The organism is Hyphomonas sediminis (assembly GCF_019679475.1).
In the GTDB taxonomy this organism is placed as follows: domain Bacteria; phylum Pseudomonadota; class Alphaproteobacteria; order Caulobacterales; family Hyphomonadaceae; genus Hyphomonas; species Hyphomonas sediminis.
The window spans coordinates 3,152,270-3,208,855 of record NZ_JAIEZP010000001.1; the positions used below are offsets into that span (position 1 = coordinate 3,152,270).

The 56,586-nt window shown below is 61.0% G+C and carries 54 protein-coding genes and 5 tRNA genes (2 of these 59 only partly in view); 31 read left to right on the forward strand and 28 right to left on the reverse strand.

The window, feature by feature from the left end; genetic code table 11:
- Together K1X12_RS15145 and K1X12_RS15150 are read right to left on the reverse strand one after the other, a co-directional pair.
- Positions 1–64 carry the 5' end (the start) of an ATP-dependent helicase gene (locus K1X12_RS15145; protein ID WP_220988406.1) on the reverse strand. Its footprint begins 2,822 nt before the window's first position, so the window shows 64 of its 2,886 coding nt (coding positions 1–64); it begins with the start codon at positions 62–64; the stop codon falls past the left edge of the window.
- A 290-nt stretch (positions 65–354) separates the two neighbouring features.
- Positions 355–564, reverse strand: coding sequence for a helix-turn-helix domain-containing protein (locus K1X12_RS15150; protein ID WP_220988407.1), 210 nt, complete (start codon positions 562–564; stop codon positions 355–357).
- A gap of 118 nt (positions 565–682) precedes the next feature.
- Between K1X12_RS15150 and K1X12_RS15155 the strand changes: the two genes are divergently transcribed.
- The 10 genes from K1X12_RS15155 (at position 683) to K1X12_RS15200 (ending at position 11,639) form a co-directional block, all read left to right on the forward strand.
- Positions 683–1,288 carry a hypothetical protein gene (locus tag K1X12_RS15155; RefSeq protein ID WP_220988408.1) on the forward strand — a complete coding sequence of 202 codons (606 nt, stop codon included), beginning with the start codon at positions 683–685 and terminating at the stop codon, positions 1,286–1,288.
- A gap of 201 nt (positions 1,289–1,489) precedes the next feature.
- Positions 1,490–2,824, forward strand: a complete 1,335-nt coding sequence (locus K1X12_RS15160) for a DNA modification methylase (RefSeq protein ID WP_220988409.1) — start codon at positions 1,490–1,492, stop codon at positions 2,822–2,824.
- Positions 2,821–3,207 carry a DUF5681 domain-containing protein gene (locus K1X12_RS15165; RefSeq protein ID WP_220988410.1) on the forward strand — a complete coding sequence of 129 codons (387 nt, stop codon included), beginning with the start codon at positions 2,821–2,823 and terminating at the stop codon, positions 3,205–3,207. Before K1X12_RS15160 ends, K1X12_RS15165 begins: the two co-directional genes overlap by 4 nt.
- Positions 3,200–4,672, forward strand: coding sequence for a phage terminase large subunit (gene terL / locus K1X12_RS15170; protein WP_220988412.1), 1,473 nt, complete (start codon positions 3,200–3,202; stop codon positions 4,670–4,672). Before K1X12_RS15165 ends, terL begins: the two co-directional genes overlap by 8 nt.
- Before the next feature lie 163 nt (positions 4,673–4,835).
- A complete protein-coding gene (locus tag K1X12_RS15175; RefSeq protein WP_220988413.1) occupies positions 4,836–6,893 on the forward strand; it encodes an ATP-dependent nuclease in 2,058 nt (685 codons plus the stop codon).
- Positions 6,890–8,620 (forward strand): UvrD-helicase domain-containing protein, encoded by a 1,731-nt coding sequence (locus K1X12_RS17270; protein ID WP_220988415.1) that lies wholly within the window; start codon positions 6,890–6,892, stop codon positions 8,618–8,620. Before K1X12_RS15175 ends, K1X12_RS17270 begins: the two co-directional genes overlap by 4 nt.
- A 363-nt stretch (positions 8,621–8,983) precedes the next feature.
- On the forward strand, positions 8,984–9,202 hold the full coding sequence (locus K1X12_RS15185; RefSeq protein WP_220988416.1) for a hypothetical protein: 219 nt from the start codon (positions 8,984–8,986) through the stop codon (positions 9,200–9,202).
- Between the two features lie 126 nt (positions 9,203–9,328).
- Positions 9,329–9,583, forward strand: coding sequence for a DUF3489 domain-containing protein (locus K1X12_RS15190; protein ID WP_220988418.1), 255 nt, complete (start codon positions 9,329–9,331; stop codon positions 9,581–9,583).
- Positions 9,580–9,984: a DUF2924 domain-containing protein gene (locus K1X12_RS15195; protein ID WP_225908001.1), complete on the forward strand. Its 405-nt coding sequence runs from the start codon at positions 9,580–9,582 to the stop codon at positions 9,982–9,984. The genes K1X12_RS15190 and K1X12_RS15195 overlap by 4 nt, the downstream gene beginning before the upstream one ends.
- Positions 9,984–11,639 (forward strand): recombinase family protein, encoded by a 1,656-nt coding sequence (locus tag K1X12_RS15200; protein WP_220988419.1) that lies wholly within the window; start codon positions 9,984–9,986, stop codon positions 11,637–11,639. The genes K1X12_RS15195 and K1X12_RS15200 overlap by 1 nt, the downstream gene beginning before the upstream one ends.
- Before the next feature lie 349 nt (positions 11,640–11,988).
- On the opposite strand, the gene K1X12_RS15205 is transcribed toward K1X12_RS15200, so the two are convergent.
- Positions 11,989–12,078 (reverse strand) — tRNA-Ser (locus K1X12_RS15205).
- Between the two features lie 238 nt (positions 12,079–12,316).
- Between K1X12_RS15205 and K1X12_RS15210 the strand changes: the two genes are divergently transcribed.
- The 10 genes from K1X12_RS15210 to K1X12_RS15255 all read left to right on the forward strand — a co-directional run bounded on the left by K1X12_RS15210 (position 12,317) and on the right by K1X12_RS15255 (position 21,129).
- The gene (locus K1X12_RS15210) at positions 12,317–13,528 is read left to right on the forward strand and encodes a GGDEF domain-containing protein (RefSeq protein ID WP_220988421.1); all 1,212 of its coding nucleotides are present in this window, start codon (positions 12,317–12,319) and stop codon (positions 13,526–13,528) included.
- A gap of 256 nt (positions 13,529–13,784) precedes the next feature.
- The gene (locus tag K1X12_RS15215; protein WP_220988422.1) at positions 13,785–14,381 is read left to right on the forward strand and encodes a 50S ribosomal protein L21; all 597 of its coding nucleotides are present in this window, start codon (positions 13,785–13,787) and stop codon (positions 14,379–14,381) included.
- Positions 14,382–14,419: 38 nt separating this feature from the next.
- Entirely contained in the window at positions 14,420–14,689 is a 270-nt protein-coding gene (gene rpmA / locus K1X12_RS15220; RefSeq protein ID WP_220988423.1) for a 50S ribosomal protein L27, read from the forward strand.
- 136 nt (positions 14,690–14,825) lie between these two features.
- On the forward strand, positions 14,826–15,356 hold the full coding sequence (locus K1X12_RS15225; protein ID WP_220988425.1) for a GNAT family N-acetyltransferase: 531 nt from the start codon (positions 14,826–14,828) through the stop codon (positions 15,354–15,356).
- Positions 15,357–15,585: 229 nt separating this feature from the next.
- Positions 15,586–16,650: a GTPase ObgE gene (gene obgE / locus K1X12_RS15230; protein ID WP_220988426.1), complete on the forward strand. Its 1,065-nt coding sequence runs from the start codon at positions 15,586–15,588 to the stop codon at positions 16,648–16,650.
- Between the two features lie 301 nt (positions 16,651–16,951).
- Positions 16,952–17,626, forward strand: coding sequence for a hypothetical protein (locus K1X12_RS15235; protein ID WP_220988428.1), 675 nt, complete (start codon positions 16,952–16,954; stop codon positions 17,624–17,626).
- 149 nt (positions 17,627–17,775) lie between these two features.
- Complete coding sequence (locus tag K1X12_RS15240; protein ID WP_220988429.1) at positions 17,776–17,946, forward strand: hypothetical protein; 171 nt, start codon at positions 17,776–17,778, stop codon at positions 17,944–17,946.
- Between the two features lie 134 nt (positions 17,947–18,080).
- Entirely contained in the window at positions 18,081–19,196 is a 1,116-nt protein-coding gene (proB, locus tag K1X12_RS15245) for a glutamate 5-kinase (RefSeq protein WP_220988431.1), read from the forward strand.
- Positions 19,193–19,663 (forward strand): GNAT family N-acetyltransferase, encoded by a 471-nt coding sequence (locus K1X12_RS15250; RefSeq protein WP_220988432.1) that lies wholly within the window; start codon positions 19,193–19,195, stop codon positions 19,661–19,663. The genes proB and K1X12_RS15250 overlap by 4 nt, the downstream gene beginning before the upstream one ends.
- Complete coding sequence (locus K1X12_RS15255) at positions 19,630–21,129, forward strand: RimK family ATP-grasp domain-containing protein (RefSeq protein WP_439649726.1); 1,500 nt, start codon at positions 19,630–19,632, stop codon at positions 21,127–21,129. Before K1X12_RS15250 ends, K1X12_RS15255 begins: the two co-directional genes overlap by 34 nt.
- A gap of 367 nt (positions 21,130–21,496) precedes the next feature.
- On the opposite strand, the gene K1X12_RS15260 is transcribed toward K1X12_RS15255, so the two are convergent.
- Entirely contained in the window at positions 21,497–23,287 is a 1,791-nt protein-coding gene (locus K1X12_RS15260; RefSeq protein ID WP_220988433.1) for a long-chain-acyl-CoA synthetase, read from the reverse strand.
- Between the two features lie 188 nt (positions 23,288–23,475).
- On the opposite strand from K1X12_RS15260, the gene K1X12_RS15265 reads away from it, so the two are divergent.
- A complete protein-coding gene (locus tag K1X12_RS15265) occupies positions 23,476–24,360 on the forward strand; it encodes an acyl-CoA thioesterase (RefSeq protein ID WP_220988434.1) in 885 nt (294 codons plus the stop codon).
- Positions 24,361–24,417: 57 nt separating this feature from the next.
- Here the strand turns inward: K1X12_RS15265 and K1X12_RS15270 are convergent, their stop codons facing one another.
- On the reverse strand, positions 24,418–25,434 hold the full coding sequence (locus tag K1X12_RS15270; RefSeq protein WP_220988435.1) for an AraC family transcriptional regulator: 1,017 nt from the start codon (positions 25,432–25,434) through the stop codon (positions 24,418–24,420).
- Positions 25,435–25,782: 348 nt separating this feature from the next.
- Here K1X12_RS15270 and K1X12_RS15275 point away from each other — a divergent pair.
- The 3 genes from K1X12_RS15275 (at position 25,783) to K1X12_RS15285 (ending at position 26,304) form a co-directional block, all read left to right on the forward strand.
- Positions 25,783–25,859: transfer RNA gene (locus tag K1X12_RS15275), tRNA-Pro, on the forward strand.
- A 32-nt stretch (positions 25,860–25,891) separates the two neighbouring features.
- A complete protein-coding gene (locus K1X12_RS15280) occupies positions 25,892–26,200 on the forward strand; it encodes an ETC complex I subunit (RefSeq protein ID WP_220988436.1) in 309 nt (102 codons plus the stop codon).
- Positions 26,201–26,227: 27 nt separating this feature from the next.
- A tRNA-Arg gene (locus tag K1X12_RS15285) sits at positions 26,228–26,304 on the forward strand.
- A gap of 59 nt (positions 26,305–26,363) precedes the next feature.
- Here the strand turns inward: K1X12_RS15285 and K1X12_RS15290 are convergent.
- The 7 genes from K1X12_RS15290 to K1X12_RS15320 form a co-directional block, all read right to left on the reverse strand.
- Positions 26,364–27,137, reverse strand: coding sequence for a hypothetical protein (locus K1X12_RS15290; protein WP_220988438.1), 774 nt, complete (start codon positions 27,135–27,137; stop codon positions 26,364–26,366).
- 12 nt (positions 27,138–27,149) lie between these two features.
- The gene (locus K1X12_RS15295) at positions 27,150–28,721 is read right to left on the reverse strand and encodes an MFS transporter (protein ID WP_220988439.1); all 1,572 of its coding nucleotides are present in this window, start codon (positions 28,719–28,721) and stop codon (positions 27,150–27,152) included.
- Between the two features lie 245 nt (positions 28,722–28,966).
- Positions 28,967–29,902, reverse strand: a complete 936-nt coding sequence (locus K1X12_RS15300) for an alpha/beta fold hydrolase (protein WP_220988440.1) — start codon at positions 29,900–29,902, stop codon at positions 28,967–28,969.
- 170 nt (positions 29,903–30,072) lie between these two features.
- Positions 30,073–30,822 carry a DUF695 domain-containing protein gene (locus tag K1X12_RS15305; RefSeq protein ID WP_220988441.1) on the reverse strand — a complete coding sequence of 250 codons (750 nt, stop codon included), beginning with the start codon at positions 30,820–30,822 and terminating at the stop codon, positions 30,073–30,075.
- Positions 30,823–30,850: 28 nt separating this feature from the next.
- Positions 30,851–32,929 carry an amidohydrolase family protein gene (locus K1X12_RS15310; RefSeq protein ID WP_220988442.1) on the reverse strand — a complete coding sequence of 693 codons (2,079 nt, stop codon included), beginning with the start codon at positions 32,927–32,929 and terminating at the stop codon, positions 30,851–30,853.
- Positions 32,930–33,236: 307 nt separating this feature from the next.
- Positions 33,237–34,769 (reverse strand): acyl-CoA carboxylase subunit beta, encoded by a 1,533-nt coding sequence (locus K1X12_RS15315; protein WP_220988443.1) that lies wholly within the window; start codon positions 34,767–34,769, stop codon positions 33,237–33,239.
- 155 nt (positions 34,770–34,924) lie between these two features.
- Complete coding sequence (locus K1X12_RS15320) at positions 34,925–35,440, reverse strand: hypothetical protein (protein ID WP_220988445.1); 516 nt, start codon at positions 35,438–35,440, stop codon at positions 34,925–34,927.
- A gap of 230 nt (positions 35,441–35,670) precedes the next feature.
- Between K1X12_RS15320 and K1X12_RS15325 the strand changes: the two genes are divergently transcribed.
- Positions 35,671–36,009, forward strand: a complete 339-nt coding sequence (locus K1X12_RS15325; RefSeq protein WP_220988446.1) for a hypothetical protein — start codon at positions 35,671–35,673, stop codon at positions 36,007–36,009.
- Positions 36,010–36,012: 3 nt separating this feature from the next.
- A complete protein-coding gene (locus K1X12_RS15330) occupies positions 36,013–36,828 on the forward strand; it encodes a DUF2145 domain-containing protein (protein WP_220988447.1) in 816 nt (271 codons plus the stop codon).
- A gap of 12 nt (positions 36,829–36,840) precedes the next feature.
- On the opposite strand, the gene K1X12_RS15335 is transcribed toward K1X12_RS15330, so the two are convergent.
- The 5 genes from K1X12_RS15335 to crcB all read right to left on the reverse strand — a co-directional run bounded on the left by K1X12_RS15335 (position 36,841) and on the right by crcB (position 40,304).
- A complete protein-coding gene (locus K1X12_RS15335; protein ID WP_220988449.1) occupies positions 36,841–37,569 on the reverse strand; it encodes an ATP12 family chaperone protein in 729 nt (242 codons plus the stop codon).
- Positions 37,570–37,627: 58 nt separating this feature from the next.
- Entirely contained in the window at positions 37,628–38,074 is a 447-nt protein-coding gene (locus K1X12_RS15340; RefSeq protein ID WP_220988450.1) for a hypothetical protein, read from the reverse strand.
- 111 nt (positions 38,075–38,185) lie between these two features.
- Positions 38,186–38,863, reverse strand: a complete 678-nt coding sequence (locus K1X12_RS15345; protein ID WP_225908002.1) for an HAD-IA family hydrolase — start codon at positions 38,861–38,863, stop codon at positions 38,186–38,188.
- 8 nt (positions 38,864–38,871) lie between these two features.
- Positions 38,872–39,924 (reverse strand): RluA family pseudouridine synthase, encoded by a 1,053-nt coding sequence (locus tag K1X12_RS15350; RefSeq protein WP_220988452.1) that lies wholly within the window; start codon positions 39,922–39,924, stop codon positions 38,872–38,874.
- On the reverse strand, positions 39,921–40,304 hold the full coding sequence (gene crcB, locus K1X12_RS15355) for a fluoride efflux transporter CrcB (protein ID WP_220988454.1): 384 nt from the start codon (positions 40,302–40,304) through the stop codon (positions 39,921–39,923). The genes K1X12_RS15350 and crcB overlap by 4 nt, the downstream gene beginning before the upstream one ends.
- Positions 40,305–40,420: 116 nt before the next feature.
- On the opposite strand from crcB, the gene K1X12_RS15360 reads away from it, so the two are divergent.
- Positions 40,421–40,494, forward strand: a tRNA-Gly gene (locus K1X12_RS15360).
- A 5-nt stretch (positions 40,495–40,499) separates the two neighbouring features.
- On the opposite strand, the gene K1X12_RS17275 is transcribed toward K1X12_RS15360, so the two are convergent.
- The 5 genes from K1X12_RS17275 to K1X12_RS15385 all read right to left on the reverse strand — a co-directional run bounded on the left by K1X12_RS17275 (position 40,500) and on the right by K1X12_RS15385 (position 45,656).
- Positions 40,500–41,051 (reverse strand): TonB family protein, encoded by a 552-nt coding sequence (locus K1X12_RS17275; RefSeq protein ID WP_220988455.1) that lies wholly within the window; start codon positions 41,049–41,051, stop codon positions 40,500–40,502.
- Positions 41,052–41,262: 211 nt separating this feature from the next.
- The gene (locus tag K1X12_RS15370) at positions 41,263–43,410 is read right to left on the reverse strand and encodes a TonB-dependent receptor (protein ID WP_220988456.1); all 2,148 of its coding nucleotides are present in this window, start codon (positions 43,408–43,410) and stop codon (positions 41,263–41,265) included.
- A gap of 109 nt (positions 43,411–43,519) precedes the next feature.
- Positions 43,520–43,942, reverse strand: coding sequence for a DUF2946 family protein (locus tag K1X12_RS15375; protein ID WP_220988458.1), 423 nt, complete (start codon positions 43,940–43,942; stop codon positions 43,520–43,522).
- Between the two features lie 104 nt (positions 43,943–44,046).
- On the reverse strand, positions 44,047–44,892 hold the full coding sequence (gene pdxY, locus K1X12_RS15380) for a pyridoxal kinase (protein ID WP_220988459.1): 846 nt from the start codon (positions 44,890–44,892) through the stop codon (positions 44,047–44,049).
- Positions 44,889–45,656 (reverse strand): YggS family pyridoxal phosphate-dependent enzyme, encoded by a 768-nt coding sequence (locus tag K1X12_RS15385; RefSeq protein ID WP_220988460.1) that lies wholly within the window; start codon positions 45,654–45,656, stop codon positions 44,889–44,891. Before K1X12_RS15385 ends, pdxY begins: the two co-directional genes overlap by 4 nt.
- Before the next feature lie 192 nt (positions 45,657–45,848).
- On the opposite strand from K1X12_RS15385, the gene K1X12_RS15390 reads away from it, so the two are divergent.
- From K1X12_RS15390 to K1X12_RS15405, 4 genes are all read left to right on the forward strand, one after another.
- Entirely contained in the window at positions 45,849–46,847 is a 999-nt protein-coding gene (locus tag K1X12_RS15390; protein WP_220988462.1) for a haloalkane dehalogenase, read from the forward strand.
- Between the two features lie 114 nt (positions 46,848–46,961).
- Positions 46,962–48,479, forward strand: a complete 1,518-nt coding sequence (locus K1X12_RS15395) for an acetyl-CoA acetyltransferase (protein ID WP_220988463.1) — start codon at positions 46,962–46,964, stop codon at positions 48,477–48,479.
- 239 nt (positions 48,480–48,718) lie between these two features.
- The gene (locus tag K1X12_RS15400) at positions 48,719–49,729 is read left to right on the forward strand and encodes an NAD(P)H-dependent glycerol-3-phosphate dehydrogenase (protein ID WP_220988464.1); all 1,011 of its coding nucleotides are present in this window, start codon (positions 48,719–48,721) and stop codon (positions 49,727–49,729) included.
- A 67-nt stretch (positions 49,730–49,796) separates the two neighbouring features.
- Entirely contained in the window at positions 49,797–50,642 is an 846-nt protein-coding gene (locus K1X12_RS15405; protein ID WP_220988465.1) for a crotonase/enoyl-CoA hydratase family protein, read from the forward strand.
- 52 nt (positions 50,643–50,694) lie between these two features.
- Here the strand turns inward: K1X12_RS15405 and K1X12_RS15410 are convergent, their stop codons facing one another.
- From K1X12_RS15410 to K1X12_RS15435, 6 genes are all read right to left on the reverse strand, one after another.
- Positions 50,695–52,176 carry a flavin-containing monooxygenase gene (locus tag K1X12_RS15410; RefSeq protein WP_220988466.1) on the reverse strand — a complete coding sequence of 494 codons (1,482 nt, stop codon included), beginning with the start codon at positions 52,174–52,176 and terminating at the stop codon, positions 50,695–50,697.
- A gap of 100 nt (positions 52,177–52,276) precedes the next feature.
- A complete protein-coding gene (locus tag K1X12_RS15415) occupies positions 52,277–53,095 on the reverse strand; it encodes an META domain-containing protein (protein WP_220988468.1) in 819 nt (272 codons plus the stop codon).
- 147 nt (positions 53,096–53,242) lie between these two features.
- Positions 53,243–53,872, reverse strand: a complete 630-nt coding sequence (locus tag K1X12_RS15420) for a TetR/AcrR family transcriptional regulator (RefSeq protein ID WP_220988470.1) — start codon at positions 53,870–53,872, stop codon at positions 53,243–53,245.
- A 623-nt stretch (positions 53,873–54,495) separates the two neighbouring features.
- Positions 54,496–55,686 carry a BaiN/RdsA family NAD(P)/FAD-dependent oxidoreductase gene (locus K1X12_RS15425; protein WP_439649727.1) on the reverse strand — a complete coding sequence of 397 codons (1,191 nt, stop codon included), beginning with the start codon at positions 55,684–55,686 and terminating at the stop codon, positions 54,496–54,498.
- A 30-nt stretch (positions 55,687–55,716) separates the two neighbouring features.
- Positions 55,717–55,792: transfer RNA gene (locus K1X12_RS15430), tRNA-Val, on the reverse strand.
- Positions 55,793–55,950: 158 nt separating this feature from the next.
- Positions 55,951–56,586: the 3' portion of a CPBP family intramembrane glutamic endopeptidase gene (locus tag K1X12_RS15435; RefSeq protein WP_220988474.1), read on the reverse strand. The gene runs 255 nt beyond the window's last position; the window shows 636 of its 891 coding nt (coding positions 256–891); its start codon lies beyond the right edge, outside the window; the stop codon is at positions 55,951–55,953.

The window sequence follows — 56,586 nt, forward strand, 5'->3', positions numbered from 1 at the left end:
CAATCAAAACAGGGCCATCCAGAGTTTGAATGGCCTGAAGCTGTGAACGGTTTGGCGCCTGCATCGTTATCTCCACAGAAGGGGCCCTTCTCTATAAGGCTCGCCAAAGCTGAACATTCGTCTTCCTCGCTTCCAGAGCGGTGAGCATGATGCCCTTGTGAAGAAATTTGTTGGGGGTCGCCAAACACTCAGGGCAACATTGATTTTTATAAGAATCGTAGATTTTTTGCTGAGAGAGCATCAGCTCATGATTTGAAAATGCCCCCGGCATGTCAATCAATCATAGAGCAGCAACGCTATCTCTTGGAACCTGCTATTGCGCGCAGCGAGCCACTTACTACTTTTCACATCTTCCTAGATCGTCTCGACAAGATCCGACAGGGTGACAGCCAGAGCATCAGCCAAACGCGATAAAACCGAAAGTGTAGGGTTCCTGACACCTCGCTCAACCGCCGAGACGTAAGTCCTGTGCAGCCCCGCCCGGTCCGCAAATTCTTCCTGTGACCAGCCGCGCTCTTCGCGCAGTTGGCGGAGCCGTTTACCAAATTTCTTTCTGATATCCATGGCGCCTTAGCGACGCCGATGCTGTCGATTGATCTACAGACTATAAGTCTCTTTTTCTGCTTGAACTTCGTCGCAACCTGAGCGGTAATGCGACTCATAGAATGCAACAGGAGACCTCATGACATTCCGAACAATACTGCTGGCTGCCCCCGCATTGATCCTCACACTTGCCGGATGCGCGGTGACTGAAACCCTGGAAGAGCGAGAAACAGCTTTTCTGACCCGGACCACGCCTGATTTTGCCGCCGGCATCAAAGTCATTGATGACCCGCTAAACCCCACCATCGAAGTCAACACGATCGCCGCATATCAGGACTTTCAGTTCAGCTGGGGCCCACAGGAAGACCAGTTTCTCAGGGCCTATAAATTCCGGGACACGGGCAACGTTACGCTGCAAGGATATGTCGTGAGCGACATCCATGGCACATGGCTTCATCCCATATCCGTAACTTTCCAGGATACGCTCTCAACCCGGCAAGTCGATCGCATCAACTACGAAGCCCACCATTGCTCCGCACAAGGCTGCATGCACCGAGAGGATATAGTCTTTGAGTTCACCGCGGAGGAACTCGATCAGGTGATTGCGGACATGGAGGCGAAAGGCGACACGGTATTTGTCTTCCGGATCCAAGGCCGCTCAGGCGTCGATCGCGATGGCAGGTTTCACGTCAACGAGCTGAAGGCGTTTCGCGATGCGGTGAAGACTACCTTAGGCGCCCAGTAGTCGCTTGCAACAGACAGCGAATCCCGACAGCCACAAAGCAACGGGATCGCTGCTTACAACAACGGCAGGCGATTTTACTGGTCTCGGCAATGCCGGGGTGCCCCCTGATCCCGCCGGGCGCGCCAGTGATTTCTCCACCAAACAGAATGCGACTTCGCGGACCCCGTCCGTGAGCTTGCATATGTTTGATTGGAGATTCACATGGCCGAGGCGCCTAGTCCGTTCAAAAATACACCTACACCGACCATCATCCACGTCGCGATTGCAGTTCTCATCGCCTACCCAAGGGCCGCCCGGCGCCACACGGCTTCCAAGCTAAAGAAGCTGATCAAGTCTATTAAGGACATTGGTCTGCTCGATCCGATCATCGTAGATGAAAGCGACATGGTACTCTCCGGACATCTCCGGATCGAGGCGTTCAAAGCCATGGGCCTCGACACCATTCCTGCAATCCGGATGACGCATCTTTCAGCTGATCAGAAAGCTGCCTTTGTTCTGCACGCCAACAAGATTGTTGAAGAAGGCAGCTGGGACAAAGGCATGCTGAGGCAGGAACTCTCCATGCTCGTGGAGTTTGGCTGCGACATCGATCTGGAAACCACCGGCTTCGACATTGGCGAGATCGATCTGGTTATCGGCACCGATGAAGCCGCCGCCGAGGAGGAGCCACTGGTTCCACCGCCTCCCGCGCAGCCCGAAACGCGGCCCGGAGACCTTTGGATCCTGGGAAAGCATCGGCTTCTCTGCGGGAGTTGTCTTGAGCCGGCGGATTGGGCGCGGCTGATGCGCGATGAGCGCGCCCGCGTCTGCTTCACGGATCCGCCCTACAACGTGAAAATCAAAGGACACGTTTCCTCGAAGAACCATGACGAGTTCGCGATGGGGTCGAGCGAGATGACGCCCGATGAGTTTGAGGCCTTTCTCAACAGAGCGCTGGATGGTGCGGTGGAGCGTAGCGTCGATGGCGCCATCCATTTCATCTGCATGGATCATCGCCACATGCGGGAGCTCTACGCGGCCGCAGATCCCCTTTACTCCTCCCAGCTCAATCTCTGCGTCTGGGCCAAGACCAATGGCGGGATGGGCTCCTTCTACAGGAGCCGGCATGAGCTCATCGCAGTCTACAAAGTCGGGACTGCCCCACACATTAATAATGTCCAACTCGGTCGCTTCGGCCGGAACCGGACGAACGTCTGGTCATATGCCGGCGCCAACACATTCCGGAAAGGTCGGGACAAGGACATTGCAGATCACCCCACCGTGAAACCCGTGGCCATGGTTGCCGATGCGCTCATGGATGCTTCGGCGCCTGGCGACATCTGCATTGATGGCTTTGGAGGATCAGGCACACTGATCCTGGCTGCCGAACGCACCAATCGCTTGGCCCGGGTGATCGAACTCGAACCGAAGTATTGCGATGTCGCCGTTCGGCGCTGGGAAGAGATGACCGGACGCCAGGCTATTCTAGACCGAGCGGGCTCGAAAAGCCCGCCAGCCCTCTTGCTGCCACCTCCGGGTAAGGAGGGCGCAGCATGAGCGAACATCCGATCGGTTACGGCAAGCCGCCGAAAAAATCGCAATACAAGCCAGGCCAGTCGGGCAATCCCAAGGGCCGGCCCAAAGGGGCTGGATCCTTCAAAACCGCACTATCAAGAGAGCTTGAAGCCAAGCTCGAGATCAAAGAAGCCGGAAAACGCAAGAAGGTGTCCAAGCTTGAAGCTATCGCCAAGCGTCTCGTAACCGACGCGGTGAATGGGAACCCCAAAGCCCTGTCGGAGCTTCTTCGGCAGCTGAACCTTCACTTCGGTGACGTTCCTGATGCCGATCTTAAGCAACAACCCGCCAGTGCAGAGGATCAAGCACTCCTCGCTCAGTTCATCGAGCGCGCAATCGCTGAAAGGAGGAGCAGCAATGGTTGATCCCAACCGGCTACCAAATCGCGCGTTTCTCAAAAAGGAAACTCACAGCCTCTTTCGATCGGACTTCAGAAGTTTGATCCGAAAAGCGTTCCGCTGCGCCTTTCCGAGCAGACCGTTTCAGGACAACTGGCACATTGAGTCCATCGGGTATCATCTACAAATGGTCGCGGAAGGGAAACTCTCCCGTCTGATGATCAGCGTACCGCCTCGATCACTGAAGTCATTCATTACGTCAGTGGTTTTGCCGCTATTCATTATTGGAAATGACCCGACCAAGACAGTTTTGGTCATCTCTCACTCTTTGGATCTCGCGACCAAATTGTCGAACCAGTTTCGCCAATTGATTTCTCATCCAGAGATACAGGAAATTTTCCCAGCTTTCAGCGGCGCCTTGTCGAAAGACAGCGAAAGAGAAATCACCACGCTCCAAGGCGGCGGGCGTATAGCGGCATCAGTCGACTCTAACGTGACGGGACGCGGCGGCGACATCATCATTATCGATGACCCGCTCGATGCGTCTGATGCGGACAACGAGCTAGCGTGTAATAATGTAAACAAATGGCTCGATGAGACGCTATCAACACGAACTAACGATCCAGCGACAACTCCCATTGTTCTGGTGATGCAACGACTGTCGATTTTTGACCCAGTAGCCCATCTCGCCGAACAAGAAGATTGGACCCAACTGAGCTTTCCAGCGATCGCGACCCGCAATGAAAAAATTCTTATCGGAGATGCACTGTACCATGAACGAGCTGCGGGGGATCTACTTCACCCAGATCGCTACCCTCGCACCTATCTCGACACTCAGCGCAAGAAAATGGGCGCCAGAGCCTTTGAGGCTCAGTTTCAGCAGAATCCAGTGCCGGATGGCGGCGGCATAATCGATCTGAGCAAGTTTCGTCGGTACCGGGAGCTTCCTAAACTTTGTGATCTACGATTCTATAGTATCGATGCTGCGTCAGGTTCTGATTCCGGCTCCTATTCGGTAATCATGGGGTTCCGTATCGTAGATGGCAAACTGTACCTAACAAACGTCGCGCGAAAGCGTTATACTTTTCCAGAATTGTGTCGCTTGGTACACTCTACTTGTACAAAGTTTCGACCGGATCACCTAGTCATCGAGCGAGCGTCTAATGGATATGCTTTGATCCAGCATCTAAACGAGAAGCTCGAAGGCACACATTTTTGCGAGCAGTACCCTTACTTCGTTCAAGGTATAAACCCGCACGTCAGTAAAATAGTGCGCATGGAACAAGCGCTCGTCGCGATCGAAGAAGGGAAGGTCCTCCTGCCGGAGAATGCAGATTGGCTTTCGGCCCTAGAGTCGGAGCTTCGCGCATTTCCCAATGGCCGATACGATGATCAAGCCGATGCTCTTTCCCAGGCCGTGAAATTTTTCACTTGGTACATGCAGCAACCGTTCGCTGAAGAGCGTAAGCGCGGCTTCCAGCACCCCAGATAAACTCGCAGGTTATTTTTTGCACCTACGCATTATCGCTCCTTAGCGACGAGACCTCCCACGCGATGGCACCGTTCTGCGGCTTCCATCAAGGTATGGTTGAATGATACTGTCCAGTTACAGTCTCTGGAACGACAGCATTTTAAACAGACTGCGGGGGAAGTGAATGTATTTAACATCAGCAAAACTGAAGAATTTCCGCTCCTTCGACGATTGTGAGATTGATTTTCAGCCAGACCTTACCGTGTTGGTGGGCGAGAACAACGGCGGCAAAAGTAATGCGATTGATGCGATCCGCCTCCTAACGATACCGCTCGGCGGCCGCCGCGAGATTTATTGCGAGCCCACGGATGTAAGGTTTCAGAGCGCTTCCCCGCACTTCGAACTCGAAGCGCATTTCTCTGGCCTGACGACCGGCCAGCAAGGGCGCCTGATCAGCGCTGCGACTGACACGACACTGACCAAAGCTAAATTCGGATTACGGTTTGATGGCAGCCAGACGGGTGTCCGCCCAATAATTTGGGCTGGCAGGGAGGGCAACGCGCCCGAGCCCGGCTGCCAGGACATGGTGCGTCATGTCTATTTGCCGCCGCTGCGGGACGCAAAGCGGGCACTGGCGTCCGGTAATCCGACGCGCATCATGGCGCTTTTGAATCACTTTCTCGGCGAGACAACGCCTGACGAACTGGCGAAGCACCTCGCCCGCAGCCATTCACATGACGTGCTGACGAGTGTGGACGGTGCCGTGGAAAAGGGCCTCACTGAACTCACCGCAGGGGTTCGTCGGCAGACCGCTTCGATCGGCTTCGCATCCGACGAATCCCTGATCGACATCGCTCGGGATCTGCGCTTTAAGCTCGCCGATCATGGCGTGGTGCCGGAGGATTTGCGGTACTCCGGCCACGGATACGCGAACCTCCTGTTCATGGCGATCATTGCTGTTGAGCTTGAGAAAGTGCGATCAGCTGACCTGACGCTGTTTTTAGTGGAAGAGCCCGAAGCCCATCTGCACCCGCAATTGCAGGCCGCAGTGCTTGCGTTCTTGCGCGACCGCGCTGACGACTCGCGGAAGCAGCCAGCAACGTCGATACAGGCCCCTGCCGGCGAGCTACAAGTGGTCGTCGCGACCCATTCCCCCAACCTGTCTGCGTGGGTCAACAGCGATCGGCTGGTGGTCTTCAAATCCGTCATCGCACCACCTGATACCAAAACTAAAGACGAGAGTGTCTCCGAATCTTCGGCGTCCGCTTCAAGTGTAATCGAAGATGCCCTCGCGCCAGCTGATCCCGAAGAAAGTGCCAAACCTACAGATGTCCATGCGACGGCAGTCGCAGCCGCCGCCTCCCGCCGCTCCACCCGCTGTATCGCGCTTGCGCGAATGGACCTCGATCCCATCGAGCGCCGCAAGGTGGATCGGTATCTGGATGTCACCAAAGCCGCGCTATTGTTCGGCGGCCGGGTGCTTCTGGTGGAAGGGATTGCTGAGGCCCTGTTATTGCCCGCGATCGCGGAACACCACACCTTGAAGTCCGACAAGGACAAGCTCCGCCTCTTTCGTTCAGCCGTCTTCATCCCGATCGACGGCGTGGATTTCATCCCCTACGCGACATTGCTGCTCTCCGCCGTCAACGGCGCGCGGATCGCGGACCGCGTCGTCATCATGACCGATGGCGACAAGGCGACCGGCAGCGACGACGAAGAAGAGAATGCCGAGAACCCGGAGGATGGCATTCCCGATTCAGACGCAGCTCAGGCAGATGTGCAATACACTGCTTCATCTGAAGATTATGTGGCAGATGGGATCAAGACGCCGGGATCGCTGTCGTCTGCTTCCTCCGAGAAAACCCCACGGGAGTCGGCATCTGTCCTCCCTGGCGAGCACCGCAAGGCTCACCTGGAAAAGCTCGCCGAACGACTGGGTGCAACGGCGCACCTTTCAGTCCTGACCAGCACCTACTCGTTGGAGGCCGAGCTGCTTGAGGCCGGGAACGGGGAAATCCTTCGCAAGGCTTATCTGACCCTTCACCGCAGATCACAGAAAAAGTGGGACGAGGTTGCGGCGCTGTCTGGCGATGAACGTGCGCAGGCGGTCCATGATCTATTCAATACGACCCGCAAGGGCGACTTCGCCCAAGTGCTGGCCGGGTTGATAGAAGACGGAAAGGACACCTTCGTGATCCCCGGCTACATGGCGGCCGCGATTGAAGCGGTGGTAGCGCCGTGACCGCGCCCTACTGCCCAACCGACCAACAGAAGGCCGTCATCATTCATGACCGATCAGCTTTTGTGACGGCATGTCCGGGTGCCGGCAAGACGCGCACGATAGTCGAGCGGGCCCGGCATCTCGCCGACCGAACTGACGACAAGCGTGGAGTCGCTTTTCTGTCCTTCACCAATGCCGCGGTGGATGAGCTTCAGGGTCGCCTACGCCTGTTCGGCCTGCTGCCATCGCCGCTTTTTCCGAGCTTTATCGGTACATTTGACCGGTTCCTGTGGCAGTTCTTAATTGCCCCGTTCGGCATACCCGGCTGCGCGGCGTTGCCGCGATTGGTGCCCGACAAGAAGAAATGGGAGGTGAAGCCACCTTTTCCGAGAGCTCAAGCGCTGACCCTCGAGTGTTTCGACAGAACGACAGGTGTGATCGATGCTGATCGCGCTGGAGAGCAGGGGTTCGACACGACAAAGCGGAATCCCGCAGCTTGGGAAACATGCGCCCGCAGGATCATAGAAAGGGCACGGGTCAAAGGGCTGGTAGATTTTGACGATGTACGGCTGTGCGTAGCCGAACGGCTTACGGACACGAACTTCGCCGGGCGAATTGGTACAGCACTCGCCGCCCGTTTTCGCGAGATCGTTGTCGACGAGGCGCAGGACTGCAATCCGTCCGACCTGACAGTCGTCCACTGGCTGCGTCGATCGGGACTCACTGTGAAGGTGATCTGCGATCCTCATCAGTCGATCTTTCAATTCCGGGGCGGAATCACGAACGAGTTGCTCGGTTTCGCGGATACGTTCGATCCTTCAGACCGGCTCGAGATGAGCGGGAATTTCAGGTCCACAGGGGCAATATGCGCAGCCATCGTCTCGTTGCGCCCACCGAGCGCAAGAGTCCACAAAGACCAAGCCATCGGGAAGCACAAGGACGATCCAACGCCGATACATCTGCTGTCCTATAGCGGGAGCGGCGTCTCGACCGCGATCGGAGCCAAGTTCACGGATCTGGTGCGATCGCTGGACATTCAGATCGGGCACGCGCCGGTATTGGCATCAAGGCTGCCAAGCGCTTCCAAAGCTGTCGGACAACCGACCTTGGACAAAACCTCGCATATGACGTTGCTCCTAGCAAAGGCCGTGATGAGCTATCATTTCGCGTTTGCGGTCGGCAATCGCCGGGAGGCATTGACCGACCTTCACAGGATGATCCTGTTCATACGGGGCCACATAGATGCGATCGGCGACTACCACAATCATCTCCCCGAAAGCGGCATCATTGACGGACGCTGGCGGCCGGATGTCATCGCCGTCGCGAACGAACTCAGATACGAGCCGGGAGAAACTCCCGACCAGTGGCTCGCCAGGGCCCGCATATCTGTCGGTGCTGGCATGGCTACGGGCCTGAATGTCAATAAGCGTCTTAAATCGCATGCCAACCTTGCGACGGCGCTGGCGGCCGCGCCGGTGGATGCGCCACCGCCGCGTACAATTCACTCCGCAAAGGGGCTGGAATTCCCGGCGGTGTGTGTCGTGATGACGAGCCAAAAGGCCGGCAGGATATTGGATTATCTTGAGGGCGACACAACAAATGGCGCAGATGAGGATGCGCGGAAGATTTACGTAGCGGCGTCACGCGCCGAGCGGCTTTTGGTAATGGCAATCCCAAAGAAAACTGCGGGTCGGATGCAGGCGCTCCTCACGAGTGTCGGTAGCGCGGTCGAAATCCACCAGATTTAGCGGGCGATCTCGACCGGGACGAACCCGCCGGTCTCACCGCTTTACTGCTCTTGCTTGTCACGCATCGGGATGCAGGATGCTATCCAGATCCGCACACATGATGTGAAAGAGCGTCTGACTGCTTTGGAGAGCCTCAGGAGTTGCTTTGAATGACAGGTTTGGGCCAATCTCGGTCGATTAGGCTCTCAGTTCCCTAAGTCTGCATTTGCGCCCTCAGCAGATATAATAGACTCCTCAGGCGCATCTCCTACTTGGTGGCTTTCAGATCAACGACTCACACCTCTGGAATTCAGCTTCCACAATTATCGAAGCATTCAGCCAGCAACGTGGACTTCTGCTTCGACCTGAGCCCAAATGCTCCGTATGGACAACTTCGATAAAATTCGCGGGAAGCTGATAAAGGTCCTGGAGGTACTTGAGGACGCCTGCGAGCAGGCAACTGAAGCGCAGCTGCCAGATTTGCCAAACGAAACGCGACTCCAGGAAATCAAAGCCCTCAACCGCCTCATCGCCACTGCGAAATCACACTGCGAAGAAGCGGAATCCGATACGCTCCATTATATCCGCTCACAGAGCGAATAGACTGGACTAGGGCCCTATTCCAAGCATTGGTATCTCTGTCGCGGCAGACTCCGCGACCGCCCGCCAGATCAGCGGGCCTTCGGGTCGTGGAAGCGCTGATTGCTTCCTAAACCCGAAAGGCACCCCATGACCAATCGTAAATCGACACGAGCCGACAAGAAGCCACAACTGCATTCCACGAAAACAGATCAACTCAAAAGTCTCCTCAGCAAACCCGAGGGTATGACAGTCGAGGCGCTCTCCGCAAAACTTGACTGGCAGACCCACACAACGCGGGCCGCCCTTACCCGCCTAAAACAAGCCGGTATCAGTCTGGAGAAGCTCGCCCCGGCCGACGGCGCTCGCCAGTCCTGCTACCGTATCGGCGGAGCGAAGAAATGACGTCCACGGCAGAACTTGATGGTATGCTCCGCTCCAGCCTTGTCGATCAGTATCAGCATCTACTCAGCGCGCCGCCGCCAAAGGGGATAAGCACGCCCCTACTCGGCCGCCTTGTTGCATATGAAGTTCAGGCCGCCAAATATGGCGGCCTGCCTCTGAGGACCCGGAACAAGCTGCAGACGATTGCCTGCGACCAGGCCGTCGCGCCGGCAGGGCCTTCCCTTCGATCCGGCTCCAGACTTGTCCGCGACTGGAACGGCGTCACCCATGTCGTTGATGTTCTCAAAGGCGGGTACCGCTATCAGGGGCGCGTCTACAGATCCCTTTCTGCCATCGCGAGAGAAATCACGGGCGCCCGCTGGTCGGGCCCCCGCTTTTTCGGCTTGAAAGGCGCATCGTAATGTCAGCAGGCGGATCGGATCGGCGGATTGTCCGCTGCGCCATCTACACGCGCAAGTCCAGCGAGGAAGGTCTCGACCAGGCCTTCAACTCGCTCGACGCGCAGAGGGAGGCCTGCGAAGCGTATATCGCCAGCCAACGACATGAAGGCTGGAAGCTGATCCCTGCGCATTATGATGATGGTGGGCTTTCCGGCGGAACACTCGAGCGTCCGGCCCTAACCCAGCTCCTGGAAGACATCGATACGGGCAAGATTGACCTTGTTGTCGTCTACAAGATCGACCGACTGACGCGCTCGCTCGCTGACTTCGCCAAGCTGGTGGATAGATTCGATGCAGCCGGCTGCTCTTTCGTTTCGGTCACGCAAGCGTTCAACACCTCCACCAGCATGGGAAGGCTGACCCTCAACGTACTGCTCTCATTTGCCCAGTTCGAACGAGAAGTGACCGCTGAGCGTATTCGGGACAAGATTTCAGCATCCAAGAAAAAGGGTTACTGGATGGGCGGCTTGCCACCGCTCGGCTACGAACCCCATCCTGATTCTCTAACCCGCACCCTGGTGATCAATTCTCCCGAAGCAGACATCGTCCGGGAATTGTTCCAGCTTTACGATGCGATTGGCTGCGTCCGGCTGGTCGAGGCGGAAGCGGCGCGCCGAGGCTACCGAACCAAATCACGGACCTTCAGCAATGACCGACACGTAGGCGGCAAACCGCTCAGGCGTGGCCACATTCATTTCCTTTTGCGCAATCCAATTTATGTTGGCCGCATTCGTCACAAGCGGGAAGTCCACGACGGTTTACATGAGCCGCTCATCGAGGAGGCGCTGTGGGACCGGGTTCAGGCAAAGCTCGGCGCGCAGGATAAGCCTGGCCGGCGAAGCGCATCTGGCAATCGCCCCTTACTGACTGGGAAGCTGGTCGATGAAACCGGCGATCGGCTTACGCCGACTCATGCGAGCAAAGGCCCTCGGCGTTATCGCTACTATGTGTCGTCTCGCCTTCTCGAAGGCAGAGGCAAGCGCGCCGATGGCTGGCGCCTGCCCGCCAAGCAGCTCGAGACCCAGCTTGCCCAGGCTGTCAGCGAGTATCTCATCACCGCCGGAGCTCAGATACTCCACAGCCCCACTACGACACTTATTGAACAAATTATGCCCCAATTGACGTCGATCTCGGGCCCTGAGCGCCTAGAGCTCATCAAACGATGCCAAATATCCCAAGGGCGACTCGAGCTGGAAATCTCGGCGAAGTCTCTAGCAGATCGGCTGAGTGTGCAGGAATCCGATCTGGCTGCATCTTCCCTCAGCTTCACCTCGCCCTTTCAGATCAAGCGCCGCGGCGTCGAAGCCCGCCTCATCATCGGCGGCATGGCGCCCCGAACGGATGAAACATTGATCCGCGCCATTGCGCTGGCGCATGCTTGGGCAACAGAGCTTCGCGCGGGAACATCTATGACGACCCTCGCCGAGCGCCGCAACTGTACGCCAGCCTTCATTCGACAGCGCCTGCCACTCGCGTTTCTCTCCCCCAAGATTACTGAGGCTATCCTCGCAGGTCGCCAGCCTCACGACCTGACGCTCACCAAGCTGATCACCCATCCTATTCCGCTCGACTGGGATGATCAGTGGGCAGAACTCGGCTTTTCAGCTAGCGCCTGATACCGCCAAATCATTCCCTGCTTTTGCAAAGGTCTTCCCTGTTTGGGCCGGGAAAATTCCCTGTTCCACGTTTAGGGAATTTGCGCGCATCGCCCTGAATTGACGGGCGATTTATCGGGCCTGTCATAGGTATTCCCTGATCTTTTGCGGAAATTCCCTGTAAATCGGCTTAGAACAGGGAAAATGGCGATAAGGGAACTGTTGCAAAATCCGAACAGAGACGCGGCGCCAAAAAGCGCAAAAAATATCGCTGATACAGAACACGGAGACGCCAGCCCCGCGCCAAACCCCGCCTGTTTGCGGGGTTTTGGAGGCCCTTAAGGGAACTGTCTCAAAATCTGAAAATGACTGGCGGAGAGGGAGGGATTCGAACCCTCGATACCCTTGCGAGTATATCGGTTTTCGAGACCGACGCGATCGACCACTCCGCCACCTCTCCGCGCCGGGGTCTTTGAAGGGGGGTGAACTATCGCGGCCCGGAGAAAAGCGCAAGCGTCCGATTGGTGAATCCGCGCTTCATTCTGCATCTATTTTGCCGCGGTCGGGATGCCCCCGGTACATGGGTTTCCCCGTCTGGCCGGCCAGTCCGGTGAAATTTGATCCATTTGCTAAAACCGCCCTTATCCCAAACAGGCGACTATCCCAGGTTCGGGAGAAGAGGACCAACCGGCCTGACCATGAGCGCCCAGATTTTCATCATGCTGCTCAATCCTGGCATCGGCGCCCTGCTCGCGGCGGCGTTCTTCCTCCTGTGGCTCAACCAGCGCGACAAGACCTATGTGCTCTATGCGGCGGTCGGCTATGCCATCTCGGCGACCGCCTTCTTCGTGCAGGATGTCGCCTTCCGCTATATCGGCTCGCCGTTGCCGATGAATGCCGAGCGGGTTGTCTCCAATCTTGGCTTCCTGCTCTGCGGCTGCTGCCTGTGCCTGGCGGTGCTGGGCCGTTTCAGCCTGCGTCCGCCCGTCCTGTTTCTGACCGCTGTCACCACGGCGGCGATGGGGGGGCTCCTCTGGTATCTGTTCATCGAGCCTTCGATCGCCGGACGTGTCTTCTCGGTCAGCTCCGCGCTTGGCCTGATCGCCGCGTTGATGGCGGTGAAGCTCTGGCGGGTCGAGCGTAAGCACCTTGCCGACCGGTTCCTGTTCTGGATCTCGGCCATCTCGGCGGTAAATTACCTGCTACGCCCGGTGCTCATCCTCTGGGCTTCCGGCGATTTCGGCCCGAACGAAACCTTTCAGAGCTCGCTCTACTGGACGACGGTACAGTTCAGCCAGCCGCTGATCTCCATCGCCTTCGCGCTGAACCTGATGGTCGCCATCGCCATAGACCTGATCGGCCAGCTGCAACGCGAAGCGCGCACCGACAAGCTCTCCGGCCTGCTCAACCGCCGCGGCTTCGAGGACGCCGCCGAAGCGCTGATGAAGGCCCGCGGCCATAGCGCCAGCCCACCGGTCTGCCTCATTATTGCTGACCTCGACCATTTCAAGCAGATCAACGACACGTTCGGCCATTCGGTGGGCGATGCCGTGATTGGCCTCTTTGGGCGCCATATCGCCTCGATGGCGACGGGCGAGATGATCGCCGGGCGCATCGGCGGAGAAGAGTTCGCCATCCTCCTGCCGGGGCATGAGATCCAGGCTGCGCGCCTGTTTGCCGAATCCCTGCGGGCCTGCCCATGGGACTACTGGTCCGGCATGCTGCCCGACAATCTCGCCGCAAGTGTCAGCATCGGGGTCAGCGCCGCCTGGCCGGGGGCAGACCTCTACGGCCTGATGAATCACGCAGACGAAGCCCTCTACGATGCCAAGAAGGCCGGCCGCGACCAGGTGCGCATCTATGGCGCCTCGGTAGACTTTCCAGCTACGCTCGCGCGCCTGCGCCGCTGACCATCCGCGCATCGCGGTCCGCCCCGAACACCTGCAATCACGCTGATTTGGCCTGTTTTGCCCCCGTGCCCGGCGGGCGATTGCGGCATATATGAAGAATAACCGCACACTCCCCCGTTTTTCCCATATCTGGCGTGAAGTTGGGGTTTGACAGGCGGTTCGCTTTGGTGTTTACCCCCGACCTTCGGGCGCGGCGCCTTCAAGGTGCGGCGCCCTCACACATTTTCACTATTCCATGTCGGAAGGAATTGGCCCCATGTTCGCGGTCATTAAGACAGGTGGCAAACAATACAAAGTCGCTGAAGGCGACACGCTCGTGATCGAGAAACTGGCTGCTGCCGCCGGCGATACGGTCACCTTTGACACGGTTCTCATGGTCGGCGCAGGCGCTGGCGTGACGGTTGGCGCCCCCACGGTTGCCGGCGCCACGGTCACCGCTGAAGTCGCTTCGGAAGTGCGTGGGCCCAAGCTCATCACCCGCAAGAAGCGTCAGCGCCAGACCTACCGCCGCACCATCGGCCACCGTCAGGACCTGATGGAAGTGACGATCACCTCCATCAACACCGACGGCAAAGCCCCGGCGAAAAAGGCCGCTGCCAAGAAGGAAGACGCCCCGAAAGCTGAAGCCGCTGCGGCTGCTGATGCTCCGGCTGGCGACAACCTGAAGAAACTCACGGGCGTTGGCCCGGCGCTCGAGAAAAAGCTGCACGGCGCAGGGATCACCACCTTCGCTCAGATCGCCGCCCTCTCCGACGCTGACATCGCCAAGCTCGAAGAAGAGCTGAGCCTCGCAGGCCGTTTCGCCAAGGACGGCTGGGTCGAGCAGGCCAAAGAACTCGCTAAGGACGCATAAGGCTCAGGCCTTCCGCTAAAGGATAGAAGGAGCAGACTATGGCTCATAAGAAATCAGGTGGCTCGTCCCGCAACGGCCGCGACTCAAATCCTAAGTATCTCGGCGTGAAGAAGTTCGGCGGCGAAGTTGTCGCTCCGGGCAACATCATCGTTCGTCAGCGCGGCACGCAAAAGTGGCCGGGCAAAGGCGTTGGCATGGGCAAGGACCACACCCTTTTCGCGATTAAAGGCGGCAAGGTTGAGTTCGCGCACAAGTCGGGTGGCCGCATTTACGTAAACATCGTACCGATGGCAGACGCAGCCGAATAACGCGGCCCTTCACACCGGTCGCACGCAAGAGTGGTGGCCGGGTCGTGAAGACGACCAGTTTCCGGGGGGAGGCAGGCCACTGTCTCCCCCTTTTAATTTGCCCTCCCCCGCCAGGCGCCACACATAGGAGGCAGCCATGACGGAAGCGATCGAAATAGAAACACAGCGGCTCGGCCTGCGCCGGCTTACCCCCAGAGATGCGGGGCCGGTGACCGAGGCCATCAACGACCCACGCATCTATCGTATGCTTGCCAGTGTTGCCCCTTCCCAGTCCAAGGCCGAAACCCTCGCCTGGTTCGCGACGCATGATACGGCGCGCCAGGAGGATACCGGCCACATCTTCGCGGTCGTCTCGAAGGAAACGGGCGGCCTGGCGGGGCTGATCTCGGCAAACCGCCCCCGCAAGGACGATCCGTTCAATATCGGCTACTGGATGAAGCCCGACTTCTGGGGCGCAGGCTACTGTACCGAAGCTGGCAAGGGCCTCATCGGCTGGCTGGAAAATACCCGCGCGGCCGGCGCCCTCGTCTCGGGATATTTCTCGGACAATCCGGCCTCGGGCAAAGTCCTGCGCAAGCTCGGCTTCCTGCCCTGTGGGCGCAACCGCATGTTCTCCAAAGGCCGCGGCGAGCCCTTCGACCACATCATGATGGCAAGGATCGCCTGACCCGGAAACTTCTCCCACCTCTCCCCTCTATCGTCACCCTCGATGGCCAAAGGCCATCTGAGGGCCCATCTCCCGCCTGCGCCGCTTGGCCGATCGCACAGGAGATGGGCTCCCAGACCGGCTCAAGCCGGTCGGGAGTGACGAAAACTGAGAGCTAAAACAAGCCTCTGGGCGCCACCTGGCACCCCCACCCCTTCCCCAAATCCCCAATCTACGGCAAACCCACCCCATGAAGTTCCTCGATCAGGCCAAGGTTTATATTCGCTCCGGCGGCGGCGGCGCAGGCTGCGTCTCGTTCCGGCGCGAGAAGTTCATCGAGTATGGCGGCCCGGATGGCGGCGATGGCGGGCGTGGCGGCGACGTGTGGATCGAGGCCGTCGAAGGTCTCAACACGCTGATCGACTTCCGCTACCAGCAGCATTTCAAGGCCAAGCGCGGCGGCCATGGCATGGGCAAGCAGCGCACCGGCGCGCGCGGCGAGGATGTCACGCTGAAAGTGCCCGTCGGCACACAGGTCTATGAAGAAGACCAGGAAACCCTGATTGCAGACCTTACCGCCATCGGCCAGCGCGCGCTGCTGGCCACTGGCGGCAATGGCGGCTGGGGCAACCTGCGCTTCAAATCTTCGATCAATCAGGCCCCCCGCCGCTCGAACCCCGGTGAAGAGGGTGAGGAACGCTGGCTCTGGCTGCGCCTGAAACTGATCGCGGATGCCGGCCTTGTCGGCATGCCGAATGCGGGCAAGTCCACCTTCCTGTCGGTCGCCACGGCGGCCAACCCCAAGATTGCCGATTATCCGTTCACCACCCTTCATCCCGGCCTCGGCGTGGTCGATCTCGGCCCCGGCACGCGCTTCGTGCTGGCCGATATTCCGGGCCTCATCGAAGGGGCCGCCGATGGCGCCGGCCTCGGCCACCGCTTCCTCGGCCATGTCGAGCGCTGCAAGGTGCTGCTGCATCTGATCGACTGTACGCAGGATGATCCGGCCAAGGCCTACCGCACCATCCGCAAGGAACTGAAAGCCTATGATCCGGAGCTGGCCGAGCGCCCGGAAATCGTCGCCCTAAACAAGATCGACGCGCTGACGCCCGAGCTTGTGAAAGAGCAGGTGAAACAGCTCAAGAAGGCTTACAAGGGCAAGCCCTTCCTCATCTCCGGCGTCACCGGCGAAGGCGTCAAGGACACCCTCTACGCCATCGCCCAGCATCTCGGCATGCAGGCCGAAAATGCCCCCACGCCCCCCTCCGAAACCGACGAAGACCAGGACACCCCCACCCCCTGGAGCCCGCTCTAACCCATCCTCCGTCATCCCGGTTTCGCTGCAAGCGAAGACCGGGACCCAGCCTTCCCCCAGCCCGTGGATCCCGGACATTTGCTCCGCAAATTCCGGGAAGACGCTCCAAAGCGATACCCCACGAAGCTCATCCTGAGCGTCCTTCGCCAAGCTCAGGATGAGGTCGAAGGATAGAGCGGGCTCCCCCAACCCCGCCCCCTATCCCCCACCCACCCGCAAAAAACCCGAAATCCCTCAACCCCTTACGCGCGCCCGCCCCAAACTTGTCCACGCCCCACAGACCCATGCTAACCTCCAAAGCATGGACACGCCCCCTCAGCCTACGGAAGACGACGCCATCGACGCCCTGCTGGAGCAGGCCCGCCAGTTCGTCCTTGGTCTGATCCTTTATATCGACGGCATCGTCCAGCGGCTGAACGGCGTGCCCCTCAGCGAGCGCCTTGCGCGCCACCTGATGCGCCACGCGTTGATCCCGGCTGAGATCGCCCTGCGCCGCGCCATCTTCATCCTTGCCGCAGACCTGCCGCCCCAACCCGTCCCCACGCGCAAGCCGCCCGCCAAAGCCCCGCCGCGCCCATCCCAGTCCCGCGAAGCGCCCGCCGCCAAGCCGCCCAGCTTCCGCATGGCCGAGCCCGCCAAACGCAAAGCCGGCGGCTATGCTTCTGCCTCCCAGCTCCCCCGCATCAGCTTCCCGGGTGACGCCTCAGACCTGCGCGCGCCCACCTCCTGGCCGCGCCCCATCACCGAAACCTTCGCCCGCCGCCTCAGCGCGCTCCACGTCGCGTTCGACAACGCGCTCCCATTGGCAAAGCGCTGGGCCAGACGCTTGGCCAGTCGCCTCGCCCGCAAGGACGCCGCAAAACTCCTCCCGGCCACCGCGCCGCGCCTGCCCAAATCCGTACCCGAAGAAGCCCGCGACCTCATCCGGGAACTGACGGACTTCGCCCATCAAGGCTTCGCCCTTAACTCGTCCTGACGCGATCCCAAAAACGCCGAAACGCCCGCCTCCCAGCCCTGCTGGCGAGGATGCGGGCGCTTGTCTCCGTATGGCCCGCGCCCGGAACATTCCTCCGGCGCAGACGTTGGTGAAGCAGGGACAGACCCCTGCATCAAAGGAGAAGCCCCATGCAGTATGAAACCTATACCCATGAGCCCCGTGAGCCCCTCGCCTCCGAAACGCTTACGCCGGAGGAAGCGCGTCAGGCATCCAATGTCGGCCTGTGGCGTGTCCTCGCCGGGTCGATGGCCCTGGCGATCGCCGGTGTGCTGCTGGTCGGCGCGATTGTCGCCGGCTAGGCCAAACCTGGCCCCGAAATGACCGGTTCTGACCAGAATTGACCTCGAATGTCCGCGTTTTGATACGGGTTGGGGTCAATTTGCCCGCCCCCGCCTCTCGCCATAGGCATCGCGGACGTGTATCGCGGTCCCCCATGACCGCCGATACTCTTGCCCGCGCCCGACGCATTGTCGTGAAAACCGGCTCCGCCCTCATTGCCGAAGGCGGCGCCCCGCGCCATGCCTGGCTGGCAGCACTGGCCGCCGACATCGCGGCCCTGCGCCAGCGCGGCAAGGAGGTGATCCTCGTCTCCTCCGGCGCTGTGGCGCTGGGCAAGGCGGCCCTCGGCGCGCCCTATCAGGCCCGGCTGGAGCAGAAGCAGGCCGCCGCCGCCATCGGCCAGCCCCGCCTCATGGCCGCGCTGGGCGAAGCCCTCGCCCCCCATGGCATCGCCGCCGGCCAGGCCCTGCTCACCCCCGGCGATACGGAAAACCGCCGCCGCTGGCTCAACGCCCGCGCCACGCTGGAAACCCTGCTGGAAGCCGGCGTCATCCCCGTCATCAACGAGAACGACACCGTCGCCACCGAGGAAATCCGCTATGGTGACAACGACCGTCTCGCCGCCCGCGTCGCCCAGATGATGGGCGCCGATGTCCTCATCCTCCTCTCCGATATAGACGGTCTTTATACGGCCGATCCCCGCGCCAATCCCGGCGCCACCCACATCCCCTTCCTCGAAGCGCTGACGCCCGAGCATGACGCGATGGCCACCGGCGCCAATGCCGCCGCCGGTGTCGGCTCCGGCGGCATGGCCACCAAGCTTGCCGCCGCCCGCATTGCCCATGCCGCTGGCTGCTCTACCCTCATCACCCTGGGCAACCGGCCCCATCCCCTCGGCGCCATCGAGGCGGGCGAACGCGCCACCCTCATCGCCTCCCGCATCAGCCCCGCCAAGGCCCGCGCCGCCTGGCTCGAAGGCCACCTGAAGCCCGAGGGCGAACTCCTCGTCGATGCCGGCGCCGCCGCTGCGCTGGAGAAAGGCGCCAGCCTCCTGGCCGTCGGCGTGCGCGAGGTCACCGGCCAGTTCGAGCGCGGCGCCGCCGTCGCCGTCCGCGCCCCCGATGGCCGCCTCATCGCCAAGGGCGTCACCGCCTACGGCACCGAAGACATCCGCCGCATCGCCGGGCGCCGGACCGAAGAAGCCGAAGCCCTCCTTGGCTATCGCGGCCGCCCCGCCATCATCCACCGGGACGACATGGTGCGCCTTTGATCCTGCGCCCGGCCGCCACCGCCGACATTGACGCGCTGGTGGCGCTCGAAGCGAGCTTTCCTGCCGAAGACCGGTTTGACCGGCGCACCTGGCGGCGCCTCCTCTCGGGCCACGCTGCCACCCTCGTCGCCGCCGCGCCCGAGGCTCCAGATCAGCTCCTCGGCGCCGCCGTGATGCTTTACCGCCGCGGCCTCGCCCTCGCCCGGCTCTACTCCATCACCGTCGCGCCGGCGGCCCGCGGCAAGGGTGTTGCCCGCGCCCTGATGGCGGCGTGTGAGGCAGACGCGACAGCCCGCGGCGCCCGCGCTGTCCGCCTTGAGGTACGCTCATCAAATAGTTCAGCCATCCGCCTTTACGAGGCAGGCGGTTATCGCGTAATTGCCACCCTTGAGTCCTACTATCCGGACGGAGAAGCGGCGCTGCGGATGGAGAAGTGTCTCAACGCGCCCTCAAATGGAGCGCCATGACCGATTGGGTCGTGCTTGTTGAATCGGCAAGCGACATATCTCAGGCAGAGACACCGCATAAAGTCCTGCGTATCTCGGACTATATCTCCAAGCCTGCCCTGTTTGCCGGGCGGCGCCCCTATATCCTGAACCTCGCCCGCTCCTACGGCTATCAGTCGGAAGGCTACTACGCCTCCCTGCTGGCCGAGGCGCGCGGCCACCGGGTCAGCCCCAGCGTGCAAACGATGGTCGAGCTCTCCAAGAAGAGCCTCTACAATCACGCCCTGCCGGACCTTGGCGAAACCCTGCAGGAAGCCCTCGCCAAGGGCGCGCCCAAGATCGACACCCTGTTCGTTGCCTTCTCGCGCACCGAGATCCCGGCCTATGAGCGCCTGGCCCGCGAGGCGATGGACTGGTTCCGCACGCCCGCCCTCGAAATCGAGTTCGACGACGAAGCCCCCCACGGCATCGGCCGCATCCGCGCCGTCCCCCCGCACAAGCTGAAGGACGCCCGCCGGAAATTCTTCCTCGACGCGATGGAAGCCTACACCAAGGGCCGCGTGAAGAATGAGAAGACCCGCGCGCCGGCCAAATGGGCGCTCGCCGTGCTGGTGGACCCGCATGAGAAACACTCCCCGTCAAAGCCCGCCTCGCTGAAGCGCCTGGCCGATGTGGCCGAGAAGATGGGCGTCGAGGTCGAACTGATCGACCCGACCGACCTGCCCTCGCTGGCCGAGTTCGACGCCCTCTTCATCCGCGCGACCACCTCGATCGACAACTTCACCTACCGCTTCGCCCGCCGGGCCGAGCAGGAAGGCATGCCCGTCATCGACGACACCCATTCGATGATCCGGTGCACCAACAAGGTCTATCTCAAGGAAATCCTGGAGAAAGCCGGCCTGCCCATTCCGCGTACGGAAATCCTCGACGAGAAGACCGACCTCGCCGCCGTGTTCGAGCGCCTCGGCAGCCCCGTGATCCTCAAGACGCCCGATGGCAGCTTCGGCACCAATATGGTCAAGGCCAAGTCGCTGGAAGAGCTGAAGACCGGCGCCAAGCATATGTTCGAGGACACCGCCCTGATCATCGCGCAGGAATTCCGCCCCACGAAGTTCGACTGGCGCATCGGCGTGCTGAATGGCGAGCCGCTTTACGCCTGCCAATACCGGATGGCGCGCGGCCACTGGCAGATCGTCAAATACAAGGATGACGGCAAGACCAGCGAAGGCGGCTTCACCACCATGCCGGTGGAAGACGCCCCGCCCGAAGTGGTCGACATTGCCGTGCGCGCCGCCAGCCTCATCGGCAACGGCCTCTATGGCGTGGACCTCAAAGAAACCGAACAGGGCGTCGTCATCATCGAGATCAACGACAACCCCTCCATCGACCATGATGTCGAAGGCGCCATCCTCAAGGATGAACTCTGGAGACGGATCATCTCCTGGTTCTCCACCCGCCTCGAACGCCGCATGGGCCGCGCAGACTGATCTTCACGAACCCTCGGAAAGCTCATCCTGAGCGTCCTTCGCCGAGCTCAGGATAACATAGCGGCCCTCACCCCCCATTTCGGTGAAGTCCCAACCCCTCTCCCTCCGGGAGAGGAGGGGCCCGCGTCCGAAGGGCGTGGGAGGTGAGGGCCGCTACGGCTGATCCAGAATAAACCGCGCGGTTTGCAAAACGCCGCACACAAAGCATCCCGGCGTCATGCGGGCGTCACTTCCTTCGGGCGTCTTCCCGGAATTTGCGGAGCAAATGTCCGGGACCCAGGGGGAAAGGCTGGGTCCCGGTCTTCGCTTGCAGCGAAACCGGGATGACGGAGCCCAGAGGGCAGAAGGCCCTCCCGCCCCAAAAGCCTTAAAACTTGAACCCGCCGGCCAGCAGCTTCTCATACCGCTCCGCCGTAACGGGCGCATAGCCGCCTTCTGCCGGGTCATACATCCACAGCGCGTCGCCCTCGACCTTTGCCGGGTCAAAGCCTTCGGCCACCAGCTCCACCTTGCGATATTTGAATGTGCCGGTGGTTTCGGCTTCGGGCTGCACACGGATGAAAATCGGAACCGCATAGGACGGCAGCAGCGCCGCCAGCTTGCCATGCACGCCCGCAATGTCCACCTCGCCGTCCAGCGTCACGGCCGCCATGCCGGCCTTGCCGTCAGCGCCGGGCACAGGCACGCCATAAACGTTGGCCGTCGCAATGCCGTCGATCTTGGAAAGGGCCTCGCCCACTTCATTGGTGGAGACGTTCTCGCCCTTCCAGCGGAAGGTGTCGCCAATCCGGTCCACAAAGTAGATATAGCCTTCCTTGTCCATCTTCAGCAGGTCACCCGTGCGGAACCACAGGTCGCCCTTCTCGAACACGTCGCGCAGCAGCTTCTTCTCGGTGGCCTTCTTGTCGTTATAGCCTTCAAAGCGCTGGCGCACATCCTCGCCCAGCCGGCCAATGGCCTCGCCCGGTTCATCCGTGGCCGCATGAACGCAGAAGCCGTCTGCCCCGCGCACGGGCTGCTCAGTCTCGATGTCGAACTTCACGAAAGCGACATGTGCGAACTGCTTTTTCAGCCACCACGGAATGCGCCCGATGGCGCCGGGCTTGCCGTCGAAATTGATGAAGCTGACATTGCCCTCGGTCGAGCCGTAGAACTCGGCAAGGTGGGGAATGTTGAAGCGGTGGAGAAACTCCTCCCACACTTCCGGGCGCAGGCCATTGCCAAATCCGGTGCGGATATGGTGGGCGCGCTCTTTCGGGTGTGGCGGGGAATTGACGAGATACCGGCACAGCTCGCCGATATAAACGATCGAGGTGGCGCCCTCATCGGTCGCATCATCCCAGAAGGCGCTGGCCGAAAACTTCCGTCTCAGGATGACTGTTGCGCCGGTGTTCAGCGCCTGCCCGATGCCGCAAAGGCCGCCCGTGCCGTGGTAAAGCGGCAGGGTGATGTAAACGCGGTCTTTCTCCGTCGTTCGGCAGGGCGCAATGAAGCTGCGCATCATGCCTTGCGTGCGTGCCTGCGTCAGGCGCGCCGCCTTGGGCAGGCCCGTGGTGCCAGAGGTATAAACATAAAGACACATGTCGCGTCCGCGCAGCTCTGCGCGGTGGGCCCGGTCGGGGCGCGCGCTGGAAACTGCCGCCAGCGCCGCGCCAAGGTCCTGCCCCCGCTTGCCGCCCAGCGTCCACACGGGCAGGTCGCCCTTGATGAGGCTGGCAACGCCTTCAATGGCCGCGTCCTGGTCGGCGCCGGTAACGATGAGCTTGGCGTCCGCGATGTTGACGCAATGGGCCAGCGCGTCGCCTTCAAGATTGTGATTGATCAGTGCCGTGACGACACCGACCTTGGAGAAGCCCGCCCAGGCGGCCACATAGTCCGGCCGGTTTTCCATATAGAGGGCCACACAGTCGCCCGCCTTCAGGCCCTGCGCCAGCGCCCAGTTGGCAAACCGGCTCGCCTGCGCGTCAAACTCCGCATAGGTTGTCGAATGTCCCTCAAAGCGGAACGCGATGTTTCCGGGGAACTTGTCGACGGCGCGCTCATAATCGTCCGCCACGAGATTTTCGGAGTCGGGAGAAATATCGCCGGTCCATTTCTGGACGAGCAGAATGTCCTGAAACAGCCGGACTTCGCGGGCCAGTTTGGCAAAAAGGTTCATCGGCGGCGCCTCCCAACGCAGAGGGTCGTAATCGTTTTGAAGTCTTTGTGGAAAATCACAGATGGGAATAATCCCATGGATTGTCAAAGATTTCGCTAACCATAACAGGGAATTTGCGGCAGGTTTGCGTTCCGTGTCAGGTCTGGTAAATGCTGCGGCGCACAAGAAACTCATAAGGAACATGGCCCATGACGAAGGACCCGGTTGGAGACCTGCTCACCCTGCTCGACATCGAGCGTCTCGAACACGACCTCTTCCGCGGCCAGAGCCCCGATGAGGAAGAAAGCCAGCGCGTCTTCGGTGGCCAGGTCATCGCCCAGTCTCTTGTCGCCGCCTACCGCACCGTTCCGGACGACCGCCCCTGCCATTCCCTGCATGCCTATTTCATTCGGCCGGGCGACCCCTCTGTCCCGATCATCTACCAGGTCGACCATTCCCGCGATGGGGGCTCCTTCACCACCCGCCGCGTGGTCGCCATCCAGCATGGCAAGCAGATCTTCAATCTCGCCGCCTCCTTCCAGACGCTGGAAGACAGCTGGCACCACCAGCATGACATGCCCGAAGTTGCCCCGCCGGAAAGCCTCAGCGACCGGGTGGAATGGCGCCGCAAGTTTGCCGATAAGGTGCCCGAGCGCCATCGCGGCCACTTCCTGCGCGAACGCCCCATCGAGATGCGCGAGATCGACCCGCTCGATCCCCTCACGCCCGCCAAAGCCTCCGATGAACACAATCTCTGGTTCCGGGTTGCCCGCCCCATCGATGAGGCCCCGTGGATTCATCACTGCCTGATGGCCTATGCCTCGGACATGGCCCTCCTCGGCACCGGCTCGCGCCCTCATGGTGTCTCCTGGATGAACCGTGAACTCATGTCGGCCAGCCTGGACCACGCCATGTGGTTCCACGCGCCAACAAAGTTCGATGAGTGGCACCTCTATTCGATGGACAGCCCCTACGCCGGCGGTGCGCGCAGCTTCAACCGGGGATCTATCTTCGATTCTTCAGGCCGCCTCGTCGCGTCGGTCGCGCAGGAAGGCCTGATGCGCCGGATCGAGCACAAACCGCGCCAGAAGTGATCTGAAAAGCCTCAAAAAGACACGGGAATGACGCTGTTTGCCCCTGCGGGGCACGGGTTATCCCTCTTTGGCCTGCTTCCGGTACACGCCGGGCGAGATGCCATACCAGCCTCGGAAAGCACGCACGAACGCGCTCTGATCACCATATCCCAGCGCCCCGGCTATCTCTGTCAGCGACAGTTTCCCCTCGCGCACATAAATGTCCGCCGCCTCCTTGCGCGCGTCCTGCAACAGGTCGGAGAAGCCAATCCCGGCCTCTGCCAGGTGGCGCCGCAGGGTCCGCTCCGAATAGCCCAGCAGCCGCGCCGTACCCGCCATACTGGGCCGGCCCCGCCGCATCTGGCCATGCAGGCAGTTGCGCACCTTGTCGGCCAGGCTCACCCCATCCCGAAGCGAGATCATCCGCTCCTCCAGGCGCTGGGTCAGCAGGGTCACCAGCGCCTGATTCTCCCCCGGCAGGGGCCGGCTTACCAGCTCGGCCCGGAAGACCATCACGTCTTCCTTCTGGCCGAATTTCACGCCTTTCCCGAACACAGTCTCATACATTTCATGGGTTTGCGGGCCGGGGTCGCGGTGGCGGAAGTGCATCGCCTCGATCGGGCTGGAATGGTCGCGCAGCAGCCAGTGGCCGATCACCGCATAACCGGCAAACACGGCCTCCATCACTCGCCTCAGTCCCTCTACCCCTGCCAACGCCGGCGCGCAGCGGATGTAGGCATGGGCGCCCCGCACCTCGAGGCCGGTGCACACAACCTCCTGCGTCAGCGGCTGGAACCGCATGTTGATCTCCAGCGCCTGCCGGATGGTTCCGGCCGAAGAAAGCGCATAGCCGACATCCATGAAGGTCGCCGGCCGGAACTGCATGCCCACACGCAAGCCAAGCGTGTCGTTCCCCGTCAGCTCCGCCGCAACGTCGAGTACGCGCACAACCACGTCGCCCGGAAACCGCCCGTCCGGCACATCCATGGCAGCACGCCCGCCAGGTACCAAATCGTAGAGTCTCTGCGCCGGTGCCCCGAGCGCGATGCAGGTCTCGACGTAATTGGACAGATACGCGGAAGATACCGTCGGCAATGTTCGCCCCCCACCTTGCTCCTCTGAAACTGCAGCACCCTGCCCCGGACCAAGATCAACCGGCGCTGAAGAAAGTCGCCCATTGGCCAGAATTGACACTGGGAATGGCCGAAAATGTCAAGACGCTTACATAACAGGATGTTTAGGTTGGGTCGGGGACGCACGCGATACTCAAGCGCGCCACAAGCGCCGGCTCTGAGGGACGCGAATGGCGGGGAGCCAGCGACCCACATTTGTTGGGGAAATCGCTGGCTCCTTCCCGCCCCCGGTCAGAAAGCCACAGCTGAACACCACAGAATGCGGTGAAAAGCCCTTGCGCAGGTGAATCCGGGCACTAATACGGGAGTCCGGAGCGTAGCGCAGTCTGGTAGCGCATCTGGTTTGGGACCAGAGGGTCGTAGGTTCGAATCCTATCGCTCCGACCAATCATTTTGAGGTGCCCTCGGGAGGCTCTGGAATGGAAGCGCGGATCTACAAACCGGCCAAGAGCGCCATGCAATCCGGTCGTGGAAACACGAAAGAATGGATTCTGGAGTTCGTGAATCCGGGCGCGCACCGCCGTCCCGACCCGCTGATGGGTTGGGTGAGCATCGACGACACCTCAGGTCAGGTCCGCCTGCATTTCGATACGCGCGAACAGGCCATCGCCTATGCCGAGCGCGAAGGCTTCAATTTCACGGTTCAGGAGCCGCGCGAGCGCAAACGCCTGATCAAGTCTTATGCCGAGAACTTCTCGGCGGACCGCAAACAACCGTGGACACACTGAGGCAGCCCGCGCTACTCCCCCGGAAACGGCCCCGTAGCTCAGCTGGATAGAGCACTCGCCTTCTAAGCGAATGGTCGCAGGTTCAAATCCTGCCGGGGTCGCCATTTGCGCTCAGTTTCCTGCCGATCAACACGGGCGCGGGCGCCTGCCTCCGTCTCCTTCTTCAGGTTACCGATCCATAAGTGGCACCCGTGCCCCGGAACCAACGCTGCCAGAAGGCTTTCACCTCGCCAAGCGGCAGAGCGTATTCCTGGCGCGGCACGACACGGGCCACCACATCGACCCCCGCAAGGCCGGGACGCATATCCATTAGCGATGTGCCTTCAAAGGCGCTCCAGTCGGTCCCGGTACGGTACATTGAGAAGTCTTTGGAATGCTGCATCAGATCTGACACCAGGATCAGGCGGCGACTGGAGGTTTGGGCCTGGAAATCCGGCCGGTCTCCCAGCGTGAACATCGCTTCCATCAGTGGAGAGCTGGGCGCCACATTGTCCACAAGGACACCCTCGGCACCGGCGATGAGCGGATCGTGGAACTTCCGCTGCCAGGCCTGCTCGATCATGCGCGGATTCTGGAAGATCGGATTGGCGCCTTCGGCACTGCCCGGTGAGCAGCCCGACCAGACAGTCAACGGATCATAGGGCGAGGCCGCATTTGGAACCGTCAGCGTAATCCGGCCATATTTCGGCAACGCGCGGGCCTCATCCTCCAACAGGGCGCGCACCCATGCCAGGTCGGTCGCGTTGAAGGGATCGGACTGATCGACCAGAATGATCGTGTGCGACGGGTCGCGCCGGTCGAGCCGGCAGCCCGTATCATTTTCCGTTGCGGGCGGCTGGTTCATGGCCGCTGCCGCAAACAACCCGAACACGGATGTAATCATCAGGGCGATCGCCCCGCGCCAGAACCACGGCCCTCTCTCCCTGCGTCTCGGCATGGACCTGCCTCCTCAGCCCGTCTTGGCGGCGCTGCCGCCTTTTGTTTCGCGCACTTTGGCGATCTCCTCGACAACCTTCTTCTCGACTGACGAGAGCCCCTGCTGGACATGCTGGATATGTGTTTCCAGCCATTCGCGGGTCAGGTTCAGTGCCATGATGTTCTGCTCGATTGCCTTGATCGCGGCATTCGCCTGCGTGCGTTCCTTGGAGAGATCGAAGGGCGGAAGTTGCGGCGTCAGGATCTCATCGAAATAGACCGGGCATGCGGCCTGCTCGCCCAGCTTGTCACGAAGTTGATTGCGCTGGCGGCGGTGGGCCTGACGATAAGCAACCTTCAGGCCGCGCTCCTGGTCCGCCGCCTTGGCGGCAATCGCGACCGCCATATCCCGCCGCGCCTCGATAACGTTCATCGCCTTTTCGATTTCCCGCTTGGCCTGCGAATGGCGCGAAAGCTGCGTTTCGAACCAGAGACGGCTGGCGGAGAAATAATCCGAGAGATCACTTCGCAGGTCTTCCCGAAGCTGCTGGCGTCGCTCATAGGCTTTACGCTCCTTGCGCCAGACGCGACCGTAACCTGGATACTTATCCGAAATGCGATCATACCCCTCATAAACGGCGATAGAGAACACCGTCAGCCCAAGGATAAGCAGGGCAAGGGCCACGAAACTATCGAGCCCAAATATGTTCGGAAACATCTCGCGGATGACTGCGCCAGGCGGGATTTCAAACATTGAAAATTCAGCAAGACGCCCGGCAGCGTCGGCAGCAACCAGCGCATGCTCTACGGCATCCCGGTAGTGAGCAACGAAGAAGTTGAGAAAGATGCCGCAAAGGATCGCAATGCCGGCAATCACACCGCCCATGATCTTGGCGGACTGGGCCGGATGGTTGAGATAGCGCAGACCGAAAAAGCCGGCGACAACACCGAACAGAACGTTCACTGCCGAGACACCAAAGGCGATCATCAAACCACCAATTAGCCCGGACGACTGCGCATCTTTGAAAAGCAGCGCATTGAAAGCGCCTTCGATGAGCATCACGAACATCAGGATTGCGATCGCCTGCTCGACATTTTTCTTGATGTCCGGCGTACGCTGCCCGATCTGTTCGCCATGCCGCTCGCGGAAGCTCTGCAGCTCGATTATAGCCGCAGAATGGGTGGATTTTGCGTCTTCCGTATCGTCCAGCTCGTAATGGCGGAACTCGTGTTCTTCCGCCTTGATGGCTTCGCGCAGCTGGTCCGGGTGAATGTCGCTGGGCGTCTGGTCCTGAATGTAGTTGCGCACCTTCGCGGCAGTTGTAGACATCCATGTCCCGAGTCCGCGGCGCACTTCTTCAGCGCGCTCGGCAATCATCTGCTCGCGCTCGCTCCACTGGTCTTGCGTCACCGCCTCGGAAACGGGAATGGCATCGGTCGCGTCCTTGCGCGCCTCTTTCCGGGTGATGCCACGGCTCAGCCCAAGATCGCCCTTGGCCCGTTTTCCCCTCAATCCGTGAGCGGAAAGCTCATTGCGATCATCGAAGGGCTTTACGGGATGTTCAAACCCGGTGTCCGTGCCCCAGCGCACAGTCTTCTTTCTCATCGCAAACCTCTCGCCTCAAACGATCCCAATTGTTCAGCCCACACGAGAGGGTCTGGCCGGAGGCTTAACAAGAGTCTAAGCGAAGGCTCGCCTCGCCAAAACGTAATGTTTGTTAACGGACAAATGAAGCGGGACGTCACCTCTCATGTTCTCAAGGCACTAGCGGCGCGCGCCTCCCATCCTGTTGCAATCACGCAACAGCGGCCCGGTAACATCCTGATAACGGTTGTGGCAGAACTCCGCCCTCAGGCGGCAATCTTCTCTTTCAACAGAGAAAGAAGCTCCGTACCCGATTGGTAGGCGACCAATATATCACCGCTGGAAAGATATGTGGTCGGCACGCCGAGGCGCGTTGCCTCTGCCTCAAATCCGGACTTCCAAGTGTCAGTCGTCTCTGTGCCGGAGATGGCGAGCGCCGGCACAGACGAGAACAGGCCATCCCGCAGGAAGGGGTCGCCCTTTAGCGAGGGCTGAAGCTCCTGCTGCCAGGTGTCGTGATGGATCGCGCTGGCCACTTCCCATGCCTCGGCCATCTCGCGCGGATAGGCTTTGACATAGGCGATATCGCCGGGACTTTTCTGGAAGCAGGTCTGGTAAAACCACTGACTGCCAAACTGGCGGCCGGCCTGGCGGATTGCGCCGAGGGAAATCCGCGCGCCGGCCCGGCTCTCGATGGTCTGCGAGAGGAGACGGCCAAACCAGGCGGGCCGGAACTCGCCCATCACATCGCGATTGAAGACGCAGTTGGCGAACATATTGAAGGTCACCCGCCGCGATTTCACCGCAAGGCGCGCGCCTATCGGATTTGCCGAGCCGACTGAAACGAGAATGATGTTCTCAAGGCCGGCCTCCTCGAAAAACGCCTCCACGATGGCAGCCTGCTGATCGACGCTGCAGGCGGCATCCGACGCGCCAAAGCCCGGCCGGCGGATGGAATAGACCCCGAACCCCGCGCTGGCCGCATCAATACAGAAGCCCCAGGGCGGCGAGGCGGGATATTCAATAGATGTGAGGAAGATCAGCGGTCGCAGATGATCTACGCCAAACTGCATGTATTCCAGGGAAGTGCCCGCTTCACCCACTTTTGCCGTCTGCCAGTAGCGCAGAACGCGCTTGCGGTCCCCGATCTGGTCAAGGCGATTTGCCTGCGGCGGCAAGATGCGGGGTCGGAACAAGCCCATGAAAATTTTACATACCGGATGATGGTTCCGGGGGGAATGCGCGAGTCGCGCAAACGGCGCAACAATTTCTCGTGAAACTATTCTCCCATCACTGAACGAGCATGTAAGCGGCAATCAGGCTACACAATTAGCGAAACACTCGTCTCGCGAGTTTTAGGCACCACCCTGCACTAGGGCATCAGGGCCGTTTCCCAGCCGTCATATTGTCCGCCTGCCTCCTGCGCCTTGCGGGAAAGTGCCAGCGAGTGGCTCGAGATGTCGTTGAGCTGAAGCGTGCCGATGTGGTGCATCCGGACGAGCCAGAGCGGTCGATCCTCCCCCTCCGGCGGCGCGACTGTTACGGATTGATAGCCTGCGCCAGCTGCCCAGCCTGCAAACCCGCGCGCGCTGGCCTCGTCCCTGAAATAGCTCCAATGTTCGACGGATCGCGGCTTGCGTACATCGTCGCCGCGCTCAACCAGGGCCGCCTGCACCTCCATATCGCGCATCACCTGGCGGTCATCTTCAGACGGATAGAGATCATTCCAGTAAACCGCCTTGTCCGGATCAGGCTCGACATGGATTTCGGGCGTGTAGCCAGCGTCTGACGCCGCCGAGCGAAGGTCTGCCTCCAGACCATTCACTTCCGCCGGCAGCATCGAGAGCACCCAGCGCGCGCCATTGTTCGTTACCCGGCCAAGATATTCGCCGCCATGCCGGGTGATGATCTCGTCATAGCGCTCGTCGAGCTGGTTGAGGGGACCGGATTCTTCCTGCGTGGTCAGCCCGTCAGCGCGGGGCGATTTCAGCGGGATGCGGATCTTCATCGCCGTCACCAGCGGCAGGTCGTTGATCCGGTTCGCGATCCCGTCATTGAACACGATGGACGCGGGAAACCCGCCCATATCGGCAAAATACATCCGCCAGGCATCTTCAGACATCGGCAGGTCTCCTTCCTGTGGCGGTCAGTTATTCAGCCGGTGAGGGCGCTGTGACTTCGGGGACATCCGTAAACGGCGTAATCCCGAAATGGGGGTAAATCTCGCCAGGAAAATAAACGGTATGCCCCTTCGAAACGAGGCGGATGGTCTTGATGGCCTTGAAGTCCTCCAGCGGATTGCCGGGCACGAGAAGGAAATCAGCCTGTTTGCCTGGCTCGATCGATCCGATCTGCTCGCCAAGGCCCATATAGTCGGCGGCTTCCAGCGTGGCGCGGGAGAGGATTTCCGCCGGGGTGAAGCCGATATTCTGGTAAAGCTCCAGCTCCCGGTGCAGAGTCAGCGCGCCGCCAAGGTCTGTCCCGAACACGATGAACACGCCGCGATCCTTCATGCGTTGCAGCGTACCGGTGATCTGGTCGAACGCGCCGCGATAGGCAGCGTCTTCTTCCGGGCTATTGATGGCAGACCAGGCGGCCTTTGCCTCACGCTGCACGGCGACCGGCATATGGTCCACATAGTCGGCCATGCCCGCCTGAACCTCACCGTTGCGGGAGAGAAGCAGCGCTTCGTGGATGGCGTAAGTCGGGTCGATGGCAACGCCATTCTTTGCCATCAGATCGAGCGTATGGGTTACCGCCGGGCCGTCGAGGTCCACCTTTGGCAGGCGCTGCAGCGCGGTGAGGCGTAGCAGGGTGCGCGTGTCTTCCTCGGGGGCGAGCACCCAACCCAGCATTAGCTGGTTGATATGGGTCATCTCGTCATAGCCGGCTTCGACCATCGCGTCGGCATTGGTGAAGGCGGGCACGTGGCCGCTGACCCGCAGGCCGCGCTCCTTGGCGTGCTCGACAACGGCGGGCACCCAGGCGGGGTTCATGGAGTTGTAGATCTTGATCTGCCAGAAATCGCCCGCGTCAGCATACCAGTCGACCGCAGCAAGAGCCTCCTCCTCGCTGGTGACAAGGATGCCGTTATTCGAGTTGAACGGGCTCTTGCCTTCGATGAAGCCGGAGCGGACCACGCGTGGCCCGGCGAGCTTGCCCGCCTTGATCTTTCCGATCAGTTCACTGAGCACCGCATTGTCATTGCCCATATCGCGCACCAGCGTGACACCGGCAGCGATATTCTTGAGGGCCGCGTCCTGCCCCAGATGGCCGTGCATCTCGATCAGGCCCGGCACGAGAGTTCCACCTTCGCCGTCCACCACATAGGCGTTCGCGGTATCGACTTCGCCTACGGTCACCGACGTGATCACGCCATCTTCGACCATCACAGTGGAGGCCGCTGAAAGCGCCTTGGCCACCGGATCGAACACATGAACATTGGTGATTGCGAAGGGCGCGTCGAACTTGTGCGCGGTTTCGGCCTGGATGTTTTCCAGCCGCTCAGTGGAGAGGCGCGTGGCAAGCTCCTTGAGCTGATCATCAGCCTCTTCATAGCCTTCGCGCACAATGACGAGGCGCGGCGAGATCAACGCAAACAGGCCGCCATCTTCATCGGTGAGGAAATAGGTCGGGTCCACATCATCCCCGACGAGAGCGTAAGCGGTCGTCGCCACCGGGCCGCCTGCCCCGTCGATCCGCAATTTGTCCTGCGAGGTGATCGAGAGACTTCCTGCGGGCCAGGCTGGCATTTTCATGTCATCATCCGCCAGCAGCGCCTTTGCATATATTGCCAGTGCATAGGGCGAGGCATTCTGCGGAATATAGATGGCAGGCTCAGTCTTCGCAGCGGAGGCCGAGCCGGTGGTGTCGGTCCAGCTGGCGGTGCCATCGGTCAGGGTGAAGGTTTCGCGGATTTCGTTGCCAAAGGTGGTGGCGCCCTCGATGGTCCAGCTGGCCGGAAGCCCGTCTTCACCCAGCGTGATGGTCTCGGCGAGCGTCGGCCCACGGCCATTGTTGCGGTATTCGAAATCGACCTTGACGGCGCTCCCTTCTGTCGTGGCAACAAGCTGGCCCAGCGTCTGGTCAAACAGGCGGACAGACCAGGTTTCGGTGACGGGCGCGGGCGCCGCCTCTGCCGCTTCCAGCGCAGGCGCCTCCACCTCATGCGCGCAGGCCCCCAGCACAAACAGCGCCGCCAGCGCCGTGCCGCCAAACCGTTTCAACATCGCAAAAATCCTCCCTGCCGCCGCTGCACCGATAAGGGCGCGGCCTCTTTGAAGGCATTGGTGACACATTGAGCCAGAGGTGGGAAGGCGCGAGAACAACCCGTAGGGTGGGTAGAGCGCAGCGAAACCCACCATTCAACGCCCGCAGCGAAGCAGTCCCCCCTCCGTCTGGCCGCTTCGCGTCCAGCCACCTCCCCCGCTTTGCAGGGGAGGATAGAGGGTTCATCCGGGCGCTACATCATCCTCCCCTGCAAAGCGGGGGAGGTGTCCCGAAGGGACGGAGGGGGCTACGCGCTTTCGGTTATTCCTAAAGCGGAATATTATCGTGCTTCTTCCACGGATTGCTGAGAGACTTGCCCTTCAGCATGCGGAGCGAGTTGGCGACGCGCTTGCGGGTGTTGTGGGGCATGATGATGTCGTCGATATAGCCACGCTTCGCCGCCACATAGGGGTTTGCGAAGTTGGTTTCGTATTCCTTGGTGCGCGCGGCGAGCTTCTCCGGATCGCCGGCTTCCTTGCGGAAGATGATTTCCACGGCGCCCTTGGCGCCCATCACGGCGATCTCAGCCGTCGGCCAGGCATAGTTCACATCGCCGCGAAGGTGCTTGGAGCTCATCACGTCATACGCGCCGCCATAGGCCTTCCGCGTAATGACGGTAACTTTCGGAACGGTGGCTTCGGCATAGGCAAACAGCAGCTTGGCGCCGTGCTTGATGAGGCCGCCGTATTCCTGCTTGGTGCCCGGCATGAAGCCCGGAACGTCAACAAAGGTGACGAGCGGAATGTTGAAACAGTCGCAGAAGCGCACGAAACGGGCCGCCTTGCGGGAGGCATCGATATCCAGAACGCCGGCCAGCGTCATCGGCTGGTTGGCGACCACGCCAACGGTCGAGCCTTCGATGCGGGCGAAACCGCAAATGATGTTGCCGCCGAATTGCGGGCTGACTTCGAAGAAATCGCCTTCATCGACGACCTTCACGATCAGCTCTTTCATGTCGTAAGGCGTGTTCGGGTTCGGCGGAACCAGCGTGTCGAGGCTGGCTTCCTGACGATCGAACGTGTCGTGCACCGGACGCACCGGAACCGTATCGCGGTTCGACAGTGGCAGGAAATCGACCAGGCGGCGGATCTGAACCAGCGCCTCGATGTCGTTTTCGAACGCGCCGTCCACAACGCCGGATTTCTTGGCGTGAACGGAAGCGCCGCCGAGCGACTCGTGGGTCACTTCCTCATTGGTCACCGTCTTCACGACATCGGGACCGGTCACGTACATGTAGGAGGTGTCCTTCACCATGAAGATGAAGTCCGTCAGCGCGGGGGAGTAAACGTCGCCGCCGGCGCAGGGGCCCATGATGACAGATATCTGCGGAATGACGCCGGAGGAGAGCACGTTTTCCATGAAGATGTCGGCATAGCCCGCCAGAGAATCGACACCTTCCTGGATGCGCGCGCCGCCGGCATCGAAGATGCCGATCACGGGCGCGCCGTTGCGGGCGGCGGCCTGCTGGACCTTGACGATCTTTTCAGCGTGGGCGCGGCTGAGCGAGCCACCGAACACGGTGAAGTCTTTGGAAAAGACATAGACGAGGCGGCCGTTGATCGTGCCGTGGCCGGTGACAACGCCGTCGCCGGGGATTTTCTGCTCTTCCATGCCGAAATCCGAGCAGCGATGCTCGACGAACATGTCGTACTCTTCGAAGCTGCCTTCATCGAGCAGGACAGCAATCCGCTCGCGGGCCGTCAGCTTGCCCTTGGCGTGCTGGCTGTCGATGCGGGCCTGACCGCCGCCGATGCGGGCGCTGGCCCGTTTCTCTTCAAGAGCCTCGATGAGATCCTGCATGCCGCCCTGCTCCTTCAATCCGTCAGATTTTCGCTGTTCCGCGTGACTGAATAGCCCGTCCGCGCGGCTTGGCAAGCTCGCGCAAGGTCAACAAAGCTATGCGCCCCGGACATGCTGGCCGGGGCGCTTCTGGGATTTATCAGAATGACGTTACGTTACCAGCGGCGCCCCGGAGGCGGACCTTTGCGATAACCGCGGTGAGATGGCACCCCGTCCACCGAAACCACGCGGCCCCGGCGGACCTCACAGCTGACGCGCGTTTCAATGTCGCGGCGGCGGGTCTCGAACTCAACTTCGTCGAAAGTCACGGCGAAACCGTAGGGGCCGAGCTGGCGGATGCGGATGTCGTCGTCAAAATCGACATCATAGAAACCAGCGCGCCGCCCCTCCTGACGGACAGCCGCGCGGCAAGCCTGCGTGGCGTCACGGCGGAGCTCGCGGACCTGACGGTCGGTCTGGCCCCACTCATTGCGGCCATTGTAGCGCGGGCCACGGAAATCATCGTGGTCGTAGCGCGATCCCGAGGTGAGGGTGACCTGGCCGCCAAGCAGCGGCACTTCGACCTTTGCGACGGTGCCCCGCGGGGCATCGGCAGCGGCGGGGAGAGCGAAGAGCGACGGCGCAGCAAGCGCAACGACGGCGGCTCCAAGAGTTCTGATGGGCTTCATCATGGGAACAGGAAAACACAGCGCCCCCAAACCCGCCCTGAAGCGCGCGTTCATTCCCGGTTTCAGCCCGGTTCACCTTCGTTCACGCGGATTGGCTCAATTAATTTAGTGAGCAATCGCTTACTTCGCCATATTTTTGCCTCAATTAAAAGTAAGTGATTGATTGCTCACTAATGAGCGCCCCACTTTCAGGCGAACATGCCGGGGCCGATCTTTCAGGAAGGACCGAACCAATGACCACCCGCCCGATAGCGCCCTATTGTGCCGCGACGTTTCTGGCCGCCACCCTCATTGCCGCCCCGGCCAGTGCCGACAGTTTCCAGAATGCCTCTGCCGCATCCCAGGACAGCGCAGAAGCCTCCGCCCGGCTGGCCGCATCCGGTATCCAACTGACGCTTGGCGCTGTGGCCGTGCCGTTGGAAGTTGCCGGCGAGCTTGTGACAGCAACTGGCGAAGCGACGACCTGGGTGGCGGAAGGTTTGTGGACGGCGGCGAACGAGCCCCTCACGATTTCGGATGAAGTGCTGAGCGCTGTCCCGCCTCCGGCCCTCAGCACCGCAGAAGGAAACTGAGAAATGTTTCGCACACTGATCACAGCAGCAGGCATTGGCCTTCTTGCAACCGTCTATACGCCGCCTGCCCTTGCCTTTGATTCATCTCAAAGCGGGCCGGCTGATCACTTCACAGCGGAAGATGCGGCCCGTTTCTCCAAGGACATTGAAACGACGCTGGCTCAAAAAGGCGCCCGGGTCGCCATGGTCTTTCGGGCAGGCGCTCCCCGCGCGGATTTGCCGGAAGGTTTCAACTATACACACGGCGCATTCTGGGTTTACCAGCCTGTCAACCTGCCGGACGGTCGCCAGGTTATGGGGTACTCCGTCTACAATCTTTATCACGGGAACGGCGAAGACCTGCCCAAGGACCGTTCGGAACTGGTAACGGACTTTCCTTTTGACTTTGTCTCAGGCAGCCGCGCGGACGATGTGGGCATCATCATTCCTTCGCCGGAAGTCCAGAAGCGGCTTTATGACGTGATTGGTTCGCCGACTTATGAAGCGCTGCATGTTCCAGGCTACTCGTTGATCGCAAACCCCGCCGACGCTCGTTACCAGAACTGCACCGAGTTCATGCTGGATGTCCTGTCGTCCGCCGTCTGGCAGACTGACAATTACGAGCAGATCAAGGTGAACCTTGGCGCTTACTTCAAGGCATCTCCGGTGAAGGAGGCGCGCGGCCTGAAGCGCTTCCTGGCGCCGATTGCTGACAACCGGCTGAAAACCGACGATCACTCCGGCAAAGTGAAGACAGCCACTTATGAAAGCATTGCCGCCTTCATGGAGACCTATGGCTATTCGTCAGAAGTGTTCACGCTGACACATAACGCCAGCTGACCCCACTCCAGATCAGTCCTGCAATGCCTCGATCAGGCGGCCCAGCGCATCGGCTTCGACCTGCTTTGCATCGGCGGCCGCCTTTGCTTCCTCGTCGACGCCCCATTGCTGGGCCTGCCAGTCTTCGTCGATGCGGGACAGGTGGAACGCCGACTCCGCCGTCAGCGCGCCCTCGACCACTGCCATGGAGAGCAGCGCCGAGCCAAACAGACCACAGCCATAGACCAGCGCCGTAAGGCGGAAATCGTCGAGGCCAAGCGCATAGTCCCGCGCCGCCTGAAGCGAGGCGTCGGGCTGGGGCGAGGCAATGATCCCTTCGGTGGTGACGAGGATGACGCCGAAATTCTCCGCCGCCCAATCACGCACAGGGCCCCAGCGCGCCTCTTCCAGGGCGGCAAGCTCAAAAGGCTCTTCCGCGATGTGGCAGAGCAGATCCGTCTCGCAATAGCGCGCCACTTCTTCGGCCATCTCCTCGCGCAGCTCTGCCGTCCGGTCGAGAGCCACATTGGAAAGGCGGGTCAGGTGCATGCCCAGAAGGTCGATATGGGTTTTCTGGTCGGCCCATTCCTCAGCGACTTCCAGCGCCAGCGCCTCAGTCGGGAAGCGCAGCAGCTGCCGTCCTGGCGTCTTGACGCTCCGCCCGTCGAGCAGGATCTGCCAACCACCGCCCTCTGCAGGTTCGGCAGTCACATCACGGTAAAAGCGTTTCGGGCGATCGTGGGAAACGGGGCCATTGGTCATGGCGCAGGCATTACGCCCATCAGGGCGCGCTTCCAAGCCCCGGATGCCGCTGAAAGGCCTAGTGGACCGTAGTTTGACGTGCTTTTTCGTAGCCAGGCGCGGTCAAATGCAACACATCATGCACATAGCGGGTTTCCGGGTCGACCAGCGCCAGTGTCCGGCCAAAACGCACCGTCCGGAGATTGTCCTTCTTGAGGTCAGTCACCACGATGATGCGGAATTCAGCACCTACCATCGGAACCTCAGCTGGCAGCGTGATACCTGGCTCCAGGATATTCTCCACTGGCGAAACGCCGAAGCAGAGCTTGTCACGCGCGAGCCCAACCTGGCAGTCCTTGCCGCGGGTCTCAAAATTCCGGTCGAAGGCGGCATAGTCAGTCTTCGTGAACTGTGTCAGGCCGGGCGCCTGAACAGCCTCAGCCTGCTGCGGCCGGGTGGCGACGAATGCGCCAAGAGCGAAGAGAGCAGCTCCGGCAATTGCCAATTCGAACTTGAGGGTTTGCATGGGTCAGGACGATCGCGCTTGAGTCAGCTTTCACGCTTCAGTGAGTATTTGGCCTACCAACGCGCGGCATGCGCCACTTGTTCCTAACAATTTGTAAAAACCAGATACGCTCTAAACGCCCGCGAACACCCTAAGGCTACCAGCTAGCGATCCAAAATCGTGGTGGATTTCATCCGCGCCAGCTGCTTCGAGCTCATCGGCGCGGCCAAAGCCCCAGCTGACACCGAGCGTTCGCACACCAGCAGCCTTGCCCATGGCCATGTCGTGAATGGCGTCCCCGATCATAAGGCTTTCCTGCGGCGCGCAGCCCAGTGCGTTCATCGCCTGTTCGACCATGAACGGGTGCGGCTTGCCGGGGCCGTCATCAGCGCACCACACCGTATCGAAGAAGTGACGGAGTGCGTGCTTTTCGAACAGGGCATCGACGCCCCTATGCGTCTTGCCGGTGGCAACCGCCATCAGCCAGCCTTGTTCTTTCAAGGCCTCCAGCAGCTCCAGCGCGCCCTCATACATCGGCTCCTGATGGCCAGGGCGCGAGCGGTGAACCGTGAAGGAATGCTTGTAGGCCTCAACCAGCTCGATCAGCTTCTGATCGCTGATATCCGGCGGCGCGAGCGTCGACAGCGCCTCAGAAAGGCTAAGCCCGACGATGCGGCGGGTTGCATCATACGCTGGCGGCGGAAGACCCGCGCCCTTGAAGGCTGTTTCCATGCACGCCTGGATCACGTCGCGGCTGTCCACGAGCGTGCCATCCACATCCCAGATTGCGAGGCGAAGGTCTTGCAGCATCGGTCTCGTCAGATGAAGGGCGCCAGCGGATCCCGGCCGGCCTCCTGCTCGAGGAAGCCTAACGTCTCGAAGGTTTCCTTCATGTGCGGCGGCAGGGGCGCAACGATGGTTATCGGCTTTCCATGCTCGCGGGGGATAACCAGCGCGCGCGCGTGAAGGTGCATCCCCGGCGCGAGGCCATGGGGCACCTCCCGGCGCGACTTGTATTTCTCGTCACCAAGGATCGACGTGTTCATTTCCAGCATGTGGAAACGCAGCTGGTGCATCCGGCCCGTCTGCGGCCGCAGTGCCACCCAGGCCGCTTTCGGGCCGGCAGTCGACACAACGGCGTAATCGGTTATCGCGTGGCGCGCGCCTTCAACCCCCTGCGCCGAGCGGATCATCCGTTCACGGTCGCCATCCCGGCGGCGACCAGTGGCACGCGGGTCCACAGGACGATAGCCCGAAGGCTCATTCTCGTCAGGAACGCCCTTGACCATCCAGCAACGGATTTGCCCGGCCTGGGGCGCAGGCACACCAACGGTGATCGCCCAATAGACCTTATCCATGTCGCGCCCGCGGAACAGGTCGGCCAGGCGCGCGGCGGCAGCAGGGTGTTTGGCCAGCAGCAAGACGCCAGAGGTGTCCTTGTCCAGCCGGTGGACAAGGACGGGCCGGTGCCCGTCCTCTTCCATTCCAGCGAGGAGCCCGTCGATATGGCGCCCCTGCCCCGAACCGCCCTGCACGGCAATGCCAGCCGGCTTGTTGATCGCGATCATGTCGCGATCTTCATACAGGATCAGTGAGCGGAGAAACTCCCGGTCTTCTTCGGAAATCTGCTTGGCGGTGGCCGCCTTGCGGCTGCCCGCGTCGCCGTCAGCGAAGATCGGAAAGCGCACCTCATCGGCGGTTTCGAGGCGCGTGTTGGCCTTCGCCCGGCTGCCATTGACACGGATCTGCCCTGTGCGGAGCAATTTTTCGATCTGGCCCTGCGTCGTATTCATGCGGCGCTTCAGCCAACGATCAAGGCGCGCACCGGTTTCCTTGTCCGATACGGTTTCGGTAATGATTTGTCCGCTCATGCGAATATCCTGCGGGCCATCCAGAGGCCGATAAAAAGGGCCGAAACGCCGAGCAACAACGACAGGCCCGCATAAAGCGCAGCTTTTGCTGTCTCGCCCGAACGCAACATCGTGGCCACTTCAAGTGAAAATGCTGAAAACGTCGTGAACCCGCCAAGCAGGCCGGTCGCCAGGAACAGCCGCATATCCTGGCTGATCCCTTCTGCCTTGAGCGCCAGCCATCCGGCCAGAAGGCCCATGGCGAGGCTGCCCGTCACGTTCACAATGCTTGTGCTCCACGGCCAGCCGGTGGCCATATGGCGCACGGCCAGCAGGCCCACACCATGGCGCAGGCTCGCGCCGATGGCGCCGCCCAGAGCTACAAGCAAAAAACCGTTCATCGGCGGCCTTTTACGCCGGGGCCACCAATTTAGCCAGCCCGCAAGCCAGATACCGGCCAAACGCGGGAGACGCCCCCTTGCGCCGCCGCCTGAACCGTCTCAAATAGCGCCGCTAAGCGGGTGTAGCTCAATGGTAGAGCAGCAGCTTCCCAAGCTGACGACGAGGGTTCGATTCCCTTCACCCGCTCCAGCCGTCTAGCCTCGGTTCTTCATGGTTATTGCGAACAGCAGGTCTTCCGGTTGCGCATTCACCGGCGCATCCGGAAATGGCGCCGCCGCGGTTACCGCCTTCAGGCAGCGCCGGTCGAACAGCTTCTGCCCGCTGCTGCCTTCAAGGCGGACGAAGACCACTTCGCCCTGCTGTGTCAGCGCAAACGCCACCCGGCAATCACGCGCGCCTGAAACTCTGCGAGGCGCGAATGGGTCGAGTTGCAACCGCACCGCCCGGAAATAGGCGTCAAGCTCCACCTCCCGCATTTCACCGGCATCAAGGGCTCCCCCGTCATCCAAAGTGTTACCGCCTGCTCCGTCCGTACCGGGCGAAACCGTTGGGGAGCCCGCTTCCCGCCACGCCGCGGCCGAAGGGCTGGCCATTTCACTTTCAGGGACTTCGGCAGCCTCGTCAGATGGCACCAATGACATCTCGTCGGCCGCGTCCACCCGTTCCAGCGCGGGGGGATCGGCTGCTGCGGTCTCAACGGCAGGATGCAACTTGGCAGTGCGAGCGGGCCGATCTAGCTCAGACACAGGCAAAGGCACCGCGGGGGGGCCTTGTTGGTCAGAAGGCGACGGCCCAGGCAGCTCGACTACAGTTACAGTGAATGCCTGACCCGCCGGCAAACGCGCGCCCTGCCCCGAAGGGCCAACAAGCAGCGCGCCAACCAGCAGGCCGGTATGAACGAGCGCGGTAAGAGCCGCGCCCGCCATGTATCCGGGAGAAATCCGTCCCCCAATCATTTTAGAAGCCGACGCTGACACTCAGGTTGAGTGAACGCCCCGGCCCCGCGACCTGACGGAACGGCCCGACGCGCCCCTCGTACTTGTAGTCGCCAAACGCGATACCACCGAGCGGCAGGTCGTAATCCTGATCCAGAAGGTTTTCGATTGCAGCCTCGATCCGGAACGGGCCAACCTCCCCCCCGGCGCGCAGGTGCAACAAGACATAACCCGCCGTGCGGATTTCCTGACGCAGGCCGTTCACCCTGTCTTTATCGTCAACCAGTTCCATCTCAAGTGCCTGGGTCCAGGCGCCCTTGCGATTCTCCAGCGCAAAGATCCCTTTCAGCGGCACAATGTTGTAGAGGTTGTCGCCGGTCTCCTTGTTCTCCCCTTCGGCCCAGGCCAACAAACCGGTCAGGCGGCCAGTCCCAAGATCATTTTCCCAGACGGGCAAGGCGCCTGACAACTCTATGCCGAACAGGTCGGCTTCGTGATTGGCGAACTGCAAGATCGGCAGCCCGTCCATCAGCGTGCCAATCTGATCAGCGTCAATGTAATCCTCGACACGGGATGCCCAGGCCGAAGCCTTCAGTGCACGTCCATATTCCTTTCCGTCGGACCAGTCGATCGTTGCCGCGAGGCTACGTGCGACTTCCGGCTTCAGGTTTATGTCGCCCACATAGCCGGCCCCATCGCCGGTAAAATTGGTCATCGATGTCGACATATTCCCGCGGCCCCATGCATAGCGCTCGTAGAGATTGGGAGAGCGCGATTTCTGCGCCGCGCCAAACTCGATCATGGTGCTGTCGGCCGGCCGCCAGATGGCTTTTGCCGTTACATCCAGATTGTCGTCTTCTCGCGCGCGATCGGCCGCGTTGAACGCATTGGCAGCCATGGCGTCAGCCATATTCATCATGCCGGTATAAGAATACGGCTGAACATCGCCCGTATCCGTTTCCACACGCTCATAGCGCAGCCCCAGAAGGGTAGACCATTCCGGCGCAGGATGAGCTTCCCATTCGGCCCAGACGCCCGTGCGGTTACGCTCCCCGTCATTGATGTTGATGTAGTCCAGCGGCGCCATCATCATGCTGCCGGGCACAGCCGGCCAGTAGTCGTACATGGAAGCCTGGAACATTTCCGCCCCGAGGCGAACCCGCCCAACACCTTCAACCGGCATATCATAGGAAACCTTCGCCGAGACATCCTTGCCCTCGGTGATCATCGGCATGCCGCCGTTGGCTGCCCCGCCCTTGTCGGAGAGGAAGTTCATTTCATGGTCTACTTCCCGCCAGGAGGCTTCCCCCACCAGAATGCCCGGCCCGACCGGGCCTTCGCCATGCAGCTGCACGCTGCTGCTCTTATTGTCGGTAAGGTCCATGCGCTGGTTGGCGAATCCCTCATAAGGCGCTCCCTGCTGGCTGAACCTCACCCAGAACAACACATCTTCCGCAGGCTGAGCGGCCAGAAGAAGCGACTGCTCATAACTTTCGAACAGCGTGGAGCGGACCTCGTCACCAGAGCCTGACTTGTAGTTGTCCGCCTTGTTCCAACCTGCGTCATAACGGGCACTGAACCGTTCGCCGATCAGATTGGCCTGCAATGAGGCCCCCATTCCATTGGAGACGCTGCGATAGCGGATACCTGCCTCGCCGGAATACTCGACGCCTCCAGCGGAGAATTCCGGCTCCCGGCTTTCAACCGCGATTACCCCTGCTATATTATCGCCGCCGAGGCTCACTGGCGAAAGTGTCGGCGTCACAACGATCCGCTCGACCCGCGCCGCATTGATGTAGGAGGTCGCCGGGTTCATGTGGTTGGGGCAGTAATTGGTGACCTGCATGCCGTCGATCAGTACGCCAACCCGGTCGTCGGCCAACCCGCGCAGAACCGGCAGTGACGCGATGCCGCCGTTCCACTGCACCTCTACGCCCGGCTTGCGGGAAAGCAGCATCAACGGGTCGGCCGAAGCCGCAATACCCGCTTCCACGTCTTTACGGGAGACGGAATAGCCGCCGTCTTGCCCACCAGTACCACTTGTTGAGAAGCTATCTTCAAGGGCTTCGATAGGAGGAAGCTCTGTGGCTTCCTGCGCCAATGCCATGGGCAGGAAGCTGCCAGACGCGACGAGTGCCGCAGCCGAGCTGCGGAGAAAATTGTGTTTCATTTCAGGTCTTTTCTCAGATCAATACAGACGCAGCAGCGCATTGCGCGCAGCCGCTTGCTGATCGCCGCGCGCAGCTTTTAAGCTGCGCGCAGGCAATCACGAGAACGTTTTAGACCTGAAGGGGTGGGCCACGCGCAGGCGGCGGAGGAGCGGGCGCTCCACGCCCCGGGATAAGGAGCACGCGCAGCGGCTCATCTGCAATGCTGCTCCACATCGGTTGAATGACATCTGCCGCAGGCAGAGCAAGCGAATAGATCGAGCTGAGCGCATACGGACAACTCGATTGCCCGTCTTCCTGCTGATTTCCAGGATCTTCATCACCGTCCAGGAACTCGCCCGTTGAAAGGTCCAGGCGCTTCACAGCGGAACTGCTACCGTCGCCATGACAGACCGCAATTTCCAGAATGTGGCCCGGCGTTTCAGGCGCCGTAAGCATGTAATTTGCAGGCACAATGCCGCGCACAAACATGCCGATCAGCGCCAGAACGCCGATCAGGGACAGAATACGGGAGCGTGCAAACAAAAATCCCATAGGACGCTTAGGACCATGGCATGCCCGCAGGAACAAGTGCGTCACGCGGCCACGGAGCCCCCCCCCAACTAGGCCAGGGTCGTGACGACACAAAAGCTCACTTGCTACAACGGCTCTGCAACGAAGGGACGCGGCTGACAGCGCAGCGCCGCCATTTGCGCGGCAAGTGGCATTTCTCCTGCCTCGCCGCACGGCATGGAAGCGAGAACATCATAAACGCTGGCCACCGCCTGCTCGGATGCTGCAACGAAATTTTGGCCCCGCGCGAGCGACGCCGTCAGCGCGCCGGTAAAAAGATCCCCGGTTCCGTGCGGGCGTACATCTACTTTCGGCGTACGGATGCGCCAGATTTTCCCACCCTGCGCAATCAGCGTGTCGATGAATCCCGGCGCATCTTCAGGAATTGCACCGGTTACCGCCAGTTGATCCGGCAAGCCCCCCACGCCGCGCCGCAGCGCGCCGGCCACTGCCGTTGCCCCATATGTCTCCAGCCCTGCCAGAAGGCCGAATTCGAAAGCATTCGGCGTGATGATGTCCGCCAACGGCACCAGTTCCCTGCGGAAAAACTCGGGCAATCCATCAGCGACGAACACACCAAGGTCGGTGTCTCCGATCACGGGATCGCAGATATAGGTTAGCTGAGGATTTTCCTTCTTTGCGCGCAACACGAAGTCCTTCACCGCGCCCGCATTCTCCACCGACCCCAGATAGCCAGTCACCATCGCGCGAGACGCAGTAACCAGGCCGCGCTCCTCAACGCCCAACAGAAGGTCTGCCACCAGATCCGCCGGCAACACCCTGCCGCGCAGGGTCGGGTATCCCGGAATGTTTGACAAAAGCGTCGTCGGCACCGCCTGAACGGCCACACCATTTGCAATCATTGGATAGATTGCCGCACTGTTGCCCACATGGCCGAACACGACCTGGCTCTGGATGGAAATGACGCTCACGGCGTCTCCTTTTCACGTTTGCCGCCGAGACCGGGCCAGTAATGATCATCCGGCAGGGGGCGCGGCCCGAAGATCGCCTGCCCCACGCGCACCAGCGTCGCGCCCTCCTCGATCGCCCACTCGAAGTCGCCAGACATGCCCATAGACAACCCGTCAACACAAACGCCCGGCGCGGATTCACGGATCTCCGCCTGCACGGCGCGCAACCGCCGGAAGCAGGCGCGCACCGCCATCTCATCGGCCGAAAAGATTGCCAGCGTCATCAGTCCACGAACCTTCAGGCGCTCAAACGGCGCCAGCGCCCGCGCAAAGTCTGCCGCCACAGACGGCTCCAGCCCGAACTTGCTCTCTTCGCCCGATGTGTTCACCTGAATAAACACATCCAGCGTTCGCCCTTCGATCTCCAGCCGCCGGTCCAGCGCCTCGGCCAGCCTCAGGCTGTCGAGCGCCTGAAAGGCATCGGCAAAACGCGCCACATATTTGGCCTTGTTGGTCTGCAGATGCCCGATCACAGACCAGCTTAGCGGCAGATCTGCCAGCGCCTCGGATTTCTCCTTCGCTTCCTGCACCTTGTTCTCGCCGCAACTGCGCAGGCCCGCCGCATAGGCCGCCCGCAACCGCTCTGCCGGCACCGTCTTCGTCACCGGCAACAGCGTCACACTCTCCGGCGCCCGGCCCACTCGGCCGCAGGCCGCAGCCATCCGTTGCTTCACGGTTTCGATATTGGCGGCAATCAGCGCGCCATCCGCAGAAAGGTCGCTCATGGTCAAACCCCGTGCAGGCCCTGCTTGAGGCCACCTAGCTGGCCTATGAACCCCACCGGTCAGCGTCAAATGAAATCTCCTCCCCCACCCTGAGACATCTTCGCAGTGCCCGGAAATGCCTGTTGCGAAGCGCAAAAAGAAATGGCACGATTAATGCCAATATATTCGTGAGCTGGCCTGGGAGGAAACAGAATGAAAGTCTTGCGCACACCCGATACGCAGTTTGAAAATCTCTCCGGCTATGCCTTCGCGCCCCACTATCTTGATGTGAAGGCCGCTGACGGCACGCCCCTGCGCATGCACTATCTTGATGAAGGCCCGAAGGATGGCGAGACAATCCTCTGCCTGCATGGCCAGCCTTCCTGGAGTTATCTTTACCGCAAGATGATCCCCCTGCTGACAGCTGCCGGATACCGCGTCCTGGCGCCAGACCTCATCGGCTTCGGCAAATCCGACAAGCCCGGCTCAATCGAAGACTATTCCTATTCCGGCCATGTCGGATGGCTGGAACAATGGATGCTGGCGCTGGATCTGACGGACATGACGCTTGTCTGCCAGGACTGGGGCGGCCTGCTCGGCCTGCGCCTCGCGGGCATGCATCCGGATCGCTTCAGCCGCCTCGTCGTCGCCAATACCGGCCTGCCGGATTCCAGACAGGTCGCGCCCCAGCTGTCGGAAATGTTCGCCATGCTTTACCCGCAGGTGCCCGTGCCTTCTGCCGGCGATGTGGGGGACGCCTTTCGCGCCGGCGCGCCCGGCGCCTTCCTCTTCTGGGTCAAGTACGCTGCCGAATCCCCGGATTTCTCCATCCGCGATGTCTTCGGTCTCCTGTCAGACATTTCGGACACCAGTATTCTCGACGGGTATGAGGCTCCGTTCCCGGACGAAACCTATCTGGCCGGCGCCCGCCGCTTTCCCTCGCTTGTGCCACTTCTGCCCAATGCCGCGGAAGAGCGCGCAAAAAATGACGCGGCCTGGGCCGTGCTGGAGAAATTCGAGAAGCCAGTTCTAACTGCCTTCGCCGATGATGATCCCGTCACCAAAGGCGGAGAAGCCGCATTCCAGACGCGCATCCCCGGCGCGCGCGATCGCAACCACGTGACGATTTCCGGCGGCGGCCACTTCCTGCAGGAGCATCGCCCGGAAGCCTTCAGCCAGGCCATCATCGCCTTCATGCGCGAAACGGCCTGATCCTTCTCGAACTGCCTCTCTCCCGACGGCTTTACCCAGCGTCGGGGCTCGCAGCCTGCCTGACCGCACGTTAAACAGCGTCCAGACCAGTCATGAGAAAAGGGAGCAGCAGCGATGGCCAAGGGTGATTTTCCGGTCCTGATCGGCGTAGGCCAGGCGATGAGCCAGTGGGATGGCAAGAGCGGCGGCGCCGGCGCGCCTTCGCCGCTATCGCTGATGGCGGACGCCTCCAAGGCTGCCCTTGCCGATACCGGCGCCGCAGGCACTGCCGCCGCCATCGATGCGATTGCCGTCGTCCGTATCTTCGAGGACTCCGTACCCGGCGACCGGCACCCCCACGGCCACAACACAAACCTGCCGGGCACGCTCGCCCGCGAGACCGGCACCAATCCGCGCCACCTCGTCTACGAAACCGTTGGCGGTCAGAGCCCGCAAGCGCTGGTCAACGAGTTTGCCCGCCGCATTCATGAGGGCGAGTTTGAAGCCGTCCTCATCTCAGGTTCGGAAGCCAACCGCGCCTCCAAAGGCGCCCGCAAGAATGGCGTCGAGATCAATTGGGCCGATGCTGACGCGCGCGACTATGAAGACCGCGGCCTCGGCCCGATGATGATTTCGCGTGGCGAGATCAAGCACGGTCTCGTCACACCGGCTTATTTCTACGGCATCTTCGAAAACGCCATCGCTGCCCGTGAAGGCCGCGGACGCGCCGGCCAGCGCAAGGCTATGGCCGAACTCTTCCAGCCCTTCTCGGCCGTCGCTGCAAAAAATCCGTACTCGCAGTTTCCGCAGGAACACTCGGTGGAGTTCCTCTCCACGCCCTCGCGCGAAAACTATGAGTATGCAGACCCCTTCCTGAAATGGTTCATCGCGCAGGATGCCGTCAATCAGGGCGCCGCCGCCATCATCGTTTCCTCCTCGAAGGCAGACGAACTCGGCGTGCCGGAAGCAAAGCGCGTCTATCTCCACGGCGGCGGCGAAGCTGGCGATGATCACATCTCCGTCCGCCCCGTGCTGGACCGCTCCTGGGCAATGGACACCGCCGTCTCCCGCGCCCTCGCACAGGCTGGCAAGACGACTGCCGAGATCGACCATCTCGATCTCTACTCCTGCTTCCCCTGCGCCGTCTTCTCCGGCGCCGCCGCCCTGGGGCTGGACTGGAAAGCCGACAAGCGCCCGCTCACCCTCACTGGCGGCCTGCCCTTCTTCGGCGGCCCAGGCAATAACTACTCCCTGCACGGAATAGCCGAGATGGTGAACCTGCTGCGCGAAAACCCCGGCAATACCGGCCTCGTCCTCGCCAATGGCGGCTGGATGACCAAGGAAGCCGCCGGCGTCTACTCCACCACCAAACCCGCCAAGTTCACCCCCGCCGAAAAAGCTGCCAAGCCGTCCGAGCAGGTCGAGATCGCCGCGGAGAATTGCGAAGCCACGCTGGAAACCTTCACCGTCACCCATGGCAAGGAAGGCCCTGAGCGCGGCATCATCTTCGCCCGCCTCGCCGATGGCCGCCGCGCGCTCGCCAACAATGCTGACGCCGCAACGCTGGCAGTGCTCCGCGAAGACAAGAGCCCCGTCGGCCGCAAGGTCGCCATCACGGTAGACGGCGAAAACGGCACCTTCGTCTTCGTCTGACCTCAATCTATCTGATAGCTGCCCTCTCCATCTGTCGTCACCCTCGATGCGCGAAAGCGCATCTGAGGGCCCATCGCCCGCCCTCGCCGAGAGAGCATGTGGGGAGATAAGGAGATGGGCCCTCTGACGGGCTACCGCCCGTCGAGGGTGACGCAGCTGTAAGGCTTCGCTCGAGCGCGGCTCAAACCCAACCGCCCTCCCCGCTTGCCCCCCGCCTCGGCTTCGGCCAAAACCGGGCTATGACAAAGCACTTCAAGACATTCGGCGTTATCGGCGGCGGCGCCTGGGGCACGGCGATCGCGCAAATGCTGGCCCGCCAAGGCCAGACCGTCCACCTGTGGGCGCTGGAGCCCGAGGTGGCCGACGCCATCAACACGGCACGCGAGAATTCCCTCTTCCTCAAAGGCGTGCCGCTGAAGCCGGAAATCCGCGCCACCAACAAGCTGGAAGACCTGGGGCCTGCCGACGCGATCTTCGCTGTCGCCCCCGCCCAGCACACGCGCACCACGCTCCGCGCCCTGCGCGCCAGCCTGCGCCCCGGCACGCCGGTCGTCCTCTGCTCCAAGGGCATCGAACTCGCCACGGGCGAATTCATGACCCAGGTCCTGAAAGACGAACTGCCTGAAGCCGTGCCCGCCGTCATGTCCGGTCCCAGTTTCGCCATTGATGTTGCCCGCGGCCTGCCCACCGCCGTCACCCTCGCCATGGAAGACGCCGCCCTCGGCACAGAACTCATTCAGGCAATTTCCACGCCCACCTTCCGCCCCTATCTGGGAACGGATCTTCTGGGGGCGGAGATTGGCGGCGCCGTGAAGAATGTGCTCGCCATTGCCTGCGGCATCACACTCGGTAAGGGGCTCGGCCGCTCGGCCCATGCCGCCACCATCGCGCGCGGCTATGCGGAGATGACCCGCCTTGCGCTCGCCCTAGGCGCAGACGCAGGAACCCTCACCGGCCTCTCCGGCCTGGGCGATCTTGTGCTCACCTGCTCTTCGGAAACCAGCCGCAACATGTCCTTCGGGCTGGCGCTCGGCAAAGGCGAAAAACAGGAAGACATCCTCGGCGCCCGCAACGCCGTCACCGAAGGCGTCGCCACAGCCCCGGTCCTGCGCCGGCTGGCCAGGGCGCGTGGCATTGAAATGCCCATCTGCGAGGCCGTCGCCGCGGTCATTGAAGGCGAAATCAGCGTGGATGAGGCGATCACCGCCCTCCTCATGCGCCCGGTGACGGCTGAAGCCGTCAAAGCTTAGCGCCGCGTCACCCCTCGCCGCACGCCTATCCCCTGCTACACTCCGCCTCAAACGGAGGAAATAGCCCATGCTGAGAGAGAAGTACGAAGCCTTCAAGGTCACGATTGAGGACAAGGTCGCGCATATCCAGATGGCGCGCCCTGAAGCGCTGAACACGATGAACAAGGCCTTCTGGAACGAGCTTCCGGAAATCGTCCGCACCATCGACCAGAACGCCCTCGCCCGCGTCATCGTCATTTCCTCGACTGGCAAGCACTTCTCCGCCGGCATGGACACGACCGTCTTCACAGGCCCGCGTCCGCCCGGCCCGGAAGACCGCTATGTCGCCGCTGAAGCCTTCCGCACGAATGTCAAAGCCATCCAGCAATCCTTCAACTGCATGGAAGAGGCGCGCATCCCGGTTCTCTTCGCCTGCCACGGCGCGGTCATCGGCGGCGCTATCGACATGATCACCGCTGGCGACATCCGCTGGTGCACCAAGGACGCCTATTTCTGCATCATGGAAATCAACATCGCCATGACCGCCGATGTCGGCACCTTCCCGCGCCTTCAGCGCTACATCCCGGAAGGCTGGGTGAAGGAACTCGCCTATACCGGCCGCAAGATCGATGCGGCCAAAGCCAAGGAAATCGGCCTCGTCAACGACATCTTCGACACGCAGGAAGAGCTGCTTGCCTATGTGATGGAAACGGCCCGCGAGATCGCCTCGAAAAACCCGATCGCCGTCACTGGCTCCAAGGTGCTGATCAACTACGGACGCGACCACAATACGGCAGATACGCTGGACTATATCGGTGTGTGGAACGCCGCGATGTTCCCGCCCCCGCATATGGCCGAAGCCTTCACCGCCCGTGCGGAAAAACGCGATCCCGTCTTCCCGGATCTTGCGCCCTACCGCACCGACCCGATGTAAAAAGAAAGCCCCCTCTCACGAGGGGGCTTTTTTTTCTGATCCGTGAGAGGATTTATCCCTCCACCACCTCGAAATCCGTCCAGTCCGGATGCCGGGTTTCCTTCTTGTAGTCGGTGGTCTTGCCATACCAGTTATTGGTCACCTTGCCGGCTTCATTCTTGTACCAGCTATGACAATCGGACGCCCAGACCGTCTTGGAAATTTCATCCTGTACACGGACGTTATACGCCGTCATGGCGGATGGTGTCACATCCAACGCGGCCACGCCCTTTTCGGCAATCTTGTCGATGCACTGGATGATGTAGTTGATCTGGTACTCCACCATCAGGATGATGGAGTTGTGGCCGAGATTGGTGTTTGGCCCATACAGCAGGAAGAAGTTCGGGAAGCTGGACACCGCCACGCCCTTGAAGGCTTCAGCGCCATCTTTCCAGGCCTGATTGAGGCTGAGCCCGTTCTTGCCATACACCTGCATCGGCGTCAGGAAATCGGTGGACTGGAAGCCCGTAGCCCAGATGATCACATCGCATTTACGCTCAACGCCATCCTCGCCGATGATGCCGTCTTCGGTAATCTCTTTCACGCCCTGGCGCAGCACATCCACATTTGGCTTCGTAAGCGCCGGATAGTAATCATCCGAGATCAGAACACGTTTACAGCCCGGTTCGAAATCCGGTGTCAGCTTCTCGCGCAGAACCGGGTCTTTCACCTGGTCCTCAAGATGCTGCTGGCACATCTTCTTCATCGACTCGGAAAGCCCCATCGGGGATTTCTGCAGGAACGCCCCAAAACCGAAATCGGCGAACGCCCTGATGCGCCAGCGATACCAGTCGATCCGCCAGCGTGGCCCGGCGAAATAGCGCTTGTCAGCTTCAGAATACTGCCGCTGCCCGCGCGGACGGCACCAGGCCGGCGAGCGCTGGTAACTGATCAGCTTACCAACAACTTTCTGGATTTCCGGCAGGAACTGCACCGCGCTCGGTCCATTGCCGACCACAGCCACCGTCTTGTCCTTGATATCGACCGAATGATCCCACCGCGCCGAATGGAAGGCGGCCCCTTTGAACCGGTCCAGCCCCTTGAACTCGGGCGTGGCGGGAATGTTCAGCTGTCCGAGGCCGGACACCAGCACATCGGCCACATGGGTTTTCCCCGAAGCGTCCGTCAGCGTCCAGGTATTGTCCGTATCGCTCCAGCGGCATTCGGTGATTTCTGTGTTGAAATGGCAATGCCGGCGCACGTCATACTTGTCGGCAAAGTCCTCGAAGTATTTGAGGATCTGCGGCTGCAGAGACCATTTGTAATCCCAGTCCGGGTTCAGCTCGAACGAGAAGGAATAGAGGTGGCTGGGCACATCGCAGCCACACCCCGGATAGGTGTTGTCCCGCCAGGTGCCGCCCACTCCGCCGGACTTTTCATAAATGTCGATAGCGCCATAGCCGGCGGCCTTGAGCTTGGCGGCCATGCCCAGCCCACTCATTCCGGCGCCCAGAATGGCAATGCGTGTCGTACTCTTGCTGACGGTCGAATCCATCGCCCGCATTTCCTCCCATTGGCTGCGTGCTTTCACGCATTCTTGCCGGGAAAATGCTGAGCGCGCCGCAAACCGTCAACCGGTGCCCGAGGGTCAGCCCTTATTTCCGCCGGGCATATATCTGGCGATACTCGTGATCGCGCAGCTCCATCTCGCCGGTTTCGTCAAAAGTGAGCACGGTGACGTGGCGGAGGGCATCCAGAAAGTCGGCCTCCTGGGCCATAATTTCCGGGTCGCAAGCCATTTCCGTGTTCGCAATGTCACCGAAACTGATTCCCTCGCCGGTCAGCGTGTATTCACCGCCATAGCTGTTGCAGCCGCTTCGGCCACTGACGCCACCCTTGCCCGGCACATATTGAACCTGCTGGCCCGGCTCAGGCGGAATGTCGGCTTCAAGCACGAGGGTAAGCTCAACTCCCGGCATCACCGGCGGCCCGTTCACTTCGACAATCTGCCACTCGCCTTCGATAAGGTCGCTGGTCTTGCCGCCGCATCCGTTCACACGCGCGTCTTCCATCTGCACGGTCACCGTCTGGGGAAACGGCATCCCGCTCATGTCGTCGGCGCAAATCTTGTCGAGCACCAATACCGAAAGCACGCCGTCCGCAGTTGTATAGCGCTTGCCGCCCTCCACGGCCTCGGCTTCTGGCTGGGGCGCCTCATACCGGCTCTCGCCATAGGCATACACGTAGCTCAGCGTCGTCCCGTCCAGGGTCACCGTCCAGCCCGGCTCATTGCCTTGCGCCATCCATGGCTTTGTTTTGGCTTCGCCCGCGTCTGCCAGGGGCGCGTCCGTCGCTGGCTCAGCAGGCGCGTCGATACCGGCCAGCGGCGCTGGCGATTTGTCTGCAGTCTCGGCCGAACACGCCATGAGCGCCATCGGCATCGCAGCAGTCAGCAGCATACGGGAAAGTTTCATCGGCGGGCCTCCTTCTGGGGCGGTCGCGCGCCCGGGCATCTCTGCTTATAACAGGAAGGATGGCATAATCCGGTCAAGCACGCAGCAAATTCTGGGCAGTTGCCGGGGGCGGCGCAGACGACACCGCCAGATCAGAGATAAGGCGTTTCAGGCGCTGAAGCGGCCCTCATCGGCAAGTGGCAACGAATCGTTGGCGTATTTGCCGGGCGCGCCACTTGGCAGTTCGTGCGCGCTTCCATCCAGCAGATCATGCACCATGCCCTTGAAGATCATGCGCATTTCCGTAAGCGCCGCTTCCGGCCAGGCAATACTCTCCACCATCAGGCCGCGATAGAAAGCCAGGATCATGGTCATGATAGAGGCGCCATTGCCCAGGCGCGCCATCTCCGGAAAAAAGGCGGCATAGGGCAGAACCGCCTTCATCATGTCGAGATCGCCGCCCCGGCGCACCCGCCGCAGCAACTCGTCATCGCTCTTCAGAGCGGAGAAAATTTCAGAACTGACTGCAAACTCGCGGCCCAGATCGTCCCAGAGCACATCAAGCCGACGGTCCAGCGACATTTCCCGCGTATTGGAGAAGAGGTCTTCCACATGATCGGCGCGAGCCTGCAGATAGCTGCGCACGGCGTCCAGAACGAGTTCAAACTTGCTCGGATAGTGATGCGTGATGGCGCCCCGGGACACCCCGGCTTCATCGGCAATATCCTGCAGCGACATGTGCTGATAGCCTTTGGCGCCCATGCAATGCAGCGTGGCGCTCAGCACCTTCGCCTGCATCCCTTCGGACCGCTCCTTCTGCGTTCTACGGGCCCTTGGCCCGGTCATTTCCCCATCCATCTCAGTTCTCCCAGTCGAGATGGAGACAGTATGTTCACTGACAACAAAAAAATCCGTACGGGATTATACCTAGTCAAAGAAAACGGTCCCAGAATCATTTTTGGATGCCGAACAACAAAAATCCCTTTCCTTTCCGGACGCTGCCATATGCGGTCGCTTTATTGGACGACCGGATACAAAAACCAGGGTCTTCTTTTCTTTTAACGACTGGCAAGTCAGCCACACTCCGGTGTTTTTATTTGGCAAGCAGAAAGTCTGAGCGCATCAGCGATTTACGAAATACATAACGGCCAACCGGCAAATATAATCGTCGAAAAGCGATCGCAATCAAAGCGTTGCGCCCGATTCGTAAAACTGTACGCCAACTTGGAAATGCCGGAATCGCAACATGCGGAAATACGGATAATCACCGCATACGGACAAATATTGTAAAGAACTCCGCCAGCCGCCTTCTCCGGAACTTTGAAAGCCGTACCGAAACCGCACGCGCTCTACCAGCTGAGCCAATTGCCCCGCCGCCACCCTTCTAGCCGGGAGCACGCCGGGAAGTCGCGTTGAAACGTCTACACATACTGTCCGGCCACATAGCCGGACGACCAGGCCCACTGGAAATTGAAGCCGCCCAGATGGCCGGTCACATCCATCACTTCACCGACAAAGAACAGGCCGGGCTGCGTCTTCGCTTCCATCGTCTTGGACGAAAGCGCATTCGTATCGACGCCCCCCAGCGTCACTTCCGCCGTGCGATAGCCTTCCGTGCCCGCGGGCCGGATGCGCCATTCATTGACCGCGCGCGCCAGCGCCCGCAAGGCGCCGTCCGGAAGATCGGCCAGCCGCCCCGAAAGCGCTGCGTCCTCACAGATGCTCAGCGCAAGACGTTTGGGAACAACCTCCGCCAGCGCGGTCTGCACTTCCTGTTTCGGCTGCGCCTTCTTCCGGTCTTTCAGGAACGCAAACGCATCCACAGACGGCGCCAGATTGACGAGAATGTCCTGCCCCTCCCGCCAATAGGAAGAAATCTGCAGGATCGACGGGCCGCTCAGCCCGCGATGGGTAAACAGCAATCCTTCGGAAAAGCTGACCTTGCCGCAGGAAACCGTGGCCTCCACCGACAATCCGCTGAGCGCCTGGCACCGCTCCAGAAGCGACGCCTGAAAGGTCAGCGGCACGAGGCCCGGCCGCGTTTCGATAACGTCCAGCCCGAACTGGCGGGCAACATCATAGCCAAACTTCGTCGCCCCGACCTTGGGAATGGAAAGCCCGCCCGTCGCAATGACAAGCGAGTCGCAGTCCTGCGTGCCGCGCGTTGTGACCACCCGGTAGCCGTTCCCGATGGCTTCGACGCGCTCGATGCCGGTATCGTTCTGCAAGACAACGCCCGCCCGGCGGCATTCCTCCAGCAGCATGGCGATGATCTCCTGCGCGGACTCATCGCAGAAAAGCTGCCCCAGCTTCTTTTCATGGAAGGCAATGCCATGGCTCTGCACCAGGGCGATGAAATCCTGCTGCGTGTACCGGCTCAGCGCCGATTTGCAGAAATGCGCGTTCTGCGACAGGAAATTCTTCGGGCTGGTGTGCAGGTTGGTGAAGTTGCAGAAGCCCCCGCCCGCGATGCGGATCTTTTCGGCAATCTTCCGGGCATGATCCACCAGCCAGACCCGGCGGCCCCGCTTGCCCGCCTCGATGGCACACATCAGGCCCGCCGCCCCCGCGCCAATAACGATGACGTCATAAGATCGCTGCATGGGGGCCATTCACCCGTATTCCTGAAACTGAGGGGAAAATGGTGGGCGATGACGGGCTCGAACCGCCGACATCCTGCGTGTAAAGCAGGCGCTCTACCAACTGAGCTAATCGCCCCACCGCCGCCCTCTTAGCCGGGAGCACGCCCGGAAAGCAAGTGCCGTTTGCGGTCGTCCGACTGGCAGCAACTTGCCGATCACGGCGACCGAATCTGGCGGACGCGGTCTTCGCCGGGCGCGAGTCCCGATCGAAGGCATTGCCAAGTCGTTCCGCGCTTAGTCGGCAGTTTTCCGCAGTCGCCAGAGCAGCATTGCGATCCCGCAAACAAAGAATGTCAGGCAAACCACGCTACTCTCTGGCCCGTGGGAACCGCCGGTCAGGATATCTGGACCGTGTGGCACAAGCCTGACCAGAAGCGCCGACAAGCCCATGTCAAATCCGGTAACCGGCAATTCAAAGCCCGTCGCAAGTAGCCAGTTCCACCCAATGTGCCACCCCATGACACCCCAGATATTGCGCGCCTTGAGCGCCCAGAGGCAGGCGAAAACCGAGAAAAGAAACACCCCGCCCGTGACCAGCAGTTCCTGACCTCGACCGTAGTGCAGGAAAGTGAACACAACGCATGTCAGCAGGACGGCCAGGGTGACATTGAACTTGCGCGCCAGCGCCGACATGAGCCAGCCGCGGAAAATGATCTCTTCAACGCCCGCCTGGACAACAAAACACAGAAATAGAATGCCAATACTCATCAAGTCGCGTGGCACGAAGAACGCGCTCGCAAATCCGTCCGCTTGGTATCCGCCCGCCGCCCAGATCACCGCAACAATGGCTCCGATGCTCGCCAGGCCGATTGCAAGTCCGCGCGCAAACGCCTTCGCCCCAACGTGCGGCGTCAAACCGATGGTGCGAAG

Excerpts from the sequence above, each read along its gene's own strand:
- K1X12_RS15260 (WP_220988433.1), bottom strand. The coding sequence starts at position 23,287 with ATGAACCTTTTTGCCAAACTGGCCCGCGAAGTCCGGCTGTTTCAGGAC.
- K1X12_RS15400 (WP_220988464.1), top strand. The coding sequence starts at position 48,719 with ATGACAAAGCACTTCAAGACATTCGGCGTTATCGGCGGCGGCGCCTGG.
- K1X12_RS15320 (WP_220988445.1), bottom strand. The coding sequence starts at position 35,440 with ATGATGAAGCCCATCAGAACTCTTGGAGCCGCCGTCGTTGCGCTTGCT.
- K1X12_RS15350 (WP_220988452.1), bottom strand. The coding sequence starts at position 39,924 with ATGAGCGGACAAATCATTACCGAAACCGTATCGGACAAGGAAACCGGT.
- terL (WP_220988412.1), top strand. The coding sequence starts at position 3,200 with ATGGTTGATCCCAACCGGCTACCAAATCGCGCGTTTCTCAAAAAGGAA.
- K1X12_RS15265 (WP_220988434.1), top strand. The coding sequence starts at position 23,476 with ATGACGAAGGACCCGGTTGGAGACCTGCTCACCCTGCTCGACATCGAG.
- K1X12_RS15185 (WP_220988416.1), top strand. The coding sequence starts at position 8,984 with ATGGACAACTTCGATAAAATTCGCGGGAAGCTGATAAAGGTCCTGGAG.
- K1X12_RS15385 (WP_220988460.1), bottom strand. The coding sequence starts at position 45,656 with ATGAGCGACCTTTCTGCGGATGGCGCGCTGATTGCCGCCAATATCGAA.
- K1X12_RS15155 (WP_220988408.1), top strand. The coding sequence starts at position 683 with ATGACATTCCGAACAATACTGCTGGCTGCCCCCGCATTGATCCTCACA.
- K1X12_RS15345 (WP_225908002.1), bottom strand. The coding sequence starts at position 38,863 with ATGCTGCAAGACCTTCGCCTCGCAATCTGGGATGTGGATGGCACGCTC.
- K1X12_RS15210 (WP_220988421.1), top strand. The coding sequence starts at position 12,317 with ATGAGCGCCCAGATTTTCATCATGCTGCTCAATCCTGGCATCGGCGCC.
- K1X12_RS15195 (WP_225908001.1), top strand. The coding sequence starts at position 9,580 with ATGACGTCCACGGCAGAACTTGATGGTATGCTCCGCTCCAGCCTTGTC.
- K1X12_RS15165 (WP_220988410.1), top strand. The coding sequence starts at position 2,821 with ATGAGCGAACATCCGATCGGTTACGGCAAGCCGCCGAAAAAATCGCAA.
- K1X12_RS15280 (WP_220988436.1), top strand. The coding sequence starts at position 25,892 with ATGGAAGCGCGGATCTACAAACCGGCCAAGAGCGCCATGCAATCCGGT.
- K1X12_RS15200 (WP_220988419.1), top strand. The coding sequence starts at position 9,984 with ATGTCAGCAGGCGGATCGGATCGGCGGATTGTCCGCTGCGCCATCTAC.
- K1X12_RS15330 (WP_220988447.1), top strand. The coding sequence starts at position 36,013 with ATGTTTCGCACACTGATCACAGCAGCAGGCATTGGCCTTCTTGCAACC.
- K1X12_RS15160 (WP_220988409.1), top strand. The coding sequence starts at position 1,490 with ATGGCCGAGGCGCCTAGTCCGTTCAAAAATACACCTACACCGACCATC.
- K1X12_RS15395 (WP_220988463.1), top strand. The coding sequence starts at position 46,962 with ATGGCCAAGGGTGATTTTCCGGTCCTGATCGGCGTAGGCCAGGCGATG.
- K1X12_RS15375 (WP_220988458.1), bottom strand. The coding sequence starts at position 43,942 with ATGGGATTTTTGTTTGCACGCTCCCGTATTCTGTCCCTGATCGGCGTT.
- K1X12_RS15225 (WP_220988425.1), top strand. The coding sequence starts at position 14,826 with ATGACGGAAGCGATCGAAATAGAAACACAGCGGCTCGGCCTGCGCCGG.
- K1X12_RS15190 (WP_220988418.1), top strand. The coding sequence starts at position 9,329 with ATGACCAATCGTAAATCGACACGAGCCGACAAGAAGCCACAACTGCAT.
- obgE (WP_220988426.1), top strand. The coding sequence starts at position 15,586 with ATGAAGTTCCTCGATCAGGCCAAGGTTTATATTCGCTCCGGCGGCGGC.
- crcB (WP_220988454.1), bottom strand. The coding sequence starts at position 40,304 with ATGAACGGTTTTTTGCTTGTAGCTCTGGGCGGCGCCATCGGCGCGAGC.
- rpmA (WP_220988423.1), top strand. The coding sequence starts at position 14,420 with ATGGCTCATAAGAAATCAGGTGGCTCGTCCCGCAACGGCCGCGACTCA.
- K1X12_RS15340 (WP_220988450.1), bottom strand. The coding sequence starts at position 38,074 with ATGCAAACCCTCAAGTTCGAATTGGCAATTGCCGGAGCTGCTCTCTTC.
- K1X12_RS15310 (WP_220988442.1), bottom strand. The coding sequence starts at position 32,929 with ATGTTGAAACGGTTTGGCGGCACGGCGCTGGCGGCGCTGTTTGTGCTG.
- K1X12_RS15325 (WP_220988446.1), top strand. The coding sequence starts at position 35,671 with ATGACCACCCGCCCGATAGCGCCCTATTGTGCCGCGACGTTTCTGGCC.
- K1X12_RS15215 (WP_220988422.1), top strand. The coding sequence starts at position 13,785 with ATGTTCGCGGTCATTAAGACAGGTGGCAAACAATACAAAGTCGCTGAA.
- K1X12_RS15405 (WP_220988465.1), top strand. The coding sequence starts at position 49,797 with ATGCTGAGAGAGAAGTACGAAGCCTTCAAGGTCACGATTGAGGACAAG.
- K1X12_RS15305 (WP_220988441.1), bottom strand. The coding sequence starts at position 30,822 with ATGTCTGAAGATGCCTGGCGGATGTATTTTGCCGATATGGGCGGGTTT.
- K1X12_RS15390 (WP_220988462.1), top strand. The coding sequence starts at position 45,849 with ATGAAAGTCTTGCGCACACCCGATACGCAGTTTGAAAATCTCTCCGGC.
- proB (WP_220988431.1), top strand. The coding sequence starts at position 18,081 with ATGACCGCCGATACTCTTGCCCGCGCCCGACGCATTGTCGTGAAAACC.
- K1X12_RS15420 (WP_220988470.1), bottom strand. The coding sequence starts at position 53,872 with ATGCAGGCGAAGGTGCTGAGCGCCACGCTGCATTGCATGGGCGCCAAA.
- K1X12_RS15410 (WP_220988466.1), bottom strand. The coding sequence starts at position 52,176 with ATGGATTCGACCGTCAGCAAGAGTACGACACGCATTGCCATTCTGGGC.
- K1X12_RS15240 (WP_220988429.1), top strand. The coding sequence starts at position 17,776 with ATGCAGTATGAAACCTATACCCATGAGCCCCGTGAGCCCCTCGCCTCC.
- K1X12_RS15150 (WP_220988407.1), bottom strand. The coding sequence starts at position 564 with ATGGATATCAGAAAGAAATTTGGTAAACGGCTCCGCCAACTGCGCGAA.
- K1X12_RS15335 (WP_220988449.1), bottom strand. The coding sequence starts at position 37,569 with ATGACCAATGGCCCCGTTTCCCACGATCGCCCGAAACGCTTTTACCGT.
- K1X12_RS15315 (WP_220988443.1), bottom strand. The coding sequence starts at position 34,769 with ATGCAGGATCTCATCGAGGCTCTTGAAGAGAAACGGGCCAGCGCCCGC.
- K1X12_RS15235 (WP_220988428.1), top strand. The coding sequence starts at position 16,952 with ATGGACACGCCCCCTCAGCCTACGGAAGACGACGCCATCGACGCCCTG.
- K1X12_RS15425 (WP_439649727.1), bottom strand. The coding sequence starts at position 55,686 with ATGGCCCCCATGCAGCGATCTTATGACGTCATCGTTATTGGCGCGGGG.
- K1X12_RS15415 (WP_220988468.1), bottom strand. The coding sequence starts at position 53,095 with ATGAAACTTTCCCGTATGCTGCTGACTGCTGCGATGCCGATGGCGCTC.
- K1X12_RS15175 (WP_220988413.1), top strand. The coding sequence starts at position 4,836 with ATGTATTTAACATCAGCAAAACTGAAGAATTTCCGCTCCTTCGACGAT.
- K1X12_RS15290 (WP_220988438.1), bottom strand. The coding sequence starts at position 27,137 with ATGCCGAGACGCAGGGAGAGAGGGCCGTGGTTCTGGCGCGGGGCGATC.
- K1X12_RS15295 (WP_220988439.1), bottom strand. The coding sequence starts at position 28,721 with ATGAGAAAGAAGACTGTGCGCTGGGGCACGGACACCGGGTTTGAACAT.
- K1X12_RS15300 (WP_220988440.1), bottom strand. The coding sequence starts at position 29,902 with ATGGGCTTGTTCCGACCCCGCATCTTGCCGCCGCAGGCAAATCGCCTT.
- K1X12_RS15370 (WP_220988456.1), bottom strand. The coding sequence starts at position 43,410 with ATGAAACACAATTTTCTCCGCAGCTCGGCTGCGGCACTCGTCGCGTCT.